Raw genomic sequence first — 57,671 nt, forward strand, 5'->3', positions numbered from 1 at the left:
TGGGGCACGGCTCGCAGCTCGAGTAGAGCGTCGCGCCCGTGAGGTCGAAGGTGCCGAGCGCGGCGCAGGCGCGCCGGATCGCGGTGACCTCGGCGTGCGCGGTCGGGTCGTTGTCCTGCGTGACCCGGTTGTTGCCCTCGAACACCTGCCCGTCGGCGGTGACGAGGACGGCGCCGAAGGGTCCTCCGGCGTGCGCGACGCTGTCGACCGCGAGGGCGACGGCTCGGTCCAGGTGTGCGGTGTCCACGACAAGAGTGTCCATGGTGAGTCTCCACGGTTCGGGCAGCGACGCCGGGTGCTCCGCCTCCGGCGTCCGGGCTCGTCGGTGAGCCGGGAGGAGGCGGCCGGCGGGCCGCTGCAGGCGAGTTGTCACGTCCGCCTGGTAGGTAGCTGCCGGTGTCGGATCGAACGTGTCGACCACCGAGCGTGTCGCTCGGCCCGGGCCCGCCGTTGGCACGCACGACGCTAGCAGCGCGTGACGGACGCCACAAGAGTTTCGGAAGAACTTTTCCACGATATGGACGAAGCCACCGGGGGTCCGCGCCCGGAGCCCCCCGCGAGGACTGTTGCGGAAGGATCTGCCGCCCGGAAGAGTTGTCCCAGCGCAGGTCCGACGCCCGGGGCGTCGCCCCGTCCCGACCCACCCGGAGGCCCAGTGACCGAGCCCGCTCCGCCGTCGTCCCTCCCCGTCGTCCGCGTCCCCGCCCGGCCGGGCCCGCCGCTGCGCTTCCAGCTCCGCCCCGTGGCGCCCTCGCTGCGCTCGTTCCTCGCGACCGAGGCGGGCGGCGCCGTCCTGCTCCTCGCCGCGACGGTCGTCGCGCTCGTGTGGGCGAACTCCGCGTGGTCGGGCGCCTACGACGCGCTCTGGTCCACGGAGGCGGGCTGGCGCGTCGGGCCGTGGGCGTTCGAGATGGACCTGCACCACTGGGTCAACGACGCCGCGATGGCCGTGTTCTTCCTCGTCATCGGCCTCGAGATCAACCGCGAGGTCACGAGCGGCGAGCTCCGCAACCGCCGCACCGTCGCCGTCCCCGCGCTGGGTGCGCTGGGCGGCCTCGCGGTCCCCGCGCTCATCTACGTCGCGTTCAACGCGGGGTCTCCCGCGGAGCACGGGTGGGGCATCGTCATGTCGACGGACACCGCGTTCCTCGTGGGCATCCTCGCCCTGTTCGGGCCGCGCTGCCCCGACCAGCTCCGGCTCTTCCTCCTCACGCTCGCCGTCGTCGACGACATCGGCGCCATCACCGTCATGGCGCTCTTCTACACCGACGACCTCTGGCTCCCGGGCCTCCTCGTCGCCGCCGCGCTCGTCGTCGTGATCCTCGTGCTGCGCTGGCTCGGCGTCTGGCGCCTCGCGCCGTACGCGCTCGCCGGGATCGCGCTGTGGGGCGCGGTCTACGCGTCGGGCGTGCACGCGACGCTCGCGGGCGTGCTCGTGGGCCTGCTCGTGCCGTCGCGCTCGTCGCGGCCCGTGGACGTCGCCGTCGTGCCGAAGTACGCCAAGCGGCTCGCGCAGGAGACGACGGCGGAGCGTGAGCACCTCACCGAGCTCGCGGCGCGCGCGGCCGTGCCCACGAGCGAGCGCCTCCAGCGCGTGCTGCACCCGTGGAGCGCGTACGTCGTCGTGCCCGTCTTCGGCCTCGCGAACGCGGGGGTGCAGCTCGACGGCGAGTCGCTGCGCGCGGCGGCCACGTCGCCCGTGACGATCGGCGTCGCCGTCGCGCTCGTCGTGGGCAACGCCGTCGGCATCTTCGGGGCCGCGACCTTGGCCCTGCGCCTCGGCCTCGGCGACCTGCCGGGGCGCGTGCGGTACTCCCACCTGCTCGGCGGGGCGATCCTCGCCGGCATCGGGTTCACCATCTCGCTCTTCATCGCCGAGCTGGCGTTCGACGACGAGGCGCTCGTCGAGCAGGCCAAGATCGGCATCCTCGCGGGCTCGCTCGTCGCCGCCGTGCTCGGGTCCGTCGCGCTCCGGCTGTTCGGCGAGCGCTGGCCCCTGTGCTCGCCCGGCGCGGACGGCCCGCCGCCCGAGCTCCCGCCGCTCCCCTGGCACCCGCCCGCGACCACGTGACCGCGCGCCCGAGCGCACGGCACGGCACCCCACGGGTACCAGTGTGGTCGCCGCCCGGGAGCCCCGACCCCGCGAGCGCCCTACGGCCGCGCGGCGGCGACGGCGGCCCGCAGGCCCTCCGCGGTGACGCGCCCGCGGTAGCGGACGCCGTCGACGAAGAGCGTCGGGGTGCCCTGCACGCCGACCGCGAGCGCGTCGGCGTAGTCGCGCTGCACCGGCGCGGCGTACTGCTGGGCCGCGTCCCCGACGACCGACGCGCCGTCGAGCCCGAGCTCCTCGGCCCGCTCGGCGAGCCCGGCCTCGCCGAGCTGGTCCTGGTGCGCGAACAGCGCGGCCTGCATCTCCCAGAACCGGCCCTGCGCGGCGGCCGCCTCGACGGCGAGCGCGGCCGACAGCGCGTGCGGGTGGATCTCGAACAGCGGGAAGTGGCGGAACACGAGACGCACCCGGCCGCCGGAGGACTCGACGACCTGCCGCAGCACCGGGGCGGCGGCGGCGCAGTACGGGCACTCGAGGTCGCCGAACTCGACGATGGTGACGGGCGCGGCCGGGTCCCCGAGGACGTGCGCGTCGGCGGGGACGAGCTGCTCGGCCGGGACGCGGTCGGGAGTCTGCTCGCTCACGCCGCCCAGCATGGCACGGGTGCGGCGCCCGTGGTCAGGCGAGCACGAGCGGCCGGGTCTCCTGGGCCGCGCCCGGCACGGGCTCCACGAGACGCGCGAGGTCCGGGCCCACGCTGTCGCGCCACCAGGCGAGGTTCCGCGCGTGGCGCGCGTAGACCGACGCGGGGTCGGCGCTGAGCGTCACCGCCGTCTCGGCGAGGTAGACGGCGTCGACGGTCTCGGGCGGGGTGGGCACGCCCGCGAGGACGCGCAGCGCGCCGCGGAAGCGCGGGCGGTGGTGCAGGCGCTTGACGAGGTTGAGCGCGCCGAACAGCAGCCCGGGGCGGACGCGGCAGACGAGCTCGTCGTCCCGGTGGAGCTGCGCACGCAGGCGCTCCTCGTCGACGACGAGACCGCGCGCGACGGCCTCGCCGAGCATCCACAGCAGCGCGGTGTCCGAGAGGGCGCGCGCCCGCGCGCCGCCGCCGACGTCGCTGTGCCCGCCGGGGAACCAGACCTGCTTGACCCGGGGCGCCATGGCCACGGGCACGTCCCACAGGCACGGCTCGAAGGTGATGCGGCGGTCGTCGATGGCGAGCGCCTGGCGGGCGCACCGCACGTCGGTCGACAGGCGCAGGTCGTGGAACCGGCTGCGGCGGCGCGACAGGCCGGGCACGCCGAGCGCGCCGACCGTGTCGAACACCCCGAGGAACGCTACCGGCACGTGGTCGTGGCAGTACGCGGCGCGGAACGTGCGGGCACGCTCGGCGCGGCGGGCAGGGTCGCGGTCGCGGTAGACCTCCTCCGCCTCGCACAGGTGGTCGCGCGCCAGCGCGTCCTGGGTGAGCAGGCCGACGGTCGCGACCATCCCGACCACGCTGCGCGCGGTGTACGCCCCGCGGCTGAACCCGAACACGTAGATCTCGTCGCCGGGCTCGTAGTTGAGCGCGAGGTGGCGGTACCCCGCGACGACGTTGCGCGTCAGGCCGTAGCCGAACGCCCCGCCGAGGAGCCGGTCGACGAGGTAGCCCTGCGCCCCGACGCCCTCGACGGAGAACACCATCTGCTGGACGCCGTCCGGTCCGATCCCGGTGCGGACGGAGCGCGCGATCTTCTCGATGTTCGACACGCTCGCGTTCACGGGCGAGTTCCACGTGCCGTCGCAGCACAGCACCAGCCGCTTCATGGTCCCTCCTCGATCCGCCCCCGGCGGCGCGTCGGGGACACCATCTGGGGAGGGTCGCCGCGCCCCGGCTGATGCACGACGGCGCCCGCCGACGCACGGACCGGTCGGGGTTCGTGAGCAAGCCGTGAGCGTGTCCGTGCGCACCCCCGGATCCGTCCGGGAGGGTCGCCGTCGTGCCGTAGGTTCTGGCGGTGTGACCGCCACGAGCACCGCCCCGCCCGCCGGCCCCGCGGACCACCCGCCGGGCGGCCGGGAGCGTCGGCACGCACGCGTGCAGCGTCGGCACCGGGCTGCGTGGATCGCGGCCGTCGTGGCGCTCGTGCTCGTGCTGGGCGGGGGCGGCGGCGCGTTCGCCTGGTACCGGGACACCGAGTACGACGCGCTGGCCGACCGGACCGCGACCGCCGAGGACCTGCTCGCGGCGTCGGACGGGAAGGTCGCGGACCCGGCGGTGCGGACCGCGCTGACGACCGAGGTGGACGACGCCCGCGCCCTGCTCGCGGCGCCGTTCCTCGACCGGATGACCACGGGCACGGACGCGACGGACCGGTCGCTCGTGTCGGCCTCGGACGCCGTGCACGCCTCGATGCTCGACCACGCGCGGAGCGAGGTGACCGCGGCGCGCGCGAGCCTGGCGACCGCCAGCGCGCTGGGCGAGAAGATCTACGCCGCGACGGAGGGGCTCGGCGCCGACGAGGCGGTCCGCGCCCGGCTGCGCGACGCGCTGGACACCGCGGCCGCGGCCGACGCCGCCGCCGACGCGGGGCTCGCGGGCGACGACCTCGCGAGGCTCGAGCAGGCGGTGCTCGACCTGGGCGCGGGCCTCGGGGTCGTGAGCACGTCGACGGAGGAGACGTCGGTCGCGCAGGACGCCGTCTCGTGCCCGGCGCCGGACCAGGTGTGGGACCCCGACAGCGGCCGCGTGCCCGACGCCGCTCTCGCGCCGATCCCGTGGTCGCCCGGCGACCGGGTGCGCGCGGACGTGCTGGACGGGCTCGTCGCCCTCGACGCCGCGTACGTCGAGCGGTTCGGCGTGCACCTGACGATCAACTCCTCCTACCGGACCTTCGAGGAGCAGCAGGGCCTGTACGACCCGTCGTCGCCCATCGCGGCGCCGCCCGGGTGCTCGAACCACGGGCTGGGGTTCGCCGTCGACCTGGGCGGCGGCGTCCAGGCGTTCGGCACCCCGCAGTACGAGTGGCTCAAGCAGCACGCCGAGACCTACGGCTGGACGCACCCCGACTTCGCCGAGCCCGACGGGCGCGTGCCCGAGCCCTGGCACTGGGAGTCCGTGCTGGCACGCGCGGACGGCTGAGCCCGCCGCCGGTCGCGCCGGGGACCCCGGGAGCGCCGGGGCGCGTCCTCAGGAGGCGTGCGCCCGCTCGACGTCGACGTGCGTGACGTCGCCCGGCGTGGGGCCGTCGCGCAGCCAGGCGACGAGGCGGTCGACGGCGTCCGGCGCCCCGGACGCGACGACCTCGACGGTGCCGTCGGGCCGGTTGGTCGCGGTGCCGTCGAGGCCGAGCCTGGCGAGCCGCTCGCGCGTCGCCCAGCGGAAGCCGACGCCCTGCACGCGCCCGTGCACGCGCGCTCGCACGGCGGCGTCCGCGGCACCGGGCGCCGCGCCCTCCCCCGGGCGCGTCACTGGTGCACGTGCGCCGGGGCGCCCGTCGACGACGCGATGTCCGACTCGGCGTCGTCCAGCAGCCGGTCCGCGAGCCGGCGCAGCGCCCGCCCGACGGCGATCTCGTCGCCGATGAGCGGGACGTCGCGGTCGTGCGGGTCGCGCCGCGCCCGCCCGACGGTCCGCACGTGCTCCGGCGTCTCCGCGACGAGGACCGCCTCCGCCGTCGTCCGGCCCTCCGACTCGACGACGCTCACCTGCACGCGCCACACCTTCGTGGTGTCCGTGCCGTCGCCCGTCTCCGCTCCCGGGACGTGCTCGACGTAGCTGTCCGACCCCGGGTAGACGAGCGTCCGCTCGCCCGTGTCGGCCCACTCGACGAGGTACGGCGGCGAGCCGTCCTCGTGCCGCAGCTCGACCACGACCCCGTCGCGCACCGCCCCGCCGACGACGCCCGAGGCGGTCACGATCCTGTCCCCGACCGATGCCCTCATGGCTCCTCCTCGTGCCGCACCGTCCTTCCATCATGCGACCGCCGGGAGTGCGCTGCACCCCCGGTCTCAGGGTGTCCGGGCGCCGAGCTGGTCCCGCAGCGCCGCGGGGTCGTGCACCGGGAGCCGGCACACGAAGTCCGCGCAGAGGTAGGCACCCGGCCCGCGGTCGGCGAGCAGGGCGACGCCGTCGGCGGCGAGGGTCGTGGCGTCGTCGGGCGTCGCGGCGAGCAGCAGCGCGCCCGGGTGGTACCAGTCGCGCGCGGCGGCGAGGAACCCCTCCCGCCGGTCGGCGTCGGCGACGACCACGAGCTGGTGGGGCGGCTCCGCGAGCCCGACGGCGACGCGCAGCACCCCCGCCGCGCCGAGCGGGTGCTCGCTCGCCGCGGCGGACGCGCCGACGTGCGCGAGCGCGGCGTCCCGGTACCGCGGCTCGCCCGTCGCGAGGTGGGCGAGCAGCGCGGCCCGGGCGGCCGCCGTCGTGCCCGAGGGCACCGCGCCCTCCGACGGGTCGGCCGCCGCCCCGGCCGCCAGCCCGAGGTCGGTGAGCACCGGGTCCGTGCCCTGCGGAGGCGCGAGGTCGCCGTCCGGGCCGATCGTCGCGTCGACGAGGCGCAGGCCCTCGCGCACGTACCGCGCCTCCCCGGTCAGGCCCCCGAGCACGAGGAGCGCCGTCGCGAGCGCGCCGTGGTCCTCCAGCGTCGCGACGGCGTCCGAGGCGACCCCGCCCTCCGACGCGCGCACGAGCGACCCGTCGGCCCGGACGTGGGTCGCGAGCAGCCGGTCGGCGGCCGCCCGCGCGGCGTCCGTGAGGTCGGGCAGGCCGAGGTGGTGCCCGGCGCGGGCGAGCGCCTCGATCGCGAGCCCGTTCCACCCGGTGAGCACCTTCGTGTCTAGCGGCGGCGGCTCGTGGTGCGCACGCTCGCCCGGCGGGAGCAGGTAGTACCCGCCCTCGACGCGCTCGCCGTCCACGACGGACTCCGAGTCCTGCGCGCTCGCGAACGCGCCGTCGGCCAGGCGCAGCACGCGCAGGAGGAAGCGCCCGACGTCGCCCGCCACCTCGGCGGTGGCCTCGCCCGGGTCGGGCGTGCCGGGCGCCTCGGCGGGCGTGCGCAGCGGTCCGTCCACGGGCCCGGTCCGGCGCAGCACGGCGAGCGTCGTCGCGGCCGAGAGCAGCTGCGCGTTGTCGTAGAGCATCCGCTCGTAGTGCGGCTCCGACCAGTCCGGCCGGGTCGCGTACCGGAAGAAGCCGCCGTCGACGTCGCGCAGCGGGCTCGCCGCCATCGCGTCGACCGTGCGTCCCGCCAGGACGAGCGCGCGCCGCGCGACCTCCGGGTCGACGACGGACGACGCCGCGACGTCGAGCAGGAGCTCGAGCGTCGGGGCGACGGGGAACCTGGGAGCGCCCCCGAAGCCGCCGTGCACGCGGTCCTCCGCCGCCTCCAGCCGCTCGACGACCCGTCGGGCGTGCTCGGCCGGGTCGGCGACCGGCCCGGCGTCCGCGCCGCCCGACGCTCCCGAGCCGTCGACCGCCGTCGCCGCCGCGCGCGGCACGCCCGTCCGGCGTCCCGCCGCCGCGTCGCGCAGCGCCGCGCGGATCGCCTCCCCCATCTCGACCGCCTGGTCGCGCCGCTGCTCCCAGGCCTGCGCGACGGCGTCGAGCACGTCCCGGAACGCGGGGCGTCCGGCCACGGGGACGGGCGGCCAGTACGTGCCCGCGTAGAACGGGGCGCCGTCGGGCGTCGTGAACACCGTGAGCGGCCACCCCAGGTCCGGGGTGAACGCGCTCGCCGCGGCGAGGAGGCTCGCGTCGACGTCGGGGTGCTCCTCGCGGTCGACCTTCACCGCGACGAACCCGCGCGCGAGGAGCGCGCCGATGTCCGGGTCGGAGAAGCTCTCGCGCGCCATGACGTGGCACCAGTGGCACGTGGCGTACCCGACCGAGACCATGACCGGCACGTCCCGGCGGCGCGCCTCCGCGAACGCCTCGGCGCCCCACGGGTACCAGTCGACCGGGTTGCCGGCGTGCTGGCGCAGGTACGGGCTCACGGCGGCGGCGAGACGGTTGACCATGCCGTCCAGCCTCCCAGGTCGACGCGCCGCTCGCGGCCCGGGCCGTCGGAGTTGTCTGCTCCGTCCCGGAGCGGCGCGCTTGTAACGTTGCGCCCATGCCCGGCCCCGAGCAGCCCGCCCTCGCGGTGGCGACCGACGTCTCCGTCCGACCCGCTGTCGCTCCGGACGCCGGGCCGGGCCCCGCGCCGCTGCCCCGCCGGCCCGTCCGCCAGGTGCCGGCGAGCGGTGACCGCAAGGGCCCGTTCACCCTCGCCGACGTGCTCGGGCACGGCGGGTTCGCGCACGTCTACCGCGCGACGGACGCGGACGGCGCGGAGGTCGCCGTGAAGGTGCTCACGGGTCTCCAGGAGGGTTCCCGCGAGCGCTTCGCGCAGGAGGCGAGGCTGCTGGAGGCCGTGGGCGGGCGCGGCTTCCCCGCGTTCGTGCGCTCGGGCCTGGACGACGACCAGCCGTGGTTCGCCATGGAGCTGGTCCCCGGCACCACGCTGCGCGAGCAGGTCCGCGCGTCGGGCCCGCTGGACGGACGGCAGGCGCTGCGGCTGGCGTCGCACGTCGCGGAGGCCCTGCTCGTGCTGCAGGAGCAGCACTGCGTGCACCGCGACCTGAAGCCCGCCAACATCATGGTCGACGGCGACCGGGCGGTCCTCATCGACCTCGGCATCGCCAAGCTGTTCGACACGGCGACGTCCACCCAGCCCGTCGGGACGCTCGCGTACATGGCGCCGGAGCTGTTCGCCCGTCGCGTGCACCCTCGCTCGGACGTGTACGCGCTCGGCCTGCTCCTGATCTTCGCCACGACGGGGGTCGTGCCGGCGGACCTCAACTTTCTCGGCCGCGACCTCGAGGCCGGCGACCTCGTGCGGGAGGTCCCGGACGACCTGGTCGGGGTGCCGGCCGGGACGGAGCCGGCCCCGTCCCCGGCCGAGCTGCCCGAGATCGACCCCCACCTCCAGGACCTGATCCTGTCGGCGACCCGATACCAGCCGAACCACCGCCCCGCGCTCGAGAGCGTCGTCGCGGTGCTGCGCGCTCGGCTCGCCGGGGAGGCCCCCGACGACACCCTGCTCCTCACGTCACGGATCGTGGCCGACGGCGCCACCGCGGCCGAGCGAGCGCTGGGCCCCGTCGCCGGGCTGGCCGCCGCCACCGGCGCACCAGTCCGGGCCGAACGGGCGGCGGAGGTCACGCCGGTCGGCAGGGCGGCCGACGCGGCCCGCGTCCGGGAGCCGTGGCACGCCCTGGTCTACGACGCGACGCTGATGAGCGTGCTGGCCGAGGTGCACGGCGACGGGTTCGACGGCGCGGCCGCCGAGGTCATCGCGGACCACGTCGCGAGCATCGGCGCGCACGTGGCCGACGGCCGGACCCCGGCGGAGCTCAAGGACTGGCTCTGGCAGGCGATGCGGTGGCAGGCCGCGGCACCGCCCGCGGGCCACGCCGACACCCTGCGCGGGTGGCGCGAGTACCGTCGCCCGACGCACCCGATGCTCCCCGTGCCGGGCTCCGAGCCCGTGGCCCGGGCCGCGCGGTCGCGCACGGACGGCCCCGTCCCGGTGCCGGCGTCCGGCTCCCCGGACCCGCGTCCCTGGCCGGTGCCCGTGCAGCGGGTCTCCACGCTGGGCCGCGGTCCGTCGGCGCGACCCCGGCCGGAGCCGGTCCCGCCTGCGGTCGGACGGACCCGCGTCATGGACTCCCCCGACCTCGTCGCCACGCAGGTCGGCCGGCCGGTCCCGCCGTCGGTCCCGCCGCGCCGGAGCCCCGTCCGGCACCTCGGCCCGACGCCGTCGTCGCCCGCCGTGCGTCCGGAGTCCGTCCGGCCGCGGATCACCGGTGCGGCGGTCGCGTGCGCCCCGGCCCCGCGCGCCGTCGGCACGTCCGCGGCCACGCCGGCGCCGCGCCAGGAGGCGGCCCCGGCGACCGCCGCACGGTCCGCACGTCCCGTCCGACCTGCCGCGTCGTCGTCCTGGGACCGTTCCCGGGTCGGAGGCGCGCTTCTGCGCGCCCTGCCGCGCGTCCTCGCCGTCCTGGCGGTGCTGCGCACGCTGTGGCTCGTGCCCGACGGCGCGGCCCGCCAGAGCCAGCCGTTCGTCCCCCTGCCGCCACAGCTCCGGGAGACCCTGCGCGTCTCGGTCGACCTGGCCCCGCTCGTCGACGGTCCCGTGCTCGCCCTGGCCGCGCTCGCGGTGGCCGTGGTGCTGCGCGTCGCCGGGCAGCGCACCTGGACGTGGCCGTACGTCCTCGTCGCCTGCGCGTCGGTCGCTGCGACGGTCGTGCTCGTGCTGCGCGGCTGACCGGGGTTCGGGCCGGGTCGGGCGGTGCTCGGCGCGGTCCCGAGGGGGCGGGTTCAGGCGTGCAGACGGCGCAGGAACGCGCGGGTCCGCTCGCGCTGCGGGTCGCCGAGCACCTGCTCGGGCGTGCCGCGCTCGTGGACGCGGCCCTCGTGCAGGAAGCACACCTCGTCGGCGACGCGGCGCGCGAACCCCATCTCGTGCGTCGCGACGAGCATCGTGCGGCCCTCCGCGCGCAGCTCGGCGAGCAGGTCGAGCACCTCGCCCACGAGCTCGGGGTCGAGCGCGGACGTCACCTCGTCGAGCAGGAGCAGCTCGGGACCGTTGACGAGGGCGCGCGCGATCGCCGCGCGCTGCTGCTCGCCGCCCGAGAGCTGGTCGGGATAGGACGTCACCTTGTGCCCGAGCCCGACGCGGCCCAGCATCCCGACCGCCGCCGCCTCGGCGTCGTCGCGCGAGCGCCGGTGCACGAGCCGGGGTGCGAGGGTCACGTTGTCGAGCACCGTGAGGTGCGGGAAGAGGTTGTACGCCTGGAAGACCATGCCCATGCGCGCCCGCACGCGGTTCGCGTCGAGGCGCGGGTCGGCGACGTCCTCGCCGTCGAGCAGGATCTGGCCGTCGTCGACCTCGTCGAGCAGGTTGACGACGCGCAGCAGCGTCGACTTGCCCGAGCCGGACGACCCGACGAGCACGACGCACCGGTGCGCGTCGACGTCGAGGTCGATGCCGTCGAGCACGACCCGCCGCCCGCCCGGGGCGCCCGCCGCCGGGTACGTCTTGCGCACGCCCCGCAGGGACAGCAGGTGACGCGCGTCCTGGGGGCTCGCACCGGTCGGCGTCGCGGACGCGCTCATCGGATGTCCCCCGCCCCGCTCACCGTCGCGAGCGACCGGCCCCAGCCGCGGCGCGCCTGGTACGCGTCGACCGCGCGCGTCAGCGGGAACGACACGAGGAAGAACAGGATCCCCGCGACGACGTAGGGCGTGAAGTTGTAGCTGCCCGTCGTCGCGATCTGCGCGGCGCGGATCGCGTCGACGGCACCGAGGACGGAGATGAGGCCCGAGTCCTTCTGCAGCGAGACGAGGTTGTTCGCGAGCGGCGCGGTGACGTTGCGCACCGCCTGCGGCAGCACGACGCGCCGCGTCGTCTGCGCGCGCGTGAGCCCGAGCGAGCGCGCCGCCGCGACCTGCGACGGGTGCACCGACTCGATGCCCGCGCGGAACACCTCCGCGAGGTACGCGGTGTACGTGAGGACGATCGCGAGCGCGCCGAGGAACGCGCCCGACGTCGGCAGCCACTCCAGCCGCAGCGCCGGCAGCCCGAACCCGACGAGCAGCAGCACGAGCAGGAGCGGCACGCCGCGGAACAGGTCGACGTACACCGTCGCGAACGCCCGGAGCGGGAACAGCGCCGGGATGCGGCTCGTGCGCGCGACCGCGAGACCGAGCCCGAGCACCGTGCCGACGACGCCCGCGACGACCCACACGCGCAGGTTGAGCCACAGCCCCTCGAGGATCGCGGGCAGCGACTCCCACGCCATCGCCGGGTCGAAGAACGCGGTCCGCGCCCGCTCCCAGCCCGGCGCGTTGACGACGACGAGCACGACCGCCGCGACGACGAGCACCGTGCTCACGAGCGCGACGAGGAGCGACCGCCGCCGCTGCGCGCGCCGGAACGCCGCCCGGTCGAGCGCGAGCGGCGACGGCGACCACGCGGCGGCCGGGACGGCGTCGGGCGACCCGACGCCTCCGGGCGGGCGCGCGTCGTCGGGCACGGTCATGGCCGGGTCACTGGAGGACGGGGATGTCGTCCGACTTGAGCCATGTCGTGCGCAGCTCGGCGAGCGTGCCGTCCGCCTCCAGGTCGTCGACGGCCTGCGACACGCAGTCCGTGAGCTCCGAGCCGAGGTCCAGGACGAGGCCGTACTGCTCGACGACGCCCTCATCGGGCAGGGTGCCGATGACGACGGAGTCCGGGAAGTACTCGGTCGAGGCGGCGACGCCCTGGTCGACGTCCATGACCATCGCGTCGATCGTGCCGGACTGCAGCGCCTGCATGCCGTCGCCCGCGGCGCTGTACGGCGAGATGTCGGCGTCCTCGCCCCACGCGGCCTCGGCGAGCGTGAGGCTCGTCTGGGCGGCGGTGACCCCGATGCGCGCGCCGTCGAGCTCGGCCAGCGTCGTCGCGCCCGCGTACGGGCCGTCCTCCATGACGATGACGCCCTGGCGCGTCGTGAGGTACGGGCTCGAGAAGTCGACGGCCTGCTTGCGCTCGTCCGTGATCGACGTCTGGTACGCCGCCACGTCGAACGGCTTCACCGCCGGGCTGATGATCTGCTCGAACGTCACCGTCTCCCACACCACGTCGTCCGCCGCGTAGCCCAGGCGGTCCGCGACGGCGTAGATCAGGGCCGACTCGAAGCCCTCGCCCGAGTCCTGCTCCCCCACGTACCACGGGGAGTACGGCTCGCCCGCACCGACGGTCAGCACGCCGTCGGTGAGCGTCGGGAGCGCACCGGGCTCGCACTGCGCGTCACCCGACGCGCTCTCGCTCGGGCTCGCGGCGTCGCCGCCGTCGTCGGCACCCGACGAACAGGCCGCCAGCGTGAGCGCGGCGACCGCCGTGACGGCGGTCAGGACGGCGGGACGGGGACGCAGACGGCGCATGGTGACCTTCCGGGTGTCGGGCGCCCGCGGGAGTGGTGGGCGCCGGCCACTGACGATAACGCCGGGCCGTGGGCCGTGGCTTCCCCCGCCCGCGCCTCGGCCGGGTGGGGCGCGTCACAGCACGGGGTGCCCGGACCTGCGTCTGGACACCCTGTCGCTCGCGGGACGCGGTGGACCGGTGGCCGAGCGAGGCTCCGTCCGGTCCTGACTTAACCCCTTCCGGTCGTCTCGCCACCTCTCGGGCCTGTACCGACGCCGGAGAACAGCGACGAGGCATCCGGCCTCGGCCCGGGCGACGTTCGTGACTCTAGTTCGTCGCCCGAGCCGTGAGTGGCGTGCCACGGAGGCCCGCGCCTCCACCGGGCGCGTCAGTCTGTCGCCGACATGTCGCTGGACGAGTGGTCGGTCGACGCGGAGCAGTCCGCACTGCTCGATCAGTCCGGGACCGTCGGGTCCAGCGGCCCCAGGTAGCGCACGGGGTTCCGCGTGCCACGGCTGGTCGACGTGACAAGGTCGGCCATGGCGACGACTCCTCTCCTGACCTGCTCGTCCGGTTCTTCCTCGACGTCGAAAGCGACGCGCGTCTCGGCGTTGTCCACGCGACGCTCGATGCCACCCTTGACCCGGTAGACACCCACCACGTCACCTGATCTCTCGACAGCGACGACGTGTCCGACCGTCAACGCGCGGCGCGCGTTCAGCCTCCACCACATTCGAGCGGCCTGACGAATCTCGGCAGCGGTCATCTCAGGTGCGTGCCCGATGAACCGGGGCTCGGGCGACGAAACCCATTGGCGCTCCCCGAGCCGGACCATCAGCACCTGGTCTCGGGCAACACCCGTCATCGGGTCGACCATTTGATGGTCCGTACGGATCTCGACACGAGTGCCGACGTCCAACGGCGGCGAGTCGGCTGACGCGGGGACGTAGTCGGAGAACGACGCTTGGACGAACGCATTCACCGCGTCTCCGACCGATGACGATGCGCGGGTACTCGTACTTGCGCAGCCTGCGAGACAGCGCAGAGGTCGGCCTCGTTTCGCCAGCTCAGCAAGGGACAACCTTGGCAGGTAGTCAGCACCTTCCTCCGGCCCGGCAGGGACCAGGACGATGCATCTCTCCGCTGCCGTGACATGGACGTCGCACGCAGTCGGCAAGCTCGTGTGAGCGTCCTTGGCCTGGATGTAGATCGCGTAGTACGGAGCGGCGTCGAGGGAGGCAGCCGCATTGAGGAGCAACCGGTACTGGCGCGGAGGGATGTCCGGTCTCTTTCCCCCCTCCGATCTCTTCGCCTGCACGAGCAGGCGCGTCTCACGATCTTCTGCACCGAACTGCACAGCGATGGCAAAGTCCGCGCCGTTGCCGACCTCCCCATTCTTCGCGTTGCCGCCCTCCTCGTGCTTCGTCATCGCCTTGGCGCGAGCGGCCTTGGCCTGGGGCGGCGGCTGTCCGGACCAGTCAATGCACTCGGCACCGCCGCACTGCGTGCACGGTGCGGCAACCTGGTACGCCCGGCCGGTCAGCTCCGCTAGGACGAGCCCGGTGATCGCTTCCTCGTCGAACGTACGGCTACCGCGTCGCCGACCTAGATGCTCCAACCGGTGAAAGTTCCGGGAGCTGCTAATCACAGCACTCAAGAGGTCCGAGAACACGTTTTTGACCCCTGTGGGGCCGGAATCATGCGGCACGTCGCTCCCTTGCTTCCCTCAGATGACGGACACGACATGGAGCGCTGTTGAACCGCCCGATGGCGTACCGACCGGTGAGCTCCTCGGCAGATTAGTAGCACGCACTGAGCGCGCTGAACTGACCCGTTCATGGCGTGTCGCTGTCTCGCGGTTTCGGAGGACCCGCAGACCAGACGCTGGCGATCACCGAGTTCCTCAGTACACAGTCGGGCAACCTCGGCACCCGCCTCAGCCGCGTCCCGGAGAGACTCGCTCGACGTGATCGTCAAGCTAGGCCGAGGACTCGACGCACACCCTGCCGACCTACTGGCGACCATCAAGTAGACCGGACCGTCCCCAGGGCGGAGACGGGCAAGTCGACCTCCCGCTCAGACGCGTATTTTCCGGCTGGTCGTGACCGCCTTGCCCGCGCCGCGTTGCGCACTTATGTAGACGGCCCGCAGATCAGCGCAACGGCGTCGCGCGCGCGGCCGAGCGGGATCCGCTCCTGTTCGATGCGTCGGTGACCGGCGTGGGACACGTCGAGCACGCGAAGGTAGACCTCGCGCTCGCCCGCATGCAGAGTTTCGACCAACTTGGGCGTATCGGGCATCAGTGGCTTCCCGTGCTGGTCGTGGTCGGTGCCAAACTGTTCGAACTCGTCGTAAGTCGCCGGATCCATGAGGATCGAGTCGATGTCACGACCGAAGTCGGCACGGTAGCCGTCGAGAATCTCGTAGCCGTCCTTGTCGATGTCGCCCCAGTACACGACGACCGGTGCATCGCGGATCCAGGGGAAGGCCGCCGGGGTCTTTCCGCCCTTGCCCACACCCTCGACGGCGATCCCCCGGGCGAGAGCCGGGAAGTGGATCGCCGTGTCCTTGTTCTCCGAGATGACGACGACCTGGGGTGCGTACGCCGGCGTGACGCTGTCCCCGACCGTCGCCGAGTCGTGGACACGTCCGCCGGCGGCCCGGTGCTCGGGGTCGAGGTAGGTGAAGTGGATGCGAGCAGGGTGGGCGGGGAGAAGCCCGAGGTCATCGAGCCCTGTGAGAGCGAGCACGCCGGCACGGTGGTTCTGCAGCCACTTCGCGTGGACGCCGGGAAGGGGCACCTGGCGCGGCGTGACCCCGAGGCTGACCCGTGCTGGGTCGTCGCGATACCACTGGGCGACTGTAAGGAGCAGCTCGAAGTCGACCGCGGAGTAGCCGTCCACGAGCCGGAGCACGCGCCCCATGTCGGGGACGCGCGGGAAGCGCCCGACCAGGACGGCGCACCGAGCGCGGGCACGCTGCAGCCGTTCCGGCCACTGCTCGCCGACGATGGCGGCCGCCTGGTCGATCGACTCGACGTGGACGTGGGTGGGAACGCTCTGCGTGCTCCCTCCCTTGGCCTGCCGCCTCTCATAATCGAGGACGATGCCATTGCTTCGCGCCCAGTCCTGCCACACGACGGTCTGTGCGTGAACGGCCGCGTAGTCGGACTTCAGGTCGGCGGTGGTGGGGCGTCCAAGGGGGAAGGCGTGCGGGAAGGCGCTCGTGTCCCCCACGACGTGCTCGTGCCAGCGGTTTGTCAGCCGTCGGCGGACGTCTCCAACGACGGTCTCCGGTGTCTTCATACCTCGCCCTCGTCGTCGACCAGCTCGTGGACGAACGAGTAGCCCTTCGCACTCTTGGTGACCTCCAGGACGAGGTCCATGTGGGGCTCGAGACCGGTGACCTTGTCGAACGGTGCGCCGATGATGAGCTGGAACCCGAGGTTCTGCCAGGCGGTGACAGCGCGGCCGGCGAACTCGCTGTCGGCCTTGACGAAGCCCTCGTCGAGGAATACCGGGGCGAACCGAGGGCGGGCGCGCGTCTCGTCGCCGAGCTGGTACCGCAGGGCCGAGCCCACGATAAAGGCGACGAGCTCTTGGGTCTCACCACCGGACTTCTCGCCGAGCGAGTCGTGCATGGCGATCTCCTGCCCGTTCTCGCCGAGCACGACCGCGGTGATGACGACGTGCTGACGAACGTCGAGGTACTTGTCGCGCTTCGACGACGCCTTCGTGGTGCCCTCGGTCACCGCAATGCGGCTCATGAACTCCCGCAGGCGCGCGAACCGGGACTCGAGCTCCTTCTCCGTCAGTTCAAGGGCCAACCCCGAGGACAGGTCCCGCAGGTCACGGCGGAACTCGCCCAACTCCTGGCTTTGGAGACGGCGGAGGTCGATCTGCAGCACGCCCTTGCCGCCGAACGGCAAGGTCCCCAGGATCCGGTTGATCGGTCGCAGGCGGTCTTCGATGTCGTCCAGCGCCGTGTCGAAGGTCTCGCTGAGCCGCAATAGGTCGTCACTGGACCAGGCGGCGAACTGGCGCTTCCAGGTGTCGCGGCGTTCGTGCAAGCCCTCGGAGCGGATCCGGTCGAGAATCTCACGGTAGCCGTCGGCCGAGAGCACAGAAACACCGAGATTGGGATCGCGCCACTGCTGCTGGTACGCCTCGAACATGCCCTCCATGGCGTTGGTCGCCGTACGTACAGCGCGTTGCGCGGAGATCGCCTCGTCGCCCAGCCGACGACGCAGGGCCTTGATGTTCGAGCTGAACGCGTCCAGGTTGGTGATGTCCCAGTTGCTCGCGAACAACGTGTCCAGGTAGGTCTGCTGCGCGTCGGTGACCGTGACTGTCTGTCCGTCCTCGATCGCGTCGATGGCGTCCTGGACGGTGTCTTGGAAGTCGCAGAGGCGACCCCACGTCTTGTCGAGCTCGGTGAGGCGGCTCTCGGCCAGGACCCTGGCGCTGTTCGCCTTGTCGTGCAGCGGCGTGAGCCGCTCTTCCTCAGCCTCCAGGGCGTCGAGGATCTCATTGGCCTCGCGGAGTCGACGGATCTCGACCTCGAGCTCGGCGATGCGCCGGTTGATGCCCAGGTGGTCGATCTCAGACCAGGTCGTGTCCTGGACGAAGGCGTGGGCGGCCTTCTGTGCGCGCAGGTCGGTCAGGCGTGCCTGGATCGCCGTGATCCGCCCCCGCACGGCGACGATCTGCGGGTCCAACTCGGCCAGCTGGGTCTCGATGTCGGCGAGTCGGCGCTCGTTGGAGAACCCGATGATGGAGCCGTCGCCGGACTTTCCGTGCGCGCCCTTGTCGCCGTCACGGGTCTGCCCTGCAGGCGTGACACGTGAGCCGGGACCGTCAAGCGACGCGGCGTCGGCCACGCACAGGTGGTCGATGCCAGGGGCCGTGACACGGTCCTGGAGCCAGTGCGAGAAGGGTGAGTCCTTGAATGCAAGCTTGCCCGAGACGTAGGAGGGGTCGCCCTGCCACTCCTCGTGCTCGGCCAAGGTGACCGCCTGGAACCTGATGCGCGGGCGGATCGACACACGATCGATCGCCGAGGAGAGCCGATTGCGCGTGCGGCGGTCCACGAGCACCGTACGCGCGATACCGCCCAGGGTGGTCTCCACGGCCGTGCGCCAGTGCTCCTCGTCAGGCAGGACGTCGATGAGCTCGGCGGCGAACGGAAGGTCCTCCATCGGATCGAGACCCGCGGCCTGAGCCATGCGGACGCGGGCGTCGTGCAGGCCCTGCGGGACCGCCCCGGCACGCCCCTGGAGGGACCTCCGCTCATCGAGGAGCTCGCGCTGCCTGGTGGTCAGCGGGGCGAGCTCCTCCTCCCGGACGGTCTCCTCCTCGGCCCGGAGGGCGGTCTCCCGCTCGTCGGAGACCGCCAGGAATTCCGTCGCATCGGCCTGCGCCTCGGCGAACTGCTCGGAAGTCTCAGGCACGACGAGGTTGATGGGCTCGGTCCGCGTCTGGAAGCGGATGTTGGCCTGGTAGACCGTCTCACGGCTGCGCGTGAGACGATCGATCTCCGTGCGACGCTCCTCGATCGCCGCACCACCGTGGGCGTTCTTGTCCTTGGCGATCTGAGCCAGCCGCGCACGGAGATCGGCTTCCTCCGTCTTGGCCGTCTCGAACGCGGTGGTCGTGGAGCTGTGATCACGCCGGTTGTGGGTGACCGCCGTGTCGAGGAGCCTCCGTTCCGTGCGCAGTCGCCAGAGCTGGAAGGGCGACGGCCCCGCGTCGTCAGCGCCGAACTGGGCGATGAGCAGCGCCTTGGTCTCCGCGTCGGCAAGGTCGTGCTGCAACCCGGGCAGCCGCTCGAGCGTCTTCACCTTGGCCGCCTCGTCGACCATCTTCGTGTAGGAGGCCTCCAGGTCCGCGAAGTGCGCCAGGGCATCGTCGGCGGCCTGATAGGTGGTGGGCTTCTCGAGCACCATCTTCTTGTAGAGACCGTCGACGCGGCTGATCTGCATGCCGGCCTGGACCCGGGCGAGCAGACGCATGGCCTTGCGACCACCGTCTCCGCCGTCACCGATGCCCAGACGCGTGTGGATCGTGCTTTCGAACTCCCCGAAGCTGGTGCGCGTGAGAAGACCGGGGATCGCAGCCTTGAGCGAGCGCTTGTCGAAGCGGGTCGACGCCAGCGCCTCGAGGCGTGTCAGGTCGAGGTAGCCGTCGAATGTCGCAAAGGTCGTGACCACCTCACCGCCGAGCCGTGCCCCGGCCTTGGCGTAGTAGATGCGCGCGACGGTGTAGCGGCGACCGTTGTCGTTGACGAAGGTCCCGGCGATCGCACCCCAGACGGGGCCGCCGTCCCGGCCGCGCAACACCTCATCGCGCATCTCGTGCGAGCCGGCCACCCGGCTCTCGTCCATCTTGCCGCGCAGGTAGCTCAACAGGTTGCGCTGCTCGCTCGACCGCGCACGCCCGCCGCCAGCGTCGTTGGACGCCCCGTTGAACGGCGTGTCCGAGGGCATCATGAGCGCAATGTAGGCGTCGAGCACCGTGCTCTTGCCGGAGCCGCTCGCACCGGAGAGCAGCGTGGAGCCGGTGGAGAAGCGCACCTCACGACGACCGTGGAATCCGCCCCAGTTGACCATCTGCAGGGCTTCGATGCGCCACTGGTCATGGTCGATCACGGGGCCGGGCTGTGTCGAGAACAGCAGGTCGGTCGTCATGCGTCTTCCTCCTCGAGCTCGGCCAGCAGGTCGAGCTCGTCGTCGTTGTCGGTCTCGTTCGTGGCCTCAGCGTTGCCGTCCTCGGCCTCGGTGCCGTTCTGGGTCATGAGCCACGTCCACAGACTCCGCAGCTTCTCGATCGGCAGGAGGACCTCGATGATCGGTGAGATCCGGAACCGGTCGGGGTCCTGAGTCTTGAGCAGCACTCCCGCGGCGGCCAAGCCGTCGATCGCCTTGCGTGCGCGCTTGTCGTCCATCGCGCGGTGGGTGGCGTGCTCAGGGCGCTGGTCGGCCACCTCGTCGAGCAACACCTGGCGATCGACGAATACCACGTCCTCACCCTCCTGGCGCTGAGCAAAAAAGCGCTGGCGCACGAAGACCATGACGATCGTCTCTTCCTTCGTGTGCGGCATGTCGCGCAGCAACGACGGCAGGGACTCGCCGGTGTCCGCCACGGCCGGATACTTGAAGGCGACCTGGTTCTCACGGTCGAGGCGCAGCCGAAAGAAGAGCTCGTTGAGCCGGCTCTCGATGATGTCGGGGTTGTCGAGGAGCACGGCCCACTGCTCGGGGTACCGGTCGGCCGAGACGTAGCGCTGCTTCAGCAGCGCATGGAGACACCACCGCTGCTCGGGGTAGAGAGTGCTCGTGTCCCCCTCGAACAGCGCGAGGCTGGTGACGTCGGGAGCGTCGTTCTCGGCATTGCCCTGTGTCTCGTCGGTCAGGCTGTCGGTCACCGTGCGTCTCCCTCGGGCTGCGGGCCGGTCGTGATCAAGGTTGATGTGGGGATCCGGAACCGGCGGACGCTGCCGTCGGGTCGGATGGCGGTGACCTGCTCACGCACAGACGGGACGAACTCGGCGTCCATCTGCGCGAACAGGTGGATGAGTCCGAGAATCTCGACGGGTCTGCGCAGATCGGCGGGCAACATGTTGAAGAGCGTTGCGGCGGACTCGAGATTGCCCTCGGCGAGCTTCGTCTCGATCTGCTCCCGCAGTCGTTCGAGCGAGGGCCCACCCTGCTGGCGGATCTCGGCCAGCGACAGGGACGCTGGTGCCTCGTTGGAGACGTCCTCGAGTGGTTCCGGCACGCGTTCGCTCGCGGGATCGAAGGACTTGAGCCGGAGCATCGCCATGTCGAGGTTCTGGGGGATCAGATCGACCTCGACGTGGTCGCGAGGCCGGGCGGACTGCATCCACGTCCGCATCTCACTGTCGATGCCGCGCAGGACGGCCTCAAGCTCCCGGTTCTTGATGTGGTCGTAGTTCTCGATGTGCTCGCGCAGGGTCGCCGAGAGCCGCCGGCGCTGGTCGAGGACGTCGGTCATGCCCCGGCGGATCACGTCGACTGCCGTGCGCAGCTGACGCTGCTCGTCCGGCAGCAGCGTGCCGGCCCAGGGGTGGGCGAGGATCATCCCGAGGTCGGCACGCAGCCGGGTCAGCCAGTCGGGCTTACGGAATAGCTCCAGGGCCCCTTTGAACGCGCGCCCCTCGGGAGTCGCGGTCAGCAGGTCCTCGGACTGCTTGAGGTAGCTGTCGACCACCTCACCGACTGGACTCACCTCCTCGCGAAACCGCTTGGTGATGACGCGGTGCATCTCGCGCACGGCTTCCTCGACACGACGGAAGTCCGAGGGCAGACCGTCGAGTTCGCGCAGCACGTTGGCGAACTGCTCGGTCAGCTCGGCCTCGGAGGACCCGGGCATCTCCGCGCCAGACGCGAGCAAGTCGTAGTCGGCCTGCAGCCGGGCGATCTCCTCGGCCAGACGGCGCTTGCGCTCCTCGCGGTCCGGGTTCGCCGTGAGCGCCGCCTCCGAGACGACACGGCGCATCGTCTCGATGCGGGAGACCGAGACGTTGAGTTGCGTGCGCGTGGCACGGGTAACGTAGTCGAGAGCCTGTTTCGCGTCACCGGTCAGCTGGTAGGTCTCCTCACCGCGGCCCGGGTCACGGTAGAGCCAACGCTCACGCACCCACTGCATCGCCAGGGCCTTCCCGGTGGAGGCCGGGACCGTGTAGCCGCCAGCGCGGAGCTCGTCCAGGAGAGCGTCGACACGAGTATGGAACTGCTCGACCGGGACAGGCTGTCCGTCCTCGGGGAACGCGTTGGCGAACAGGGGCATCGCGACACCTGCGGACTTGCGGTCCAGCAGCTTCAGCGTCGGGGTGTTGAGAGCCGCCTCGATGCGCGCAACGTCACCTTCAATGCTGCTTGCCATGCTTCGATCCTTCATTCCAGACCCGGTTCATGGTCAGTCCGTCGTCTGCTTGAGGGTCGCGAGTCCCCCGCCCAGACCGGCGACATGTCCCTCTGCAGTGCCAGACCGATCCTCAGTGGCCATGGCGGGTCCTGACCGGTCAGAATCCGTAGAGGTGATGACGTGCGTTGAAGGCCGCGGGGCCGCCCTCGAGGATGTTCTCCGCGAGGGAGCGGATCGCGCGGTCGTCCAAAGAGCCGACACCGGCTTCCGATGGACGGCCGTGGCTCCCGTGGCTCTCGAGCACCACGATGAGTTCGGCGTCTCCGAGCACCGGCACGTTGGCATTGTGGGTGCTCGCGATGATCTGCCGCTTGCCCTTCAGCTCCCGCAGGTGCCTGACCACTCCCTTGTAGACGAAGTTGTTGTCCAGGTCGTCCTCCGGCTGGTCGATGATCAAGGGCGCATCGGACGCACCGAGCAGCAGGAGCAGTAGCGCGGTGGCTCGCTGCCCCTTCGAGAGCTGGTCGAGGCTCCGCAACCCTTGCGCGCCGTCTATCCTGAGCAGCACTTCGACCGCGGGGGCCACGGTGAGCTCCTCCAGCTCGCGCGCCAGCTCCTCGCCGGCCTCGACAAGGCTTGACGACTGTGCGCCCTTGATGCCGAGCTCAGCGAGCGCACCGCCGCCGTCTCTGATCGCCTCGGCGAGTGCCTGCGGAGAGAACGCCGGATCCTGCACCGCTGCGACGATCTGGGTCCTCTGCCCGCTGACCCTCGCCTTGATGGCATCCATGACGTGGGAACGATCCTTGGTCGGCATCGGCCTGACCACCACGACGCCATCCGTCGCGCCGTTCGCTGACCGGATCGCCGTGTGCAGGCGCTCGGTGGCGGCCGTCTCGTGCGCACGGAGCTCGTCGAGCATGGCGGTGCGCTCGTTGAGCAGCTGCTTGATCTCCTCGGCCTTTGCCTTCAAGCGGGGCTTCGACGCCTTGACCGATGTCAGTTCCGCCTTGGCAGCGATGTACTTCCCAGGATCGAGCCCCGCCTCGGCGAGCTCTCGGAGGACCTCGCCATAGTTCTCCCTCTCGCCGGTGGTCGCCTCGTTCCAGTCGACCCGCGCCTCTCTGATCTCGCTCTGTGCGGCCTCGATTGCGGAAGCGGCCTGCACGCCAAGATCGGTCAGTGCTTGGTGCAGACCTTCCAGGGCCGTCGTCACACGTGACAGGCGCTCGGCCTGCGGCGCGCCGTCGATGTCATCGATCCTCGCAACAAGATCGGTCAGAGACGCAGACTTCCGATACTGGTCCAGAGCACGCTTGGCCGCATCCACGCGAGACAACCCCTCGCTGAAGGCGGCGTCGTCCAGTGCGAGCCGCTCGTGCCCGCGAAGCTTGCCCGGGACGTCGGTGCCCTGATAGCGATCAAGCTGCTCTTCGAGCCGCTCGGCCTGCGTCTGCTCGTCCTCCAGCTTCGTCCTGGCTTCCTCAGCTCGCATGAGGTCTTCGCGGTTGACGCGCAGCCGCTCGCGCACGTCCATCAGCGCCGGGTCCTCTCCGTCGGAGCCGTCGAAGCGCCTGACAAGCTCGGCGATGCTCCCCGAGTCACCCGCGAGTTCCGCAAGCTCGTGCTGGCCGAACACTTCGACGGCTCCAATCGCGTCGACGGGCGTGAGCTTCGTGCGCTGGCCGGCAGAGTCGAGCACCACAGGAGGATGAGGCACCTCGCGTTGGATGGTGTAGCTCTGGACCGTCGGAGAAACGCTCTCGACTTCGACGCGCACGATCGTGCCGGCGTTTAGCACGTCATCGACGATCGCCTTGTGGTCCTTGGCCATCTGAGCCGAGATCGGCCGGATGTCGAGCGCGTAGCGGATGCTCTCGATCACCGTCGACTTGCCAGCGCCCCGTCCGCCGATGAGCGCGGTCAGATCCGAGGAGATCGGCACGCTCACCCCGTCGAAGTATCCCCCAACCCAGGACACACTCTTGATGCACGGCCGCGGCGTGGATCGCGGGTCACCGAGCGAGATTCTGGTCTCGGGTGTCCGCACCGCGAGCTTCAGGCTCTCGAGCGAGGGCGAGCTGACCTTGAACCACGTGCTCGCACCGGGATCCTGCAACTGACGTGGACCCATCACGTCGTCGGCATGGATCACCGCCAGAGGGTGGACGCGCTCGAATATCCCGGCCCCGTCGACGACTGCCTCCTGATCCTTCGCCGCCTCGACACCGGGCGAGACACCGATGACGTGAAGGTCCTTGTGCAGAATCATCGTCGCGAGCGGCTGGCCCGACCGGGTCGTCAGCAGGCCGGCGGGCTTCACGTTCACGTGGGCCGGGACAGGGAGTGCCCCAGCGGCGGTCATCCGCTCCATGATCTTCGCGTAGGGCTCGCCGGGCGTGCCGTTGTCGCAGCCCGGGTTGGCTCCGCAGCGCCCGATGGCCGCGTTGATCGTCGCGACGGGCGTCCCGGCCTCGAAGAGGACGAGGATGTGGATGCCCTCCGAAGAGTTCGCCTCGAACCCCGGGAGCGCGACGATGCCCCGGGCCTCGGCAGCGGCGATCAACTCCAGCGCAGAATCGACTCGCCAGTGGTCGGTGATCGCGATCAAGGCGATGCCCAACTCGTCGCACTTGTCGAGGAGGGCGGCGTTGTACGTCGCCTCGTCCGCAAAGAAGGTCTTCGGCGCGTTGCGGCCCTCGTACGTGAACGGGTTGACCTGAAGTGCAGCACGAATCCACTGCGCCCCGATGCCCATGCCGACGCTCCCCCAGTAGTCAGTCCTACGCCTCGGCGTCTGCACGGCGGCGCTTGGATGGAGCGTAGCGGTGACCTACGACACCAGTTTCGAGACGCATGTTGTGGCGGCGACGAGGCGCTCGGTACGGAGGCAGCGCACACCGGCATGTCATCTCGTACCTGTGCCCGTGGGCCGCGATCCGACGACGGGGCGCAGGCCGGTTTCCCTACGGAACCGCCAGTTCCGTTTTGAACCTAGGTAGCAAGTCCACACGAAACTGCGTTGCAGGGCCCACCCGCCAGCACCCTCACCCGGATTTTCACCCCGGACCGAGCACCTCCCTGGAGGCAAAGCAAAAGGCCCTCTGACTAGGCATTTCGCCTAGCCAGAGGGCCTTCCCGTGGTAGCGGGGGCAGGATTTGAACCTGCGACCTCTGGGTTATGAGCCCAGCGAGCTACCGAGCTGCTCCACCCCGCGTCGGTGATCACTACTCTACGTGAGGTTCCGGACCAGGCCAAATCGGGTGGACGAGACGTGGGTCACGCCAGGACCTCGACCCCGAAGGCGAACTCGCGGACGGCCCCCGGCTCGAGCCGCACGTCGGCGGCGCAGTCCGCCCGGTTGAACGCGTCGGTCAGCGTCTCCACCGGCTCGACGGCGATCGCCGCGCGGCCGCGCCGTGCCAGGCCGTCGCCCGTGTAGACGTGCACGAGGCCGCGCTCCTGCCAGACGGCGAGCCCCTGCCCGGTGGCGGGGTCGCGCACGACCGTGCGCGCGCGGCCGTCGGCGTCGGCCCGGAGGTCGGCGAACGCGTGGTCGAGGCGCACGCCCGCGAGCGGCAGCGGGCCGACGCCGTCGGTCGCCCCGAACGCGGCCTCCCCCGCGAGCGGGAGCATCCCCACGTCAGTCACGACGGCGCGGCGGGCCGGCACCGTGAGCTCCAGCGCGTCGACCGTGCCGTGCCCGGGTACCCGGAGGTAGGGGTGCCAGCCGAGCGAGACGGGGGCCGCGGTCGTCCCGACGTTGCGGGCGCGCAGCGTGACGTCGAGGGATCCGGCGCCCAGGACGTACCGGACCTCCAGCACGAGCGCGAACGGGTAGCCGGCGTGCGCGTCGGCGTGGACGACCGTCCGGAGCGTCACGGACTCGCGCTCCGCCCCGTCGACGGCCGCCGCGTCGCGCGCAGCGACCCCGCCCTCCCCCGCATCCTCGACGACCGCCCAGTCGAGCGTGCGCGCGAACCCGTGCATGGCGAGCGGCTCCCAGGGGAGCACCGGGGGTACGCGGTGCCGGACGCCGTCGAACACGTACTCGCCGCCCGCGAGGCGGTTGACGAACGGCGCCATGAGCGCCGACCGCGCGGCGTCGTGCGCGGCGACCTCCGCCTCGTCGGCGTACCCGTCGACGAGGTCCTCGACGCGCTCGATGCCGTCGGCGCCGCGCCAGGGGGCGCGCCACGCGAGGACGGCGGCGCCACGCAGCGCGACCACGAGCTCGGCGCCGGACGTGTGGTGCAGCCGCACCGCCGGCACGGTCGTGGTGTCGTCGCCCGCCGCGCTGAAAGCGTTGCTGCAAACCGTTGCAGAAGTCACGAGGAGCGATCCTCCCGCCCGGGGCGGCAAATGACAACTCCGTCCCGAACGGCCGCAGACGACGGACGGGCGGGGACACCCGCTGGTGTCCCCGCCCGTCCGTGGCGCTGCGTCGCTCGCGCGACCGGTGCGTCAGCCCGCCGACGACTCGGTGTCGAGCGCCTGCTCGGCCGCGAGGGCCGACTCGAGCGCCTGCTGCAGGCGGTCCTGCGCCTCGCCGTAGGCCGCGAAGTCGCCCTCGGCGAGCGCCGCCTGGCCGTCCTCGATGGCCTGCTGCGCCTGGCGCAGCGCCTGGTCGAGCTCGGCGCGCGCGCCGCCGTCGACCGTGCCGCCGTCGGCCGGCGGGGCCGGCTCCTCGGTCGCCGGGGGCTCGGTGCCGGGGTCGGTCGTGCCCGGGTCGGTCGTGCCCGCGTCCGGCGACTCGCCGTCGGCCGGCTGATCCGGGACCTCGGTCTCGACGCCGCCGTCCGCGTCACCGGCGTTCGCGCCCGAGTCGCCGCCGAACACCTGGTCCAACGCCTCGTCGAGCGTGTCGGCGAAGCCGATCTCGTCACCGAAGGAGACGAGCACCTTGCGCAGCAGCGGGAACCGCGTGCCCTCGGTCGACTGCACGTACACCGGCTGGACGTAGAGCAGGCCACCACCGACCGGCAGCGTCAGCAGGTTGCCGTTGATGACCGTCGAGTCACCGCGGCGCAGTGCCAGCAGGCCGTCGGCCGCCGTCGGGTCGGTGTTGAAGTTGTTCTGCACCTGACCCGGTCCGGGCACCGTCGCGTTGCGCGGCAGCTCGAGGAGCCGCAGCGTGCCGTAGTCCTCCGACCGCACGCCCGCCTCGCTGCCCGGTTCCGCGTCGACCGCGAGGAAGCCGGTGAGGATGTTGCGGTCCGAGCCACCCCCCGGGATGTACGTCGACATGAGCGAGAAGGTCGGCGCCTCCTGGCTCGGCATCTGCAGCGTGAGGTAGTACGGCGGCTGGAGCGGCTTGTTGTCCCCGCTCGCCGTCGGGTCCTCCGGGCTGCGCCAGAAGTCCTGGCCCGAGAAGAACTCGTTCGCGTCGTCCACGTGGTAGCTCGCGAGGAGCGTGCGCTGCACCTTGAACAGGTCCTCGGGGTAGCGCAGGTGGCTCATGAGGTCGCCCGAGATCTCGGACAGCGGCTGCACGGCGTTCGGGAAGACCTGCGTCCACGCCTGGAGGACCGGGTCCTCCGTGTCCCACGCGTAGAGGTCGACGGAGCCGTCGTACGCGTCGACGGTCGCCTTGACCGAGTTGCGGATGTAGTTCACCTGCTGCGGCGCGAGCGCCTCGACCGAGTTGGCCGCGACGAGCGAGTCACGCGTCGAGTCCTCGAGCGACTCCGACGTGGAGTACGGGTAGGCGTTCGACGTGGTGTAGCCGTCCACGATCCACTTCACGCGGCCGTCGACGACCGCCGGGTACACGCGGCCGTCGAGCGTGAGGAACGGCGCCACCTTCGCGACGCGGTCGCGCGGGCTGCGGTCGTAGAGGATCTGCGACTCGTTCGTCACGCGGTCCGAGAACAGGATCTGCTCGGAACCGAACTTCAGGGCGTAGAGCACCTTGTTCACGAACGACCCGACGCTGGGACCGGCCGCGACCTCGTCGGTGGGGAAGGTGTTGTTGACCTGTCCGCCCGCGTCGTCCACCGGGTAGTCGAGCTCCCACGGCTCACGGTCCTCGGGTGCACCGACGATCGAGTACTCGGGCGCCTCGGGCGAGAAGTAGATGCGCGGCTCGTAGCCGCCCGCGTCCGTGAACGCACCCGTCGACGGGATCGAGCCCTCGTAGAACGCGGGCCGGCCGTCGGGGCCGATCTGGTTACCGTACGCCGCCACGACGCCGAAACCGTGCGTGTAGACCGTGTGGTCGTTGACCCAGTTGCGCTGGTCGGCGCCGAGCCCGTCCTGGTTGAGCTCGCGCACCGCGATGACGGTGTCGCGGCTCTCGTCGTCGATCGTGTAGCGGTCCACCGACAGCGAGCTCGAGAACTGGTAGTACTGCTTGTTCTGCTGGAGCTGGCTGAACGACGGGCTGACGATCTCCGGGTCCAGGAGGCGGATCGACGCCGTCGTGTCCGCGTCCTCGCGCAGCGCGCCGGCCTCGGCCTCGGTCTTGGCGTTGTACTGCTCGGTCTCGACGTTGTCGATGCCGTAGGCGGCCTTCGTCGCGTCGATGTTGCGCTGGATGTACTCCTCCTCGAAGTCCTGCGCGTTCGGCGTGACCTGGAAGCGCTGGACGACGGCCGGGTAGATCCCGCCGATCGCGATGGCCGAGACCACCATGAGGCCCACGCCGATGGCCGGCAGGCGCCAGTTGCCGCGCACCGCGGTCACCACGAACAGGGCCGCGACGAAGAGCGCGACGACCGTGAGGATCGCCTTGGACGGGATCACCGCGTGCACGTCCGCGTACGACGCGCCGTCGAACTTCGCGCCGCCCGACGTGAGGATCGAGTACCGGTCGAGCCAGTAGTTCGCGCCGATGAGGACGAGCAGCAGCGCCGCGATCACCGAGAGCTGGACGCGCGCGGCCGTCGTCGTGCGCGGGCCCGCGTCGGAGCCGCCGCCGATCCGCAGGCCGCCGTAGAGGTAGTGCGTCGCGACCGCGGCGATGCCCGCGATGATGACGACCGCCATGAGGAAGCTCACGACGAACCGGAGGGCGGGCAGCGTGAAGACGTAGAAGGACAGGTCGATGCCCCACTGCGGGTCCGTCGTGCCGAACGGGACGGAGTTGAGCGCCAGGAGGACCGTCTGCCACTGCGAGGACGCCGCCGCGCCGGCGAAGAAGCCGACGAGCGCCGGGGCCACGATCATGACGACCTTGCGCAGCGGTTCGATCGCCTCGCGGTACTGGTCGAGGGTCGCCTGCTCGGGGGTGGACGGCGCGTAGATGGGCCGTGACCGGTACGCGAGCGAGAACGACAGGAAGACGAGCCCGCCCATGACGAGGAAGCCCGCGACGAACAGGGCGATGCGCGCGCCCCACTGGGTCCACAGGACGTTCGCGAAGTCGAGCTGCTGGAACCACAGCACCTCGGTCCAGAACTGGGCGAGCAGGAGCAGGAGGACGACGAGGGCGCCGACGACGGCGATCGCGATCCCGATCGGGCTCCGGCGCCGGGCGGGCCGCCCCCCGGAGGACGGCCGGCGGGGCGCTGCGGCGAATGACACGGTGGGTATACCTCTTCGGTCGTGGCTCGGGCGTGCACCGGGGTCAACGCCCGGTCCTCCCCCAAGGTTCCCACGGTCCGGCGCCTCGTGGGGGACGGCCGGCACCCGGCCCGCGGCGGCGCGGGGCGGCGCCGATGAGGGACGATGGGGTCATGCCCCAGCCTGACGACGCCGCCCCCGGTCCCGACGCCACCACCCCCGTGCCCGGACCCGACGCCGGTCCCGACCTGGTCGCGCCCGGCGGCCCCACCCCGCAGCACGCCCTCGCGCTCGCGGTGCACGAGATCGAGTCGCACGCGGCCGACGCGGGCTGGGACGTCCCGCCCCGGCTCTTCGCGCTCGTCGGGACGGCGGGCGCCCTCGGCGCCGACCCGACGCTCGCCGACCGGCTCCCGCCCGACGTCGTGGCCGCCGCCGGGGCGGACCCGCACCACCTGCTGTCGATCGAGCAGGAGGGCTTCGCCGTGGACGGCGACCTCGAGGACGGGCTCGCCCGCGTCGCGTGGCCGGCGACGGTCGACGGCGCCGCGCTCGTCGTCGAGCGGATCGTGCTGCCGCCGGCCGCCGAGGAGGGCGTCCCCGACGACCCGGACGCCGCGCTCGACTACCTCACGAACCACCCTGACCGGCAGGACGTGCGCCTCGCCGTCGGCGTGCTGCGCGACGGCCCCACGTGGTGCGCCGTCCGGTCGCGCGCCCACGACTCGGCGACGGACGTCGCGGGCGGACCGGACCTCGTGCCGGGGCTTGTCGAGGCGCTGCGCGCGACGCTCGAGGACTGACGGCCCGCGGCGTCGTCAGCCGCGCGCCTCGCACGTGGGCAGCGAGTCACCCTCGCCCGCGCCGATCGCCTCCATCGCCGCGCGCGCGTCGGCGAGCGTGGAGACCGCCGCCACGTGCAGGCCGTCGGGCACGTTCCCCACGACCTCGGGGCAGTTGGCCTGCGGGGCGAGGAACCACGTCGCGCCGTCGCGCAGCGCGCCGTAGAGCTTCTGCTGGATGCCACCGATCGGCCCCACGTCGCCCTCGACGCTCATGGTGCCCGTGCCCGCGATGACGACGCCGTTCGCCTCGTCCTCGGGCGTGAGCTGGTCGACGATCCCGAGCGCGAACATCGTGCCCGCGCTCGGGCCGCCGATGTCCTCGATCTGGATCTCGACGTCGACCGGGAAGTCGAACGCGGGGTCGATGAACACCCCGAGCAGCGCGGTGTCGCCGCCGTCGGTCGTCGCGACCGTGAGGTCCGTCTCCGCGCCGTCGCGCTGCACGCGCAGCGTCACGTCGTCGCCCGGGTCGACCGCCGCCAGACCGTCGATGAGGTCCTGGTACGTGCGCACGGGCGCGCCGTCGAGCGCGACGATGACGTCGCCCGGCTCGACGACGCCGTCGGACCCGCTGTCCGGCACCGTGCCCTCGACCGTGAGCGTCGCGGGCACGTCGTACCCCAGCTCGGTGAGCGCGGCGACCGTCGCGTTCTCCTGCGAGCTGATCATCTCGGCCTGGCCCTGCTGCTCGGTCTCCTCCTTGGTGCGGCCCGTCGGGAAGACCTCCTCGACCGGGCGCACGCTGCGCGACCGGTCGAACCAGCCCTGCACCACCTGGCCGAGGTTCACCGGGTAGCCCGGGCCGCCGGCGACGGACACGGTCGTCAGGAGCAGCTCGCCCGTCGAGTCGTACGTCTCGGCGCCCGTGATCGAGATGAGGGGCGTGCCGTCCTGCTGGCCGAGCGTGTCCTCCGTCGGGCCCGGCGACCGCACCGCGTACGGCGCGGGCAGGATCGCGAGGCCCGCGACGAGCAGCGTCGTCGCGAGCAGGGAGATGCCGAACGTCAGCGACCGCCGGGTCACGGGCGGCGGGTCGTGCTCGTCCTCGGTGAGGAGGGCGTCGAAGGAGGGGGCGTCGCTCACCGGGACATCATCCCCGAGGTTGCTGGGATCTCCCTGCCGACGGCGTGGACACTGCCCGGGAGCCGCCCCTACGGGCGGCGCGAGCGGGCCTGCCGCCAGACGGCGGCCGTGCCCAGGACCGCGACGGCCGCCCCGGCCGCGCCGAGCGCCGCGGCATCCCGGCCCCCGAACCGGCGGCCCCCGACGCCCGTGCGGCCGCGCACCTCGGCCAGGAGCACCTCGAGCGCCGCGGCGCCCGACCACTCCGGGCGCCACCCGGCGTCGTGCAGGCGCCGCGCCGAGACCGACCACGGGTGCACGACGAACGCGAGGTCGTTCGCCGGGGACGGGAGCGCGCCGACCCGGTGCAGCCGCTCGGCGGTGCCGAACGCCGTCGCGGGCGGGAGCTGCACCGTGCGCATCCCGGCCGCCGCGGCCACCGTCTCCGAGTCGAGCGCGTCGGGCTCGCCGTCGCGCACCGGCCCGGCCGTCAGACCGCCGACGAGACCCTGGTCCAGCGCGACGCGCACCGCCCCCACCACGTCGTCGACGTGCACGAGCTGCCACGTGCGGCCGCCGCCGCGCACCGTGAGCAGGCGCGGGGCCTCGAAGTGCCGCGTGAGCACGGTGTCCACGCCCGGCCCGACGACGACCGCCGGCCGCACGAGCGCGAGCGGCACCCCGTCGAGCGCGTCGCGCAGCGCGTCCTCGAACGCGACGAGGTCGCCCGCGAAGCCGGGCCCGTCGTCGGCGGCCACGGGGTCGTCGTCGTCGATCACGCCCCGCTCGGGCGACGCGCCGTGCACCGCGGCCGACGACACGGCGACGACGTGCTCGATCCCGGCCGCGACCGCCGCCTCCCCCGCACGACGGCCCAGGAGCGCGAGGCGCGCGCGCTGCTCGGCGTCCGTCCGTGCGCGCGGCGTCCCGAACTCCCCCGCGGGCGCGACCACGACGAGCCGTCGCGCCCCGGCGGGCCAGACGAGCGCGTCCACGGGCGACGCCTCGGCGGCGCCCAGGCCCGCGCGCACCGCGTCCGCGACCTGCCCGACGCCGACGACCACCACCGGGTCGGGATCGGCGACCTCGTCCGCCGGGGCGGTCACCGCGCTCGCCGTGGGGTCCTCCCCCGGACCGGCCGGGGGCTCGCCCGCCGCGGGGAGCGCCTCGCTGCGCCGTGAGCGAACCCGGCCCTCGGACATGGCCCAGCCCCCGTTCTCGGCGCTCGATCGTGGTTACGGTGATCACCGACGCTACCGTGAGGAGTCGCCATGAGCAGCCTTCCCCCCGACCGCACGCCCGGACCGGACGACGACACGCCCTTCGACCCGCGGTTCGAGGAGCTGCTCCGCTCGATGCTCGGGCCCGACGCCGACGAGGCGCTGCGCGAGCTGCGCGCCCGCGGGCTCGACCCGCAGGCGCTCGCTGCGGGCGGCGCGGCCGACCCACAGCTCTTCCAGCACGTCCTCGCGCAGGTGCAGCGCATGCTCTCGACGCCGAGCGACGGCCCGGTCAACACCGACGTCTCGCACGACGTCGCGCGCCAGGTCGCCGTCGCCGAGGGCGACCCGTCGATCTCGCCGGCGCAGCAGCGCGCGGTCACCGAGGCGCTGTCCGTCGCCGAGCTCTGGCTCGACGCCGTCACCGACCTGCCGCCGTCGGGCGGGAAGAGCCAGGCGTGGAGCCGGTCCGAGTGGGTCGAGCACACGCTCCCCGCGTGGAACGAGCTCGTCGCCCCGGTCGCCGCTTCCGTCGCGGACGCGCTCGCCACGGTCCTGCGCGACCAGCTCCCCGAGGGCATGGGGGACGACACCTCGGCCCTGCCGGGCGTCGGGTTCACGCTGCCCGGTCTGCCGGCCGGTGCGCTCGGGCTGCCCGCGGGCGACCCGGCCGCGCTCATGCGGCGCCTCGGCTCCGCGGTGTTCGGCATGCAGGTGGGCCAGGCCGCCGGGACGCTCTCGCGCGAGGTCTTCGGCGCGACCGACGTCGGGCTGCCGCTGCTCGACCGGCCCGCGACGGTCCTCCTGCCGACGAACGTCGCGGCGTTCGCCGAGGGCCTCGACGCCCCCGCCGAGGAGGTCCGCCTCTTCCTCGCCCTGCGCGAGGCCGCCCACGCGCGCCTGTTCACGCACGTGTCGTGGCTGCGCGGGCACCTGCGCGGGCTCGTCGACGCCTACGCCCGCGGCATCACCATCGACCTCTCCGCGCTCGAGTCGCAGCTCGCGGACGTCGACCTCGCGGACACCGACGCGCTCCAGCGCGCGCTGTCGGGCGGCGTCTTCGGCCTGCAGAACACGCCCGAGCAGCAGGCGACCCTGCTGCGCCTCGAGACGACGCTCGCGCTCGTCGAGGGCTGGGTGGACGAGGTGACCGCCGTCGCCGCGCTCCCCCACCTGCCCCACGCCGTCCCGCTGCGGGAGATGCTGCGCCGTCGTCGGGCGGCGGGCGGGCCCGCGGAGCACACGTTCGCGACGCTCGTCGGCCTCGAGCTGCGCCCGCGGCGCTCGCGCGACGCGGCCGCCCTGTGGGCGCTCATCGCGGCGCAGTCCGGCGCGGGTGCGCGCGACGCGGTGTGGGACCACCCCGACCTGCTCCCCGACGGGACCGACCTCGACGACCCGTCCGGCTACGAGGGCCGGCGCGCCGCGACCCGCGCGGAGGAGGCCGACGTCGACCGCGCGCTCGAGGAGATCTTCCGCGCCGCGGAGGGATCGCCCACCACCGAGCCGGGGCCGGCGACGGCCGACGGCTCGGACGACGACGCCCCGGCGGACGACGCGCCCGCGGACGACCCGGACGCGGCCGGACCGACGGACGACGGCGGGACGGGCGACGCGACCGGCCAGGGCGGCGTGCCGCGCTGACCTGACCCGGACGTCAGTCCTCGGCGCCCGCGGGCGGTGCCGCGGTTTCCGCGGCGCCGTCCCCCGGCTCGACGTCCGCGTCGTCCGGCTCGAGGTCCGCGTCGTCGGGCTCGAGGTCCGCGTCGCGCGAGAACGACACACCCTCCAGGAACCCTCGCGCCCGCTCCGTGCGCGGGTAGGCCTCGAGCAGCTTCCAGAACCCCGGGCCGTGGCCGGCGTGGAGCAGGTGCGCGAGCTCGTGCAGGAGCACGTAGTCGAGCACCCAGGACGGCATCCCCCGGACGCGCGTCGAGATGCGGATCGTGCCGTCGATGAGCGTGCACGAGCCCCAGCGGCGGTCCTGGTTGCCCGCCCACCGCACGCTCGTGGGGCGGGCGCGGCCGTCCAGGTACTTGTCGGACAGCTCGACGGCGCGGCGCGCCAGCTCGGCGTCCGACGGCCGCCGCCGACGCTCGGAGTCGGCGAGGCGGTCGAGCATGCGCTGGACCCACTCGCGCTCCTGCGCGCGCGTGAACCGCGCCGGGATCGCGACGATCGTGCGCTCGCCGTCGCGGTAGGCGCTCACCGTGCTCTTGCGTCGGCGGCTGCGCCGAACCTCCACGATCGTCTCCCGGACCACGCCTCAGACCGTAGTGGTTCTCGCCACGAAATGGCAGGGGCGCGCCCGGAGTGGCGCGCTCTCCCGCGACGTTCGGTCGAGCGGACGACGTGGAGACCTGTGGCGACGGCAAAGAAATCCTCCCCGCGGGACCATCGCGAGGAGCCTGTGGACAACCGTCGGCGCGCCTCGGGGCCGTGCCAGGCTGACGGCGGGCGTCCGGTCGGGCGCCCGGACGACGACGGACGGAGGAGCCGTGCAGCGACGACGTGTGCTGCGACCGGAGGCGCCGCTCCTGCGGCGCGGCCCCGGCGAGGTGCAGGTCGGCTCCGACCCCCGGTGGTCGGTGCGACTCACCGGGCTCGATGCCGACGACGAGCGCTGGCTGCGCGCGCTCGCCGGGCCCGCTCGGCGCGGCGACGCACCCGACGTCCCGGGCTCCCCGGCGCAGCGCACGCGCCGCGCCGCGCTCGTCCGCCTGCTCGACGAGGCGCACCTCCTCGTGGCGGCGCGTCGGCGCCGGCCGGCGTCGCCCGCCCCGGGCCACGGCGCGGCGGATCTCGCGGTGCTGTCGGCCCTGCTGCCCGACGGCGCGGGGCACCGCGTCCTCGCGGCGCGCGCCCGGGCGACCGTCGGGGTCGTCGGGCTCGGCCGGGTGGGTGCCGCGCTCGCCGTCCACCTCGCGACCGCGGGGGTGGGCGTGCTCGTGCTCGACGACCCGGGCACCGTGCTCGCCACGGACGTCGGAGGCGGGGCGTACCGGCTGCGGGACGTCGGGTCGCCGCGCGAGGGCGCAGTGCGGCGGATCGTCGAGGAGGTCGCCCCGGGCGTCGTGACGGCCTCGACCCCGGTCACGCCGGAGGAGGCACGGGCACCCGCGCCCGACGTCGTCGTCGTGGTCGAGCACGGAGCCGCGGACCCGGTCCGGGTCCGGAGGTTGGTGGGTGCAGGGGTCGCGCACCTGTCGGTCGTGGTGCGCGAGGCCGACGTCGTGGTCGGGCCGTTCGTCCGACCGGGGCTCGACCCGTGCCTGACGTGCGCGGACCTGCACCGCGCGGACGTGGACCCCTGCTGGCCGCAGGTCGCGCGACAGCTGCGCGAGGCGTCGGTGCACCGGGGCGAGGAGACGCTCCTCGCGGCGTCGGCGGCGGCCGTCGCACTCGGTCAGGTCCTGGCAGCCCTGGACGGGCTGGTGCCCCGCGCAGCCACGGCCGGCATCGAGATTCCTGCTCCCGATGCCGTGCCGCGGCTGCGCGGGTCGAGCCGCCACCCGCGCTGCGGGTGCGGCGAGCTGGCGCGCACGCCCCCGGACGGGGCGCCGCTGCCCATGTCAGGCCGCCGTCGAGGCGCCGACTGACGCCTCGGTCCGTGCGGCCTCGTGGGCCTGGCGCTCGGCCTCGCGGGCGAGCACCTCGGCCTTGCTCGGACGGCCGCGGCCGCGCTTGCGCGCGACCACGACGCCGTCCACGAAGACCTCGCCGCCCCAGACGCCCCAGGGCTCGCGGCGCTCGACCGCACCGGCGAGGCAGCCCTCGACGAGCGGGCAGGTGCGGCACAGGGCCTTGGCCTCCTCGACCTCGGCGGTGCGCTCGGCGAACCAGAGCTCCGGGTCGTTGGTGCGGCAGGGCAGCAGGCCCGCGAGCAGGCGGTCGAACTCCGCGGAGTCGTTCTCGCCGAGCGGCGTGGCCAGCGGTTGGTGGGGGACCCAGGGGCCGGATCCCCCCTGAGCGGTGATGTTGTCGAGCAGCGCGGTGAGCCGCACGATGTCCTCCAGTGATGTCCTGTCGTGGGTGTGAACGTCGTCGTCACAGGACCCTGAGGACAGCGGCCCCGTCTCGTGGAGACGGGTGGTGCCGGTGATCCTCATCGGCGGACGTGCTCGGAGAACACGAAGGCCGCGGGTCCTAGAGGGACTCCGCGGCCTGGAAGGTTCCGGTCGGTCAGACCGGGTTCGTCCTGGGGGCGGAGTCGGGAGCGGGGCGGGCGATGAAGGTGCCGCCGCGGTGCGCGATGGCACGCGGACGGAGCTCTCCTGGCGTGCCCGTGTACACGGACGCGTGATCCAGCAGGTTCGCCATGGCGATCTGGTTGTTCATCAGCTCTCCCACCCCCTCTCTCCATCAGGCGCCCGCCTCTCGGCGCGCCCCTTCCCAACAGGACTCGTCGACCATATGCCGCCCTTCGCAGGAGGCACAACTTATTTACGGGAATTTCTTCGACGAGTTCACCCGGCCCTCGTCGAGGGCCGGGCAGAGCGCCTCGTCAGCGCTCCGCGCGGCGCACGATCTCGAGGATCGTGGCCCCGTACCGCTCGATCTTCGCGGGCCCCAGACCGTTGATGCGCGCCAGCCCGGCCGGGCTCGTGGGGCGCGTCTCGGCGATGGCGGCGAGCGCCGAGTCCACGAGCACGGTGAACGCCGGCTTGTCCGTCTCCTGCGCGACCTGGCGACGCCACTCGCGCAGCTCCTCGAACAGCGCCTGGTCGTACTCCCCCGTGAGCCGGACCTTCGCCTGCCCGGCGCGAGCACGCCGCGTCCCGCGCGCGCCGGGCTCGTCGGGCCAGAGCCCGTCGAGGAAGCGCGTGCGCCGGCGCGTCGCCCGGCCGCCCGGGTTGCGCGAGCGCGCGAACGAGAGCTCGAGGTGCTCGCGCGCCCGCGTGATGCCGACGTAGAGCAGCCGGCGCTCCTCCGCGACCGCCTCGTCCGTCTCGGCGAGGGAGATCGGCATGAGCCCCTCGCTCATCCCCGCGAGGAAGACGGCGTCCCACTCGAGCCCCTTGGCCGCGTGCAGCGACGCCAGGGTGACGCCCTCGACCGTCGGGGCGTGCTGCGCGGCGGCGCGCTCGTCGAGCTCGGCGACGAAGGCCGCGACGGTCGGGGCCGGGGCGTCGGACGCGGCGGCGAGCCCCGCGACGTCGTCGGCGAGCGCGACGAGCGCCTGCGTCGACTCCCAGCGCTCGCGCGCCGCGCCCCGCGCCGCCGGCGGCGCCGGGGCCCAGCCCGCGGCGGCCAGGACGTCGCGCACCGTCTCGGGCATGGGGACGTCCGGGTCGGCGGAGCGCGCCGCGCCGCGCAGGAGGACGATCGCGTCGCGCACCTCCTTGCGCTGGAAGAAGCGCTCCCCTCCGCGTACCAGGTAGCCGATGCCCGCGTCGGCGAGCGCCGACTCGAAGGCCTCGGACTGCGCGTTGGTCCGGTAGAGCACGGCGATCTCGCTCGCGCGCGTGCCCGCGGCGAGGAGCCGCCCGATGCGCTGCGCGATCCCGCTCGCCTCGGCCTCGTCGTCGTCGTACGCGGTGAAGGCGACGGGCGGCCCGGCCGGCCGCTGGGCGACGAGCTCGAGCGCCTGGTGGGCGCCGCCCGCGCGGCCCGCGCGCGCGAGGAGCTGGTTCGCGAGGTTCACCACCTGCGGCGTCGAGCGGTAGTCGCGCACCAGGCGGATCACCTGGGCCTTGGGGTGCGTGCGCGAGAACGTGAGCAGGTGGTGCGGCGTCGCGCCGGTGAACGAGTAGATCGTCTGCGACGGGTCCCCGACGACGCACAGCTCGTCGCGCCCCCCGAGCCACTGGTCGAGCACGAACTGCTGCAGGGGCGACACGTCCTGGTACTCGTCGACGACGAAGTGGCGGTACTGGCGCCGCACCTCGTCGGCCACCGTGCCCTGCGTCGCAAGCATGTCGCCGAGCATGAGGAGCACGTCCTCGAAGTCGATGACTGACCGCTCGGTCTTCACGTCCTCGTAGGCCGTGAGGAGGCGCGCGACGGTCTGGTGGTCGTAGCCGGCCGGGGGCTCGCGGTCGATCGCCTCGCACGCCCGGACGTAGTCGTCGGCGGTGACGAGCGAGACCTTGGCCCACTCGATCTCGGACGACAGGTCCCGCACCGCGACGCGGTCCACCCCGACGCCGAGCCGCCGCGCCGACTCCGCGACGACGGGCGCCTTGTGCTCGAGGATGCGCGGCGGCGCCCCGCCGACGACCTTGGGCCAGAAGTAGCCGAGCTGGCGCAGCGCGGCCGCGTGGAACGTGCGCGCCTGGACGCCCGTCGCGCCGAGCTCGCGCAGCCGCGTGCGCATCTCGCCCGCCGCGCGCGCCGTGAACGTCACGGCGAGCACGCTCGTCGGCACGTACACGCCCGTGCGGACCCCGTACGCGATGCGGTGCGTGATCGCGCGTGTCTTGCCCGTCCCCGCGCCGGCGAGCACGCACACAGGCCCGCGCAGCGCGACCGCGACGTCGCGCTGGTCGGGGTCGAGCGCGTCGAGGATCTCGTCGGCGGAGCGGTGGGCGAGCGGGCGTGAGACCGGTGGCGTGGACATCACCCGCGATTCTCGCAGCCCCCGGTGACACGCGGGCGGGGAACAGCCCGCGCTCCCCCGGTGTTACCGTCACGACCCGACCGCCCGCGGCACACGCCGCCCGGAACCGCAGCAGGAGAGCCCTCGATGAGCACCGCCCCGACCCTTCCCGACGCCGGCTCGATCGTCATGTACTCGACGACCTGGTGCGGGTACTGCCGCCGCCTCAAGACGCAGCTCGACTCCGAGGGCATCGGCTACACCGAGGTCAACATCGAGGAGACGCCCGGCACCGCCGAGTTCGTGGAGTCCGTCAACGACGGCAACCGCACCGTGCCGACCGTCGTCTTCCCGGACGGCTCCGCCGCGACGAACCCGTCCCTCGCGGAGGTCAAGAAGCGCCTCGCCGCCTGACGCGGCCGCAGGAGGGCCCGGTCCGGACGTCCGGACCGGGCCCTTCCGCGTCCCCGAGCAGCCGTCGCGACGGCGTGCGTCGCGCCGCTCCTCGCCACCCGCCTCCCTGAGCGGCCCTGAGCGGCCCTGAGCCACCCTCAGTCGTCGGCGAGGCGCGCGCCGAACCAGTCCTCGACGAGCGCACGCGCGATCGACGACCGGCCCGGCAGCAGCACCTCGCCCGACCGGACGGCGTCGGCGAGCCCGGCCCGCGTGAACCAGCGCGCGTCGGTGAGCTCGACGCCGTCCACGTGCAGCTCGGTCGTCAGCGCGCGCGCCGAGAACCCGAGCATGAGCGACGCGGGGAACGGCCACGGCTGGCTCCCCCGGTAGGCCACGTCGCCGACGACGACGCCCGCCTCCTCCGCGACCTCCCGCCGCACCGCGTTCTCGAGCGACTCCCCGGGCTCGACGTAGCCCGCGAGGGTCGAGAACCGCCGCTCCGGCCAGTGCGCCGCGTGCCCCAGCAGCAGGCGCTCGTCGGCCCCCTCGCCGTGCACGACCGTCATGATGACCGCCGGGTCCGTGCGCGGGTACAGCTCGACGCCCTGGGCCACGCAGCGGCGCGTCCAGCCGCCCTTCTCGACGGTCGTCCGACCGCCGCAGCGCGGGCACCGCGGGTGGTTCGTGTGCCACGCCGCGAGCGCGACCGCCTCCGTCGCGAGCCCCGCGACCGGCGCCCCGACCTCGCCGACGAGGTCCCGCAGCCCCGACCACGTCCGCTCGCGCGCGAGCACGGCGAACGGCTCGGAGGCGTCCACGCCCTCGATGTCGACCTCCTCGGCGTCGGCGTCGTCGGGCAGGACGAGCGCGAGGTACGCCGTGCCGTCGCCCTCGCCGAGGAAGAGCCAGCGGCCCTGGTCGTCGTCGGTCGCCGGGTCGACGTCGCGCAGCTCGGCCGGGTCCAGGAGGGCGACGCCGTCCGCCGCGCCCGGGCCGCCGAGCGCGAGCCGGCCGCGGTGGACCAGCAGGACGCGCGTCGTCGGCTGCGACCGCAGCGTGCGCACGAGGTCCGGCTCCGCGCGGCGGTGCTCCGCGCGGTCGACGAACGCGCCGTCGAGCGGCAGCGGGAGGCGGTCCAGCGGGGTGCGCGGCAGGGCGCCCGGCCCGGTGGCCGTGCCGGTCCCGGTGTCGGCCGGGGTGCTGGTCGGCGCGGGCGTGGGTCGGTCCGGGGCGGCGGGGTCGCTCGTGCCCGACGACGGCCGGGCGGCAGGGGTGCTCACCCCCCGACCGTAGGCCACCCCCGGCCGGGCCACCCGCCTGCGCGGGCGCCGTCGGGCGGCGTGCGGCGTCGGACGGCGTGGGTCGACCGGGCGCGCGCGGGGACCGACTACCGTGGTCGCGTGCCTCGCTCTCCGTTGACCCTCGCCGCGCTCGCGACCGCCGCCGTGCCCGGCCTGGACGCCCGCAGCGCGCGGCCCGTCGAGGACCCGGGCGACTACGACACCGCCGTCGTGACCGACGCCGACGGCGCCCGCTGGACCGTGCGCGCACCCCGCAGCCTCCAGGCCGGCGCCGCGCTCGAGGCCGAGGCGGAGCTGCTGGGCTCGCTGCAGCACTACGCCGAGTCGGGGGTGCTGTCGTTCGCCGTGCCGCGCGTCAGCGGCACCGCGCTCCTGCCCGAGGGCGGGCGGGCCGTCGTGCACCCCGCGCTCGAGGGCGAGCCGCTCGACGTCGACAGCCTGCGGCCCGGACCGGGCCTCGCGGCCGACCTGGGCCGCGTGCTCGCGTCGGTCCACGAGCTGCCGCGCGCGATCGTCGACGACGCCGGCCTGCCGGGCTACGAGGTCGAGGAGTACCGCGCGCGCCGCATGGCGGAGCTCGACGAGGCCGCGGCCACGGGCAAGGTCCCCCCGACGCTCCTGCGCCGCTGGGAGACCGCGCTCGAGGACGTCTCGCTGTGGCGGTTCCAGCCGGTCGTCGTGCACGGCGACCTGGGCCCGGAGCAGGTGCTCGTCGCCCGCGGACGCGTCGTCGCGGTGACGGACTGGGCGAGCGCGCGCGTGGCGGACCCCGCCGACGACCTCGCGTGGCTGCTCGTCTCGGCACCGCCCGAGGCCGTCGACTCGATCATGGAGGCGTACCAGCTGCGCCGTACCGAGCTCACCGACAAGCACCTGCTCGACCGCGCGCTCCTCGTCGGCGAGCTCGCGCTCGCGCGCTGGCTCCTGCACGGCGTGCGCAACGGGCTCGACGACGTGGTCGCCGACGCGCTCGACATGCTGGCCGATCTCGACGAGGCGACGCAGGACGCCGACGACTGAGGCGTCGCCGGCTCAGTCGGCGACCAGCAGCGCCTCGATCTCGGCCTCGCCCAGCAGGCGGCGCGGACGCACGGTCTCGTCGGACGCGACGTAGTAGAACGCCGCGTTCACCTTCTCCAGCGGCACCCCCGTCCAGCGCGACCACGCGAGCCGGTAGACCGCGAGCTGCACCTCGCGCACGCTGCGCGCCTCCGGGTCGGACGGCGCACGCCCCGTCTTCCAGTCGACGACCACGACCGCGTCGCGCGCCCCGCCCGCGTGCTCCGGGAGCTCGGGGAACACCGCGTCGATGCGCGACCGCAGGACCGTCGACCCGACGGGCGTCTCGACGTCGACCTCGACCGCGACCGGCGTGCGCGTGGCCCACTCCGAGGCCAGGAACGTCCGCTGGAGCGTCTCGAGGTCGGCGTCGGGGTCGAGGTCGTCGTCGTCCGCCCCGGGGAGGTCCTCGACGTCGAGCAGGGACGACGTCGTGAAGTAGCGCTCGGCCCACAGGTGGAACCGGGTGCCCCGGCGCGCGTGGACCGTGGGCTCGACCGGGACCGGGCGGCGCAGGTGGAGCGCGTACTCGTCGCGGTCCGCCGCGAGCCGCACGAGGCTCGACGCCGAGACGTGCGCCGGCAGCTCGACCTCCCGGCCCGAGCGCTCGGCGCGCTCCGCGAGCAGGACGCGCGCGAGCGCGACGAGGTCACGGCCCTCGGCGTCGACGAGGACTCCCGACGGCGCCGTGAGACCGGCGGGGCCGCCCGTGCCGTCCGCGCTCCCCCGCCCGGGCACGGCGTCGACCGCCCCGGCCCCGGCGGGCGCGGCGCGGTCCGCCGCGCCACGCCTTGCCGCGTCACGCTCGGCTGCCGCACGCTCGGCCGCCGCACGCTCGACGGCCGCCGCGGTGTCCCGCAGGACGGACCGCGCCGACCCGCCGGGAGCGTCGTCGGGCACAGGCCACGTCCCGGTCACCTCGACGTCCTCGAGCGGGTTGGAGTCGTCGGGGCCGGGAGGTGCCGACCACCCGTCGGCCGTCACGACCCCCGCCTCGACGAGCTCGACGAGGAACGGAGACAGCGCGCGCGGCCGCGATCCCGTCTGCCACCAGGACGCCGTGAGGTACAGCTCGCGCCGCGCGCGCGTGAAGGCCACGTAGGCGAGCCGTCGCTCCTCGGCGAGCTGGTGCTCCCCGCTCGCCGCGCGGAACTCGTCGCGCCGCGCCACGAGCTCCTTCGTGTCCGCGGCGAGGTCGAAGCGGAACTCCGGCAGGTCGGCGGCGTCGCCGCGCAGCGGGTACGGGAGCTGGCTCACGTCGGTGAGCCAGCCGCTGTCCGCGCGCACCCCCGACGACGACTGCGCAGTGGTCGGGAACACGCCGTCCACGAGCCCGGGCACCACGACGACGTCCCACTCGAGACCCTTCGCGGCGTGCGCGGTGATGACCTGCACCGCGTCCGGGTCGGGCTCGCGCACGGGCAGGTCGAGCCCGTTCTCCCGGGTCGAGGCGACCCCGAGCCAGGCGAGGAACGCCCCGAGCGTCACGACGTCCGCCGTCTGCGTGAACGTCGCGGCGACGTCGCGGAACGCGTCGAGGTGCTCGCGGGCCCGGTCGCTCACCGCCTCCGGGTCGACGAGCCGCCGCGACGCGAGCAGCGCCTCGTTCGTCACGGCCTCGACGTCGAGGCCCAGGGCGCGCTCCGCCTCGACGACGAGCTCCGGGAGCGACAGGTAGGTGAGGCCGCGCAGCGCGCGCAGGGTCCGGGAGAGCGCCGAGAGCCGCGCGTGGCCCTCCGCGGAGAGCGTGCGCCCGTCCGCCGCGGGCTCGCCCGGGTCCGGGAGGTCGTCGAGCGCGTCGACGATCGAGCGGTGGTCGGCCACGTCGCCCTCGACGACCACGAGCCCCGACTCGGCGTCCTCCGCAGCGGGGGCGCGACGGCGCGCGCCGAGCGCGCCCTCGAGCCGCGCGAGATCCGCCGCGCGGCTCCCGAGCGCGTGCAGGTCGGCGGCGCCGAGGTTGAGCCGTGGCCCGGTGAGGAGACGCACGAGCGCGTCGCCGCGCGAGGGGTCGTGCACGGCCTCGAGCAGCGCGACGACGTCGACGACCTCGGGCGTCGTGAGCAGCCCGCCGAGTCCGACGACCTCCACGGGGAGCCCACGCCGCCGCAGCGCGACCTCGACCGCGGCGAACTGGCTGCGCTTGCGGCACAGCACGGCCGCGGTGACGCGCCCCCCGGGCGCGCTCGCCGGGCGCCAGCGCGCGGCGACGCGCTCGGCCACGGCCGCGGCCTCCTCCTCGGCGGTCGCCGCCACGTGCGCGGCCACCGCGCCCGGACCCGCGCCGGGGCGCAGCGCGAGCGGCGGCACCTCGACCCGGTCGCCCCGGCCGCCGGCGACGGCACCCCGCAGCGGACGGGCCGTGACGTTCGCCGCCGCGAGGACGGCGGCGTCGTTGCGCCACGACGTCGAGAGGAAGCGCACGGCCGAGCGGTCGCCGCCCGCGCGCGGGAAGCGGTCGGGGAACCGCGCGAGGCCGCCCGCGCTAGCGCCGCGCCACCCGTAGATCGACTGGTGCGGGTCGCCCACGGCCGTCACGGGGTGCCCGCCGCCGAACAGCCCCGCGAGGAGCTCGACCTGCGCGTGCGACGTGTCCTGGTACTCGTCCAGGAGGACGACGCGGAAGCGGGCGCGCTCGGTCTCCCCCACCACAGGCACCTCGCGCGCGAGCCGCGCCGCGAGCGCCACCTGGTCGCCGAAGTCGAGGGAGTCGGTCGCGCGCTTGCGGCGGCGGTACTCCGCGACGACGTCGAGCAGCCGGACCCGTTCCGCGACGTCGCCGACGAGCTTCTCGACCTCCTTCGTCCGGGCCTTCTGCCGCGGCCCGAGCGGGAGCGCGTCGAGCTGCTCGACGATCTCGGCCAGGCGGTCCCGCGCCTCGGCGGGGTCGAGGAGGTGCTCGCCGAGCGCGCCGGAGAGGCCGAGCACCGCCGCGACGACCGTGCTCAGCGCGCGGTCGGTGCCCAGGTCGTCGTCCCACGACTCCACGACCTCGGACGCGAGCTGCCACTGCTGCGCCTCGCCGAGGAGGCGGGCCCCCGGCTCGACGCCGACACGCAGCCCGTGGTCGCCGACGAGCGACGCGGCGTACGCGTTGTACGTCGCGACGGTCGGCCGGTCGAGCAGCGAGAGCGCCGACGCCGCCCCGCCCCGGGCGCGCGCGAGCTGGGCGAGCCGCACCTGGACCCGCTCCGCGAGCTCCCCCGCCGCCTTGCGCGTGAACGTGAGGCCCAGCACCGCGTCCGGCGGGACGAGCTCGTTCGCGATGAGCCAGACGACGCGCGCCGCCATCGTCTCCGTCTTGCCCGAGCCGGCCCCGGCGACGACGAGCGTCGGCTCGAGCGGCGCCTCGATCACCTCGACCTGCTCCGGGGTCGGGCGGGGACGTCCGAGGAGGTCGGCGATCCGCGTCGCGGAGAGCGTCGGCTTCGGCGGCTCCGCCGCCCGGTGCCCGTCGCCCGGGGCGTCGGCGCTCTCGACCGGGAGGCCGTCGGCCGCGACGAGACGCACCGTCGGCCCGCTCGCGCCCGCCTCCGGGAGCTCGAACAGCTCGCTGCTCACGCCACCACCCTCCTGCCCTCGGGCTGCACCGGGCACGCCCGGCGCACGGGGCACATCTCGCACAGCCCGTTCTGGCGGGCGGTGAACGTCGCCGCCGACATGGTGCCGGCGGCCTCCTCCACGAGGTCGCGCGCCCAGCTGGACCCGTCGGGCTCCGGCTCCAGCGCGGGCTGGGCCACGACGGCAGGGCCCACGTGGGTGCTCCCGACGTAGACGAGCTGCGCGCCCGCGCTGCGCGTGCCCTCCGGCACGTCGAGCGCGCCGGCCTCGACCGCGAGCTGGTAGGCACCGAGCTGGGGGTGCTCCGCGCCCTCCGCCTTCGTGGCGGTGCGCCGACCGGTCTTGAGGTCGACGACGCGGACCTTGCCCTCCCCCGCTGCCTCGACCCGGTCGATCGTGCCGCGCAGCCGGGCGCGGCCGACGGTGACGTCGAACGACGGCTCGACGAGGAGCGGCTCGCCCGCCTGCGCGACGTAGGCCGCGAGCTTCTCGACCATGCGCTCGGCCCGGCGCCGGAGCTGGCGCGCGGGCCAGCCGTCGGGCAGCGCGAGCTCCGCCCACCGGCGGTCGAGCTCCGCGCGCAGCTCGGCGAGCGACCCGGACGGGTGGGTCTCGGCGATCGAGTGGACGAGCGTGCCGAGGCTCTGGTGCGTCGCGTCGGGCGCCGTCCCGCCGGCCGCCTCGAGCGACCACCGCAGCGGGCACGTCGAGACCGTCTCGACCTTCGAGGGCGACACCGTGACGGTCTCCTCCGCACCGCGCAGCGGCGCCGTGCTCGACACGCCCGCCACGCCGTACCACGTCTCCGGGCGGGCCTCCGCGACGCCGAGCGCACCGAGGTCCGCCAGGAGCGTCGCCGCCGCGACGGCGCGCTCGTCCGGCCCCGACGCTCCGGCGCCGCCGGCCTCGCGCGCCGCGGCCTCGACGAGGACGCCACGGGCCGCGGCGACCAGCCCGCGCAGGTCGAGCGGCGCCCCGACGCGCACGTGCCTCCGCTCGGCGGGCTCGACCTGCCCGCCCCCGACGTCCGCGAGCCCCGGGCCGACGGGTGCGCGTCCGACCGGCGCCGGACCGGAACTCGCCGCGGGACCGGCGGGTACCGGGCCGGCGCCCGCCGCGGGTGCGCCCGGGCCGTCCTGGGGACCACGCCCGTCGGGACCGTCCGTGCCGTCGGGGCCCTCGGGCGCCGACGGCGGCACGACGAGGTCGCAGAACACCGACGGCGCCTCCTCGGCGTCCTGCACGGCCGTCACGACGAGGCGACGCGTCGCACGCGACGTCGCGACGACGAAGGCCCGCAGCTCGTCGGCGAGCACCTGGGCGCGCGCCTGCGAACCGACCCCGTGCGCGTCCTGGGCGCGGCCGGCGAGGAGCTCGACGAGCGCCTGCGAGCCGAGCAGCGAGTCGCGCAGCCGGAGGTCGGGCCACACGCCGTCCTGGACGCCCGCCACCACGACGACGTCCCACTCGCGCCCGGCCGCACCGGCCGGGGTGAGCGCCGCGACGGCGTCGGCCCCGCTCGCGCTCGCCGCGAGCGAGTCGGCGGGCAGGTCCTGCGAGGCGAGGTACTCGACGAACGCCCCGGCGGGCGCGCCCGGCATGCGGTCGACGAACGTCTCCGCGGCGCGGAACAGCGCGAGCACCGCGTCGAGGTCACGGTCCGCGCGCGCCCCGGCGGGGCCGCCGTCGAGCGCCGCCGAGCGCCAGCGCTCCGCGAGACCGGTCGCGGCCCACACCGCCCACAGGACCGTCTGCGCCGTCGCGCCGGGCTCGGCCGCCGCAGCCCGCCCCGCCGCGAGCGCCCGGGCGACCGCGACCGGCCCGCGGCGCACCGTGGGCGGGAGCGTCGCGGCGCGCGCCGGGTCGAGGAGCAGCTCGACGAGCAGCGCGTCGGACGAGCGCCCGCCCCCGCCCTCGAGCTCCTCGGCCCGCAGCGCGCGGCGCAGACGGCGCAGCGCGACGACGTCGAGCGCGCCCACGGGCGACGTGAGCAGCGCCGCCGCGGTGAACGGGTCGAGGGTCTCGGGGTCCTCCGCGTCGGCGACGCACACGCGCACGGCCGCGAGGAGCGGCGCGACCGCCGGCTCGTCGCGCAGCGGGACGTCGGAGCCGAGCAGCGTCACGGGGACCGAGGCGGCGACGAGCTCGCGGCGCAGCGCCGCGAGCCGCGTCCCCGTGCGCGCGACGACGGCCATCCGGTGCCAGGGGGTGCCGTGCAGCAGGTGCTCGGCGCGCAGCTCCCGGGCGACGAACGCGGCCTCCTGCGCGACCGCCGAGAGCACCGCGACCTGCACGGGCGGGGCGCCGGGGCCGACGTCGGTCGCCTCGCCCGGACGCCCGTCGGCGTCGCGCGGCGCGGCGCCACGGTGCACCGCCCCGGCGACGGTGCCGACCTGCGCGGTCACGCGGCGGGTCACCTCGCGCAGCGGCGCGCTCTGGCGCCAGGCGGTGCCCAGCACGGCGACGCGCGCGCCCAGCTCGCCCCGGCGCGCGCCGTCCCGCCGTGCCGGGGCGGACGCCCGGCCCACGAGCCCCGGGCTCGCGCCGCGGAACGTCTGCACCGCGGCGTCGGGGTCGCCGAGCAGCACGAGGCGCGCGCCGTCGTCGTGCAGCACGTGCAGGAGGCGCGCGGTCGCGACCGTCGCCTCCTGGTAGTCGTCGACGACCACGAGGTCCCAGCGCGGCCGGGCGGCGTCGGGCACCTCGTCGTCCCAGGCGAGCAGGGCCTCCGCGGCCTCGTCGACGACGATCGCCGGGTCGAACCGCGACCCGGCGTCGGGCGTGCCCGTGCGCAGGGCGGTGACGTCGAGGTACTCCGCGAAGAGCTGGGCGCCGAGCGACCACTCCGGGCGGTCGTAGCGCTCGCCGAGGGCGGCGAGGTCGGCCGGGGTCAGGCCGCGCTCCGCCGCGCGCATGAGGAGGTCGCGGAGCTCCTGGCGCAGCCCCCGGAGACCGAGCGCCTCCTCGGGCAGGCCCGCGGGCAGCGCGAGCGGGGTGCCGAGGTGCGCGAGGCCGCCGTCGAGGTGGCCCTCCAGGAGCTCGGCGAGCACGAGGTCCTGCTCCGGGCCGGAGATCAGCGTGGGGGCGGGCTCGCCCAGCGCGGCCGCGCGCTCGCGCAGGACGGCGAAGGCCGCGGACGCGGCGGTGCGCACCAGAGGCGCGCCGACCGTGCGGCGCGCGCGGGCCGACAGGCGGTCACGGAGCGCGGCGGCGGCGCGGCGCGACGCGGCGAGGAGGAGCACGCGCTCGGGCGCGACGCCGTCGCGCAGGGCCGCGAGCACGACCTCCTGCGCGACGAGGGTCTTGCCCGTCCCGGGTGCGCCCACCACGAGGGTGGCCCCGGGGCCGGCCGCGGCGGCGAGCGCCGCGCGCTGGGAGTCGTCGAGCACCGCGTCGGCCTCGAGCTCGCGAGGCCGCGCGACGAGGCGGGGGGCGGTCGTCGTCCGGGGCACGGACCCGATCCCATCACGCGCCACCCACACCGTCGTGCGCCCGGCGTGGCGTGGCGCCGGGCGGTTACGGGACGGGCCAGCCGTTCGTCAGGCAGCCCTGGGCCGAGATGGACTGCTGGACCATCACCGGGGCGACGGCGCCCGGCGCGGGGCAGTCCTCGTGGCCGTGGCCGAGCACGTGCCCGACCTCGTGGTTGACGAGGTACTGCCGGTACGTGGCGAGGTCGTCGCCGAAGTCGGGCGCCCCGAGGACCCAGCGCTCGAAGTTCAGCACGGCAGCACCCGTGACCGAGTTCCCGCACGAGTAGCGGCTCTCGGTCGCCAGCGGGGCGCACAGGCGGTCGGTCGTCGCGGGGCTCGCGAGCACGACCCGGATCGACGCGTCCTCGGCCGCCGTCCGCGAGAACGTCACGCCGTCGGGGACCGACCAGCCGCGCGGGTCGTTGAGCGTCGTGAGCACCGCGGCGGCGAACACGTCGCCGTCGACGGGGAGCCCGGCCTCGACCTCGACCCGGACGGAACGGACGGTGCCCGTCCCGGGCGCGGGGCTCTCCCCCGGCACGACGACGAGCGAGCCGCCGAGGTCCGGCGCGACGACGACCGTCCCGAGCAGGCCGGAGCCCGGCTCCGCGACCGGGGCCTCGGGCGTCTCGACGGGTGCCGGCTCAGCGAGGGGCTCGGGCGCCGTCGTCGGGACGGGCTCGGGCGCGGTGACCGCGTCCGGGCGCGGCGCGATCGGGCCGAGGAGGCCCGGGCCCCGCTCGACGGCGCCCGCGCGCTCGACGGACGACCGGCTCACGGCCGCCGACTCGTCGCGCTCCGGGGCCGGCGGCTCCACGCGGACGTCTGCGGCGGGAGCGGCCGCGGTGCCCGCCGCCCCGCCCAGGTCCCAGACCTCCGCCGTCGCCGCACCGCCGCCGAGGCCGACGACGAGGCACGCGGCGACCGCGGCCCCGTGCCGCAGACCCGTCGCGCGACCCCCGGCACGGGCGGTCGAGAGGCGGTTCGGGGGGGTATGTCTGTCGGGCACCCGCCCATCGTCCCACTCCTCGCGACGCGAGGTCGACACGAACCGCGGTTTCCGTATCCTCCCCCCATGGGAGCCACCGAGGGACGCACGCGCGGCGCGGCCGCCGCTCCCCCGGGACTGCGCACCCGGATGCCGCGCGACGAGCGCCGCGCGCAGCTCCTCACGATCGCCGAGGAGCTCTTCGCCTCCCACGGCTACCACCACATCTCGATGGACGACATCGCCGACCGTGCCGGGGTCGGCAAGCCCGTGCTGTACCGGCACTTCCCGTCGAAGCTCGACCTCTACCTCGCGATCGTCGACGACCAGGGCGAACGCCTCGTGGGAGCCGTACACGCGACGCTGGACCCGTTCCGCGAGCCCGCGCCGGGGAACCGCGCGGGCGACCTCGACGCCCTCGCGGTCGACGGGCTCGCCGTGATCGAGGGCATCGTGCGGGCCTACGTCGCCTACGCGCGCGCGGCGGGCCGCTCGGCCGCGCTGCTCTTCGAGTCCGACGTCATGCGGGACCCGGTCGTCCGGGCGCGCGTGCTCGCGCCGGACACGACGATCGCCGGCGCGTTCGCCGACGTGCTCGTGCGCATCACGGACCTCGACGCCGACGAGGCGCTCGTCGTCGCCCGGACGTGCACCGCCGTCGGGCGGGCCGCCGCGACGGAGGTCGTGCGCCCGGACGGCGGCGCGACGGCCGACGACGTCACCCGGCTCGTGCCGCGCCTCGTGTGGCGCGGGGTGCGCGGCATGCTGCGGCGGCCGCTGTCGGGCGCCCCCAGCGCGCCCGGCGGGTCGGCGACGGGAATCTGACTACTATCGATCGCGTTGTCGCCGGTGGGACGCCCGCCGGCGGCCCGAGGCCCGTCGTCGCTGCGCCTGGCGCAGCCGCTGTGAGGAGAGCTGAGTGGAAGTCACGATCGGTGTGCAGAACCTGGCCCGTGAGATCGTCGTCGACACGGACCTGACCGCCGAGGCCGTGGCCACGGCGGTCGCCGACGCGCTCGGCGGCGCCCCCGCCCTCGAGCTCACCGACTCGCGCGGTCGCCGCGTGATCGTCCCGACGGCGTCGCTCGGCTACGTCGAGATCGGCACCGAGGAGCAGCGCCGGGTCGGTTTCGGCTCGCTCTGAGCCTGCAGGTCCGAGCGTCGGGCGACCCTCGGGGCCCCGACCGTCACGTGCCGCCGTCGCGCCCCCGGGCGCGGCGGCGGCTTCGTCATGCCGCGAGGCCCAGGCGGTCCATCCGCCGGGAGTGCTCCGCCGTGAGGCGCGCGAACACCCAGGACTGCGTCGCGGGCGCGGGCCCGCTCCCGCCGCCGGCGGCGACCGGCTCGGCCCCCGCCGCCACGAGCCGGGCGAGCGCGGGACGCCTGGACAGCACGTCGCCGACGACGCCGAGCGCCTCCCCGACGAGGCGCCGACCCCACAGCGCGAGGCGCGACGCGAGCACCGGATCCTCGGCGGCGACCTCGGCGATGACCGGGGCGTAGCGCTGCGACGGGGTGTCGTGCGTGAGCGCCTCCACGACGACGTCGCGCGAGCGCTCGTCGAGACCCTGGGCCGCGAGGAGGCAGAAGTCGTCCGCGACGCCCTGGCCCACGTAGCCCTTGAGGATGCCCTCCCACCACGTGCTGGGCTTCGTGCGCGCGTCGAAGTCGTCGAACAGGCCGTCGAACGGGCTCATGCAGTCCGCCGGGTCGCCGCCCAGCTCCTCGACGCGCACGAGCACGCGCTCCTGCCGGTCGAGCATCGCGGCCGCGAGGCGGGACAGGGCCTGGCGCTGGCGCAGCGTGGGCGCGTGCGCGGCGTCGCCCGCGAGGCGCCCGAAGCTCGCGAGCTCGGTGTACGCGACGAGGCCGAGCAGCTCCACCGCGTCGGTGTGGTCCGCCGGGGGCAGGGTCGTGGGGCTCGCGTGCTCGGCGTCGCTCATCGGGCCAGGATAGTTCTCCGATATCATGGCCGACGTACATCGGTTGCCCGGTCGTCCAGACCTCACGCTCGTCACGCGTACGACGACGGCACGGCACGGTCCGCAGCGCGGGCCTGGCCACGACATCCCACGATCGGCTGCCGGCCACGAGGTGCGCACGACCGCGACCGGGAACCTCCCCGGCTCCGGGCCCCGACGGCCCGCCGACGGTCGCGCGTGCCCGAACGAGACAGAGGCACCAGTGACCACCACAGACGCCACCACCACCGACGCGACGCCGGACGTGAGCGCGGACGCGACGTCCGTCGCCGCCAGCGTCCACGCGGACAACACGACCTTCGCGGACTTCGGCGTGCGCCAGGAGATCGTCGACGCGCTCTCCGACGCGGGCATCGTCCAGCCCTTCCCCATCCAGGCGATGACGCTCCCCGTCGCCATGTCCGGCCACGACATCATCGGCCAGGCCAAGACCGGCACCGGCAAGACCCTCGGCTTCGGCGTGCCGCTCCTGCACCGCGTCGTCGCCCCGGGCGAGCCCGGCTTCGACGAGCTGCCCTCCCCCGGCAAGCCGCAGGCGCTCGTCGTCGTCCCGACGCGCGAGCTCGCCGTCCAGGTCGCGAACGACCTCACCACGGCCTCGAAGCGCCGCTCGGTGCGCATCGTCCAGCTCTACGGCGGTCGCGCCTACGAGCCGCAGGTCGAGGCGCTGACGCGCGGCGTCGAGGTCGTCGTCGGGACGCCCGGCCGCATGATCGACCTGATGAACCAGGGCCACCTCAACCTCACGCGCGCCGCGACCGTCGTCCTCGACGAGGCGGACGAGATGCTCGACCTCGGGTTCCTCCCGGACGTCGAGAAGATCCTGGCGCGCACGCCCGCGCAGCGGCACACGATGCTTTTCTCGGCGACCATGCCGGGCGCCGTCGTCTCGATGGCGCGCCGCTACATGAAGCAGCCGACGCACATCCGCGCGAACGACCCGGACGACGGCGGCCAGACGGTCAAGAACATCGAGCAGGTCGTCTACCGGGCGCACGCGCTGGACAAGGTCGAGATGCTCGCGCGCATCCTCCAGGCCGAGGGCCGAGGGCGCACGATCGTGTTCGCGCGGACCAAGCGGACCGCGGCGAAGGTCGCGGACGAGCTCGTCGACCGGGGCTTCGCGGCCGGCTCGATCCACGGCGACCTGGGCCAGGGCGCGCGCGAGCAGGCGCTGCGCGCGTTCCGCAACGGCAAGATCGACGTGCTCGTCGCGACCGACGTCGCGGCGCGCGGCATCGACGTCGAGGACGTCACGCACGTCGTGAACTACCAGTGCCCCGAGGACGAGAAGACGTACCTGCACCGCACCGGCCGCACCGGTCGCGCGGGCAACAAGGGCACCGCGGTGACGTTCGTCGACTGGGACGACATCCCCCGCTGGTCGCTCATCGACAAGGCCCTCGACCTCGGCATCCCCGAGCCGGTCGAGACGTACTCGAGCTCGCCGCACCTGTACACCGACCTGCACATCCCCGAGGGCACGAAGGGCCGCCTCCCCAAGGAGCGCCGCACGCTCGCGGGGCTCGAGGCGGAGGAGATCGAGGACCTCGGCGAGACCGGCAAGCGGCACACGCCCGCGGGCGGGTCCCGCGGTCGCCAGGGCGGCCGGTCCGACGGCGGCCGTGGCCGCTCCGAGGGCGAGCGGGGCCGGTCCGGGGGCCAGGGCCGCTCGGGCGGGCGTCGCGGCGAGACAGAGCGCACGGGCGCTCGCGCCGAGGGCGAGCGCACCGAGGCGGCCGAGGGCGCCCCGGCGACCGAGGGCGGGGAGCGCCGCCGTCGGTCCCGCAGCCGTCGCCGCACGCGCGGCGGCCGCCCGGTCGAGCAGCAGGGCGGCGGCGCCGAGGCGACCGCCCAGCCCGCCGAGTAGTCGCTCCACGGCCCGACGCCGGACCCCGGGTCGCGCCCTCACGGTCACCAGACCGTGGGGGACGCGACCCGGGGTCCGTCGCGTCCGGGGTCAGTGCACGTGCGCGTCGCGCCCGGCGAGCCACACCGCGGCGCCCTGGACCGCCGCCGCGGCGACGAGGAGCAGGAGCGGGAGGGTCCACGCGCCGGTGACGTCGTGCGCGAGCCCGAGGCCGAGCGGGCCGGTCGCGGCGAGCAGGTAGCCGGCGCTCTGCGCCATGCCGGAGAGCTCGGACGTGTGCGCGGCGTCGCGCGCCCGCAGCGCCATGAGGGTGAGCGCGAGGCTGATCCCGCCGCCCTGCCCGAGGCCGACGAGCACGACCCAGAGCGCCGCTGCGCCGGGCGCGACGGCGAGCCCGAGCAGCCCCGAGCCGACGAGGACCACGAGCACGAGGCCGATGCCGCGCTGGCGCGGCATGCGCCCGGCGAGGACCGGGGTCACGAACGAGCCGACGATCCCCGCGAGGTTGCACAGCGCGAGGAGCCAGCCCCCCGCCTCCGGCGTCCGGCCGAGCGCGACCATGATCTCGGGCAGCCAGGCGTTGACCGCGTAGAACGACAGCGACTGCATGCCCATGACGACGGTGACCGCCCAGGCGAGCGGGGAGCGCCACACCGCCGACCGCGCGGCGGCCGGTCCCGTGCCGGGTCCGAACGCCACCGTGCCGGCGGGGTCGGGCCGCAGCGCGCGCGGCACCCAGACGATCGCCCCGAGCACGGCGAGGACGCCCCAGGTCGCGAGCGCGCCGCGCCAGTCGAGGCCGGCCGCGGACGCGACGGGGAGGGTCAGGCCCGCCGCGAGCGCCGCCCCACCGGAGAGCGCCATCGAGTAGAGGCCGGTCATGAGACCGATGCGGTCGGCGAAGTCGCGCTTGATGAGCGCGGGCAGCAGCACGTTCCCGAGCCCGATCGCGCACCCCGCGACGACCGTCCCGGCGAACAGCCCCGCGGTCGAGGGCACGAGGCGCAGCCCGAAGCCGACGCACAGCAGCACGAGGCTCACGAAGAGCGCGCGCTCGAGCCCCCAGCGCCGCGCGAGCACGGGCGCGAGCGGCGCGAGGAGCCCGAAGCACAGGACGGGGAGCGTCGTGAGCACGCCCGCCGCCGTCGCGCTGAGGCCCAGGTCCGTGCGGATCTCGCCGAGCACGGGCGAGATCGCGACGACGGCGGGCCGCAGGTTGAGCGCCGCGAGGACGATCGCGACGACGGCGGCCAGCCCCAGCGGACGGCGCAGCCCGCTCACGCCTCGACCTCGCCGGCGTCGGCGTCGCCGGGACTGGCCGCGGCGGCCTCGACGAGCTGCGCCCGCACGGCGTCGATCGTCGCGACGACGGCAGCCTCGGCCGCGTCGGCGTCGGCCGCCCGGACCGCCGCGACGACCTCCTCGTGGCCGGGGACGTCGCGGTGGTGCCGACGCTGCCCGCCGGCCGGGAGCGTGCGGACGAGCGCGTGGTCGAGCCCGTCGTAGAGGTCGGCCAGCAGCGGGTTGCCCGCGGCGCGCACGACCTCGCCGTGGAAGGCGACGTCGGCGGCCTGGAAGGCCTGCTCGTCCCCGTCGCGGGCCGCGACCTGGGCGGCGAGCGCCGCGTCGAGGCGGTGGAGCACGTCGGCGTCGGCCCGCCCGGCGGCGGCACGCGCCGCGCCGCGCTCGAGGATCTCGCGCACCTCGAGCACGTGGAGCGCGTCCGTGGTGCGGGCCCGGCGGGTCAGGGCGGCGTCGAGCCCGTCGGCCGCGCGCACGTAGGTGCCGTCGCCGCGCCGCGGCTCGAGGATCCCGGCGTGCTCGAGCGCGCGCACGGCCTCGCGCACGGTGTTGCGCCCGACGCCGAGCTCCGCGACGAGCTCCGGCTCGGCCGGGATGCGGGTGCCGACGGGCCACTCCCCGCGCTCGACGCGCTGCATGAGCCGTTCGACGACGAGCTCCGACACCTTGCGGGGAGGGATGATCGGCTGGTCCACCCAAAGAACCTAACATCCCCTGTTTGGCTAGGTGACGAGACGGGGCGTACGGGGTCTCGCGTACGGGGGTTGACCAGCGCGCGGCACCGCGAGGACCTTGCGACAGGACCGCTCCTTCGACGACGAAAGCGAGACCACCATGGACCCCACCCCGTCACGACGCCGACGACTGCGCAGCCTCCTCGCCCTCGTCGCCTCCGCCACGCTCGTCGGGACGCTCCTCACCGGCACCACGACCGCCGCGGCCGCGGACACCGAGCTCGCCGTCAACGGCGGGTTCGAGTCCGGACTGTCCGGGTGGACCTGCTCCGGCTCCACGGGGCAGCAGGTCACGAGCCCGGTCCGCACCGGCAGCGGGGCGCTCCGGGCCACGCCCGCCGGGACCGACACCGCGCGCTGCTCGCAGACCGTCGCCGTCCGGCCCTCCTCGACCTACACGCTCAGCGCGTGGGTCCAGGGCTCCTACGCGTACCTCGGGGCGAGCGGCGCGACGGCGCAGGACGTCACCACCTGGACGCCCTCGGCCGCGACCTGGCAGCGGCTCAGCGTGACCTTCACGACGACCGCGACGGCGACGTCCGCGACCGTCTTCGTGCACGGCTGGTACGGCCAGCCGGCCTACGTCGTCGACGACGTCAGCCTCATGGGCCCGGGCGGCGGCGCGGCGCAGCCGCCCGCGACCCCGACCGGCCTCACCGCCGGGACGCCCACCGCCACCAGCGTGCCCCTCACCTGGGGCGCCGTCGCCGGCGCCACCGGCTACGCCGTCTACCGCGACGGCACGCGCGTCGCCACGACCACGGCCCCGTCCACCACCGTCTCCGGGCTCACCGCCGCCACCGCCTACTCCTTCCAGGTCACCGCGACCAACGGCGCGGGCGAGTCGCCCCGCTCCGCCGCCGTCGCCGTCACCACGGCGACCGGCGGCACCGGGGGCGGACCCGGCGCCGGGCTGCCGGCGCACGCGCTCGTCGGCTACCTGCACACGTCGTTCGCCAACGGCTCGGGCTACGTCCGGATGGCGGACGTCCCGGACTCGTGGGACGTCATCAACCTCGCGTTCGGCGAGCCGACGAGCGTCACGTCCGGCGACATCCGGTTCAGCCTCTGCCCGCGGACCGAGTGCCCGAACGTGGAGTCGGTCGCGGAGTTCAAGGCCGCCGTCGCCGCCAAGCGCGCGGCCGGGAAGAAGGTGCTCCTGTCGATCGGCGGGCAGAACGGCCAGGTCCAGCTGACGACGACCGCCGCGCGGGACGCGTTCGTCGCCTCCGTGAGCTCGATCATCGACACCTACGGGCTGGACGGGGTCGACATCGACTTCGAGGGGCACTCCCTGTACCTGAACCCGGGAGACACGGACTTCCGCTCCCCGACCACCCCCGTGATCGTCAACCTCATCTCCGCGCTCAAGTCGCTCACGGCGCGGTACGGCGACGACTTCGTGCTGACGATGGCGCCGGAGACCTTCTTCGTCCAGAACGGCTACCAGTTCTACGGCTCCGGCCCGTGGGGTGGCCAGGACCCGCGCTGCGGCGCCTATCTGCCGGTCATCCACGCCCTGCGCGACGACCTGACGCTGCTCCACGTCCAGCACTACAACTCGGGGCCGATCATGGGGCTCGACGACCAGTACCACTCGATGGGCGGCGCGGACTTCCACGTCGCGCTGACGGACATGCTGCTCACCGGCTTCCCGGTCGCGCGCGACACGACGAAGATGTTCCCCCCGCTGCGCCCCGACCAGGTCGCGATCGGCCTGCCGGCCAGCACGCAGGCGGGCAACGGCCACACCCCGCCCGCGCAGGTCGCCCAGGCCCTGGACTGCCTCACGAAGGGCACGGGCTGCGGGTCGTACCGGACCCACGGGCGCTGGCCGGGGCTGCGCGGCCTCATGACGTGGTCGATCAACTGGGACCGCTTCAACGGCGGCGAGTTCTCCCGGAGCTTCGACGCGTACTGGCCCTGACGAGCGGGTCGCCACCGCGCACGCGACCGGCGTCCGGGGGCCT

41 protein-coding genes, 1 tRNA gene and 1 pseudogene (1 of these 43 cut by a window edge) are annotated in these 57,671 nt (G+C 74.4%); 12 read left to right on the plus strand and 31 right to left on the minus strand.

Annotation, left to right across the window (positions count from 1 at the left end; genetic code table 11):
• A protein-coding gene (locus RDI86_RS03190) for a nucleoside deaminase (RefSeq protein ID WP_308820667.1) crosses the window boundary here: on the minus strand, positions 1-262 show its 5' portion. It extends 218 nt beyond the left edge of the window; the window shows 262 of its 480 coding nt (coding positions 1-262); it begins with the start codon at positions 260-262; its stop codon lies off the left edge, out of view.
• A gap of 393 nt (positions 263-655) precedes the next feature.
• Here RDI86_RS03190 and nhaA point away from each other — a divergent pair, with 393 nt between their 5' ends.
• Positions 656-2,071, plus strand: coding sequence for a Na+/H+ antiporter NhaA (nhaA, locus tag RDI86_RS03195; protein ID WP_076405167.1), 1,416 nt, complete (start codon positions 656-658; stop codon positions 2,069-2,071).
• Between the two features lie 80 nt (positions 2,072-2,151).
• On the opposite strand, the gene RDI86_RS03200 is transcribed toward nhaA, so the two are convergent.
• On the minus strand, positions 2,152-2,694 hold the full coding sequence (locus RDI86_RS03200; RefSeq protein WP_308820668.1) for a DsbA family protein: 543 nt from the start codon (positions 2,692-2,694) through the stop codon (positions 2,152-2,154).
• Between the two features lie 34 nt (positions 2,695-2,728).
• Positions 2,729-3,859, minus strand: a complete 1,131-nt coding sequence (locus RDI86_RS03205) for a DUF2235 domain-containing protein (protein WP_211931881.1) — start codon at positions 3,857-3,859, stop codon at positions 2,729-2,731.
• A gap of 193 nt (positions 3,860-4,052) precedes the next feature.
• On the opposite strand from RDI86_RS03205, the gene RDI86_RS03210 reads away from it, so the two are divergent.
• Positions 4,053-5,174, plus strand: coding sequence for a M15 family metallopeptidase (locus tag RDI86_RS03210; RefSeq protein WP_308820669.1), 1,122 nt, complete (start codon positions 4,053-4,055; stop codon positions 5,172-5,174).
• Between the two features lie 48 nt (positions 5,175-5,222).
• Here RDI86_RS03210 and RDI86_RS03215 read toward each other — a convergent pair whose 3' ends face one another.
• From RDI86_RS03215 to RDI86_RS03225, 3 genes are all read right to left on the minus strand, one after another.
• Positions 5,223-5,504, minus strand: coding sequence for an acylphosphatase (locus RDI86_RS03215; RefSeq protein WP_085388322.1), 282 nt, complete (start codon positions 5,502-5,504; stop codon positions 5,223-5,225).
• Positions 5,501-5,977 (minus strand): dsRBD fold-containing protein, encoded by a 477-nt coding sequence (locus RDI86_RS03220; protein WP_061266925.1) that lies wholly within the window; start codon positions 5,975-5,977, stop codon positions 5,501-5,503. Before RDI86_RS03220 ends, RDI86_RS03215 begins: the two co-directional genes overlap by 4 nt.
• Positions 5,978-6,043: 66 nt before the next feature.
• Positions 6,044-8,047 (minus strand): DUF255 domain-containing protein, encoded by a 2,004-nt coding sequence (locus RDI86_RS03225; RefSeq protein WP_308820670.1) that lies wholly within the window; start codon positions 8,045-8,047, stop codon positions 6,044-6,046.
• A 95-nt stretch (positions 8,048-8,142) separates the two neighbouring features.
• Here RDI86_RS03225 and RDI86_RS03230 point away from each other — a divergent pair, with 95 nt between their 5' ends.
• Positions 8,143-10,338, plus strand: coding sequence for a protein kinase (locus RDI86_RS03230; RefSeq protein WP_308820671.1), 2,196 nt, complete (start codon positions 8,143-8,145; stop codon positions 10,336-10,338).
• Between the two features lie 53 nt (positions 10,339-10,391).
• Here RDI86_RS03230 and RDI86_RS03235 read toward each other — a convergent pair whose 3' ends face one another.
• From RDI86_RS03235 to RDI86_RS03290, 12 genes are all read right to left on the minus strand, one after another.
• Positions 10,392-11,189 carry an amino acid ABC transporter ATP-binding protein gene (locus RDI86_RS03235; RefSeq protein ID WP_308820672.1) on the minus strand — a complete coding sequence of 266 codons (798 nt, stop codon included), beginning with the start codon at positions 11,187-11,189 and terminating at the stop codon, positions 10,392-10,394.
• Entirely contained in the window at positions 11,186-12,115 is a 930-nt protein-coding gene (locus tag RDI86_RS03240; RefSeq protein ID WP_085388326.1) for an amino acid ABC transporter permease, read from the minus strand. Before RDI86_RS03240 ends, RDI86_RS03235 begins: the two co-directional genes overlap by 4 nt.
• A gap of 7 nt (positions 12,116-12,122) precedes the next feature.
• On the minus strand, positions 12,123-13,001 hold the full coding sequence (locus tag RDI86_RS03245; RefSeq protein WP_076405159.1) for an ABC transporter substrate-binding protein: 879 nt from the start codon (positions 12,999-13,001) through the stop codon (positions 12,123-12,125).
• Between the two features lie 434 nt (positions 13,002-13,435).
• The gene (locus tag RDI86_RS03250; protein WP_308820673.1) at positions 13,436-14,653 is read right to left on the minus strand and encodes a hypothetical protein; all 1,218 of its coding nucleotides are present in this window, start codon (positions 14,651-14,653) and stop codon (positions 13,436-13,438) included.
• 460 nt (positions 14,654-15,113) lie between these two features.
• Positions 15,114-16,286 carry a Wadjet anti-phage system protein JetD domain-containing protein gene (locus RDI86_RS03255; RefSeq protein WP_308820674.1) on the minus strand — a complete coding sequence of 391 codons (1,173 nt, stop codon included), beginning with the start codon at positions 16,284-16,286 and terminating at the stop codon, positions 15,114-15,116.
• Positions 16,283-19,666 carry an ATP-binding protein gene (locus RDI86_RS03260; RefSeq protein WP_308820675.1) on the minus strand — a complete coding sequence of 1,128 codons (3,384 nt, stop codon included), beginning with the start codon at positions 19,664-19,666 and terminating at the stop codon, positions 16,283-16,285. Before RDI86_RS03260 ends, RDI86_RS03255 begins: the two co-directional genes overlap by 4 nt.
• Complete coding sequence (locus tag RDI86_RS03265) at positions 19,663-20,403, minus strand: DUF4194 domain-containing protein (RefSeq protein WP_308820676.1); 741 nt, start codon at positions 20,401-20,403, stop codon at positions 19,663-19,665. Before RDI86_RS03265 ends, RDI86_RS03260 begins: the two co-directional genes overlap by 4 nt.
• Positions 20,400-21,884 (minus strand): DUF3375 family protein, encoded by a 1,485-nt coding sequence (locus tag RDI86_RS03270; RefSeq protein WP_308820677.1) that lies wholly within the window; start codon positions 21,882-21,884, stop codon positions 20,400-20,402. Before RDI86_RS03270 ends, RDI86_RS03265 begins: the two co-directional genes overlap by 4 nt.
• Before the next feature lie 139 nt (positions 21,885-22,023).
• Complete coding sequence (locus RDI86_RS03275) at positions 22,024-24,624, minus strand: TrlF family AAA-like ATPase (protein ID WP_308820678.1); 2,601 nt, start codon at positions 24,622-24,624, stop codon at positions 22,024-22,026.
• 383 nt (positions 24,625-25,007) lie between these two features.
• Positions 25,008-25,084: transfer RNA gene (locus tag RDI86_RS03280), tRNA-Met, on the minus strand.
• A 62-nt stretch (positions 25,085-25,146) separates the two neighbouring features.
• Entirely contained in the window at positions 25,147-26,199 is a 1,053-nt protein-coding gene (locus RDI86_RS03285) for an aldose 1-epimerase (protein WP_308820679.1), read from the minus strand.
• Between the two features lie 132 nt (positions 26,200-26,331).
• Positions 26,332-29,391 carry a UPF0182 family protein gene (locus tag RDI86_RS03290; protein ID WP_308820680.1) on the minus strand — a complete coding sequence of 1,020 codons (3,060 nt, stop codon included), beginning with the start codon at positions 29,389-29,391 and terminating at the stop codon, positions 26,332-26,334.
• Positions 29,392-29,543: 152 nt separating this feature from the next.
• Between RDI86_RS03290 and RDI86_RS03295 the strand changes: the two genes are divergently transcribed.
• Positions 29,544-30,173 carry a PPA1309 family protein gene (locus tag RDI86_RS03295; protein WP_308820681.1) on the plus strand — a complete coding sequence of 210 codons (630 nt, stop codon included), beginning with the start codon at positions 29,544-29,546 and terminating at the stop codon, positions 30,171-30,173.
• Between the two features lie 15 nt (positions 30,174-30,188).
• On the opposite strand, the gene RDI86_RS03300 is transcribed toward RDI86_RS03295, so the two are convergent.
• The gene (locus RDI86_RS03300) at positions 30,189-31,298 is read right to left on the minus strand and encodes a PDZ domain-containing protein (RefSeq protein WP_061266919.1); all 1,110 of its coding nucleotides are present in this window, start codon (positions 31,296-31,298) and stop codon (positions 30,189-30,191) included.
• Positions 31,299-31,366: 68 nt separating this feature from the next.
• Positions 31,367-32,383, minus strand: coding sequence for an NAD-dependent epimerase/dehydratase family protein (locus RDI86_RS03305; RefSeq protein WP_171467622.1), 1,017 nt, complete (start codon positions 32,381-32,383; stop codon positions 31,367-31,369).
• 165 nt (positions 32,384-32,548) lie between these two features.
• Between RDI86_RS03305 and RDI86_RS03310 the strand changes: the two genes are divergently transcribed.
• Complete coding sequence (locus RDI86_RS03310) at positions 32,549-34,141, plus strand: zinc-dependent metalloprotease (protein WP_308820682.1); 1,593 nt, start codon at positions 32,549-32,551, stop codon at positions 34,139-34,141.
• Between the two features lie 13 nt (positions 34,142-34,154).
• Here the strand turns inward: RDI86_RS03310 and RDI86_RS03315 are convergent, their stop codons facing one another.
• Entirely contained in the window at positions 34,155-34,760 is a 606-nt protein-coding gene (locus tag RDI86_RS03315) for a YgjP-like metallopeptidase domain-containing protein (protein ID WP_061266917.1), read from the minus strand.
• Positions 34,761-34,995: 235 nt separating this feature from the next.
• On the opposite strand from RDI86_RS03315, the gene RDI86_RS03320 reads away from it, so the two are divergent.
• Positions 34,996-36,096 carry a ThiF family adenylyltransferase gene (locus RDI86_RS03320; RefSeq protein ID WP_143311140.1) on the plus strand — a complete coding sequence of 367 codons (1,101 nt, stop codon included), beginning with the start codon at positions 34,996-34,998 and terminating at the stop codon, positions 36,094-36,096.
• A gap of 45 nt (positions 36,097-36,141) precedes the next feature.
• On the opposite strand, the pseudogene RDI86_RS03325 reads toward RDI86_RS03320, so the two are convergent.
• From RDI86_RS03325 to RDI86_RS03335, 3 genes and pseudogenes are all read right to left on the minus strand, one after another.
• Positions 36,142-36,429: pseudogene (locus tag RDI86_RS03325) on the minus strand (WhiB family transcriptional regulator); the annotation flags it as partial.
• Positions 36,430-36,679: 250 nt separating this feature from the next.
• Positions 36,680-36,835 (minus strand): hypothetical protein, encoded by a 156-nt coding sequence (locus RDI86_RS03330; protein WP_157464294.1) that lies wholly within the window; start codon positions 36,833-36,835, stop codon positions 36,680-36,682.
• Positions 36,836-37,001: 166 nt separating this feature from the next.
• Positions 37,002-39,056, minus strand: coding sequence for an ATP-dependent helicase (locus RDI86_RS03335; protein WP_251177119.1), 2,055 nt, complete (start codon positions 39,054-39,056; stop codon positions 37,002-37,004).
• Positions 39,057-39,182: 126 nt separating this feature from the next.
• Here RDI86_RS03335 and RDI86_RS03340 point away from each other — a divergent pair, with 126 nt between their 5' ends.
• Positions 39,183-39,449: a mycoredoxin gene (locus tag RDI86_RS03340; RefSeq protein WP_076405151.1), complete on the plus strand. Its 267-nt coding sequence runs from the start codon at positions 39,183-39,185 to the stop codon at positions 39,447-39,449.
• A gap of 137 nt (positions 39,450-39,586) precedes the next feature.
• On the opposite strand, the gene nudC is transcribed toward RDI86_RS03340, so the two are convergent.
• Positions 39,587-40,711 (minus strand): NAD(+) diphosphatase, encoded by a 1,125-nt coding sequence (nudC, locus tag RDI86_RS03345; protein ID WP_308820683.1) that lies wholly within the window; start codon positions 40,709-40,711, stop codon positions 39,587-39,589.
• Between the two features lie 120 nt (positions 40,712-40,831).
• Between nudC and RDI86_RS03350 the strand changes: the two genes are divergently transcribed.
• Positions 40,832-41,752, plus strand: a complete 921-nt coding sequence (locus RDI86_RS03350; RefSeq protein ID WP_076405353.1) for a phosphotransferase — start codon at positions 40,832-40,834, stop codon at positions 41,750-41,752.
• A 12-nt stretch (positions 41,753-41,764) separates the two neighbouring features.
• On the opposite strand, the gene RDI86_RS03355 is transcribed toward RDI86_RS03350, so the two are convergent.
• The 3 genes from RDI86_RS03355 to RDI86_RS03365 form a co-directional block, all read right to left on the minus strand.
• The gene (locus RDI86_RS03355) at positions 41,765-45,352 is read right to left on the minus strand and encodes an ATP-dependent DNA helicase (protein ID WP_308820684.1); all 3,588 of its coding nucleotides are present in this window, start codon (positions 45,350-45,352) and stop codon (positions 41,765-41,767) included.
• Complete coding sequence (locus RDI86_RS03360; RefSeq protein WP_308820685.1) at positions 45,349-48,804, minus strand: PD-(D/E)XK nuclease family protein; 3,456 nt, start codon at positions 48,802-48,804, stop codon at positions 45,349-45,351. Before RDI86_RS03360 ends, RDI86_RS03355 begins: the two co-directional genes overlap by 4 nt.
• Positions 48,805-48,868: 64 nt before the next feature.
• Positions 48,869-49,834: a DUF3152 domain-containing protein gene (locus RDI86_RS03365; RefSeq protein ID WP_308820686.1), complete on the minus strand. Its 966-nt coding sequence runs from the start codon at positions 49,832-49,834 to the stop codon at positions 48,869-48,871.
• Positions 49,835-49,900: 66 nt separating this feature from the next.
• On the opposite strand from RDI86_RS03365, the gene RDI86_RS03370 reads away from it, so the two are divergent.
• The gene (locus tag RDI86_RS03370; RefSeq protein ID WP_086148870.1) at positions 49,901-50,638 is read left to right on the plus strand and encodes a TetR/AcrR family transcriptional regulator; all 738 of its coding nucleotides are present in this window, start codon (positions 49,901-49,903) and stop codon (positions 50,636-50,638) included.
• Between the two features lie 94 nt (positions 50,639-50,732).
• Positions 50,733-50,957, plus strand: coding sequence for a DUF3107 domain-containing protein (locus RDI86_RS03375; protein ID WP_034654117.1), 225 nt, complete (start codon positions 50,733-50,735; stop codon positions 50,955-50,957).
• A gap of 85 nt (positions 50,958-51,042) precedes the next feature.
• Here the strand turns inward: RDI86_RS03375 and RDI86_RS03380 are convergent, their stop codons facing one another.
• The gene (locus tag RDI86_RS03380) at positions 51,043-51,756 is read right to left on the minus strand and encodes a ferritin-like fold-containing protein (RefSeq protein ID WP_061266904.1); all 714 of its coding nucleotides are present in this window, start codon (positions 51,754-51,756) and stop codon (positions 51,043-51,045) included.
• Positions 51,757-51,997: 241 nt separating this feature from the next.
• Here RDI86_RS03380 and RDI86_RS03385 point away from each other — a divergent pair, with 241 nt between their 5' ends.
• Positions 51,998-53,665, plus strand: coding sequence for a DEAD/DEAH box helicase (locus RDI86_RS03385; RefSeq protein WP_076405148.1), 1,668 nt, complete (start codon positions 51,998-52,000; stop codon positions 53,663-53,665).
• A 90-nt stretch (positions 53,666-53,755) separates the two neighbouring features.
• On the opposite strand, the gene RDI86_RS03390 is transcribed toward RDI86_RS03385, so the two are convergent.
• Both RDI86_RS03390 and RDI86_RS03395 read right to left on the minus strand, forming a co-directional pair.
• The gene (locus RDI86_RS03390) at positions 53,756-54,946 is read right to left on the minus strand and encodes an MFS transporter (protein WP_114554321.1); all 1,191 of its coding nucleotides are present in this window, start codon (positions 54,944-54,946) and stop codon (positions 53,756-53,758) included.
• Complete coding sequence (locus tag RDI86_RS03395; protein ID WP_308820687.1) at positions 54,943-55,662, minus strand: FCD domain-containing protein; 720 nt, start codon at positions 55,660-55,662, stop codon at positions 54,943-54,945. Before RDI86_RS03395 ends, RDI86_RS03390 begins: the two co-directional genes overlap by 4 nt.
• A gap of 139 nt (positions 55,663-55,801) precedes the next feature.
• Here RDI86_RS03395 and RDI86_RS03400 point away from each other — a divergent pair, with 139 nt between their 5' ends.
• The gene (locus RDI86_RS03400) at positions 55,802-57,628 is read left to right on the plus strand and encodes a carbohydrate binding domain-containing protein (RefSeq protein WP_308820688.1); all 1,827 of its coding nucleotides are present in this window, start codon (positions 55,802-55,804) and stop codon (positions 57,626-57,628) included.
• The last annotated feature ends 43 nt before the right edge of the window (positions 57,629-57,671 follow it).

It is taken from the genome of Cellulosimicrobium sp. XJ-DQ-B-000 (genome assembly GCF_031119065.1).
Taxonomy (GTDB): domain Bacteria; phylum Actinomycetota; class Actinomycetes; order Actinomycetales; family Cellulomonadaceae; genus Cellulosimicrobium; species Cellulosimicrobium funkei.

Bases quoted from the DNA above. Each gene is read 5' to 3' on its own strand.
- RDI86_RS03335 (WP_251177119.1), bottom strand. From the start codon at position 39,056: ATGTCCACGCCACCGGTCTCACGCCCGCTCGCCCACCGCTCCGCCGAC.
- RDI86_RS03230 (WP_308820671.1), top strand. From the start codon at position 8,143: ATGCCCGGCCCCGAGCAGCCCGCCCTCGCGGTGGCGACCGACGTCTCC.
- RDI86_RS03225 (WP_308820670.1), bottom strand. From the start codon at position 8,047: ATGGTCAACCGTCTCGCCGCCGCCGTGAGCCCGTACCTGCGCCAGCAC.
- RDI86_RS03330 (WP_157464294.1), bottom strand. From the start codon at position 36,835: ATGAACAACCAGATCGCCATGGCGAACCTGCTGGATCACGCGTCCGTG.
- RDI86_RS03275 (WP_308820678.1), bottom strand. From the start codon at position 24,624: ATGGGCATCGGGGCGCAGTGGATTCGTGCTGCACTTCAGGTCAACCCG.
- RDI86_RS03260 (WP_308820675.1), bottom strand. From the start codon at position 19,666: ATGACGACCGACCTGCTGTTCTCGACACAGCCCGGCCCCGTGATCGAC.
- RDI86_RS03235 (WP_308820672.1), bottom strand. From the start codon at position 11,189: ATGAGCGCGTCCGCGACGCCGACCGGTGCGAGCCCCCAGGACGCGCGT.
- RDI86_RS03370 (WP_086148870.1), top strand. From the start codon at position 49,901: ATGGGAGCCACCGAGGGACGCACGCGCGGCGCGGCCGCCGCTCCCCCG.
- RDI86_RS03270 (WP_308820677.1), bottom strand. From the start codon at position 21,884: ATGGCAAGCAGCATTGAAGGTGACGTTGCGCGCATCGAGGCGGCTCTC.
- RDI86_RS03255 (WP_308820674.1), bottom strand. From the start codon at position 16,286: ATGAAGACACCGGAGACCGTCGTTGGAGACGTCCGCCGACGGCTGACA.
- RDI86_RS03400 (WP_308820688.1), top strand. From the start codon at position 55,802: ATGGACCCCACCCCGTCACGACGCCGACGACTGCGCAGCCTCCTCGCC.
- RDI86_RS03240 (WP_085388326.1), bottom strand. From the start codon at position 12,115: ATGACCGTGCCCGACGACGCGCGCCCGCCCGGAGGCGTCGGGTCGCCC.
- RDI86_RS03340 (WP_076405151.1), top strand. From the start codon at position 39,183: ATGAGCACCGCCCCGACCCTTCCCGACGCCGGCTCGATCGTCATGTAC.
- RDI86_RS03205 (WP_211931881.1), bottom strand. From the start codon at position 3,859: ATGAAGCGGCTGGTGCTGTGCTGCGACGGCACGTGGAACTCGCCCGTG.
- RDI86_RS03380 (WP_061266904.1), bottom strand. From the start codon at position 51,756: ATGAGCGACGCCGAGCACGCGAGCCCCACGACCCTGCCCCCGGCGGAC.
- RDI86_RS03245 (WP_076405159.1), bottom strand. From the start codon at position 13,001: ATGCGCCGTCTGCGTCCCCGTCCCGCCGTCCTGACCGCCGTCACGGCG.
- RDI86_RS03295 (WP_308820681.1), top strand. From the start codon at position 29,544: ATGCCCCAGCCTGACGACGCCGCCCCCGGTCCCGACGCCACCACCCCC.
- RDI86_RS03310 (WP_308820682.1), top strand. From the start codon at position 32,549: ATGAGCAGCCTTCCCCCCGACCGCACGCCCGGACCGGACGACGACACG.
- RDI86_RS03220 (WP_061266925.1), bottom strand. From the start codon at position 5,977: ATGAGGGCATCGGTCGGGGACAGGATCGTGACCGCCTCGGGCGTCGTC.